Below are 53532 nucleotides of genomic sequence, written 5' to 3' on the forward strand. Positions count from 1 at the left end.
TCAGACGGAGCGCACGGTGCTGTCCTGTACGCCGAATTGCGAACAGCATTCGCAGAATAGCGGCGACAAGGACGCTCAGCCTTAACAGGGAGCGTCATGCATAATTCTGACAGGACAGCGGGCCTTCCGATAGAAACGGAAGTCGCTCGTCTTCAATTTTTCTGAGAGTGAAAAAATGCGAAAAAAGCAACATGCTTCCCGGCGTTTGCCGGTCGGCTATATGTTACTTTTTTTCGGATAAGTATTTGATCTAGCTAAGATCAAAAATGGAATGGTGCCCAGAAGAGGACTCGAACCTCCACACCCTTTCGAGTACCAGCACCTGAAGCTGGCGCGTCTACCAATTCCGCCATCTGGGCGACGGAGAGCGATGTACGAGGGCAGCCGCCCGGTGTCAACAGACTTTTTGAACTTTTATGACGATAATTGATTTTAAAGGGAAAAAACTTAATCCGGGCTGTTGAAACATGTCGCCGGGTCAGGTGTCGAGGCCCTCATGCTTCGTTCTGTCGACATGGCCGAGGTCACGCTCCGGATCGATGATGTCACGGATTCTTTGTTTGAGTTCTTTTGGACCGGGAAAACCGCCATCGCGTTTGCGTTCCCATATAATCGTCCCATCAACGGTGATCTCAAACAGACCGCCGGTCGAGGGAACGAGACTGACTTCGCCGATATCAGAGGAGAAGGTTTGCAAGATTTCCTGCGCCATCCAGCCTGCGCGAAGCAGCCAGTTGCATTGTGTGCAGTAGCGAATGGTTATGCGGGGTTTTGTCTCGGTCATCCCTAATTTTCCTTCAGCGCAATAATGCTCACGATAATGTCAACTAAAACACTCATGTTTTTACCGGGCGCGTGCTTGTTCTTATCATGTGGCTTTGCGAACAGAGAAGCTGTCGAAGGCTGAAACGTGGAGATCCTATGGCCCAGTTCGAGAATAATCGTCAGCGTCTTTTCGTTCCGGCGGTCGCGCCGCTTTATAATTCGACCCATGATCTAGTGGAGACCGTTCTGCGCGTCACAGCCGGGCTTCTTCTGGTTACCCACGGCTTTGGCAAGATCGTCAATCCTTTCGGCGCCGTCGGCATGGTGGAGAGCCTTGGCTTTTACCCTGGCGTCTTCTGGTCGCCGCTGCTGGCCGCCACGGAATTTTTCGGCGGCATTCTGGTCGCGATCGGCCTGTTCACGCGGCCAGCATCTTTCGCGGCCATGATCGTGCTATTGGTCACGGTCTATTTTCACGGCATCGTAAAGGCAGAAGGCTTGGGAGGTGCGGAAAAATCGATTCTCTGGGCTGCGATTTTCCTGTTCTTCGCCGTGCGCGGCGGCAACCGTCATTCGGTGGACGCCAAGCTGACGCGTGAATTCTGAGGCTTAAAACGCCGCGCCGTCCGCTACCGCCTCAAAGACGATGTTGCGCTCTTGAAAATCGTTTTTTCCCGTGGTGAAGCTGGACTCAATCGGCAATCTTTGCCGATTGAGTCCATCGTCGTCGCCAAGAGGTCTTATGCGCGTAGCAATCATAGAAAACATGGCGGGCACGCCGCATGGACAAATTGGCGTCGCCCTGCGAGAGGCGGCGGCGGATATTCACATCATCCGCGCCTATGCGGGCGATCCTCTTCCTGAAGACGCGGACGACCATGATGCGCTTGTTGTTCTGGGCGGCGAACAGAACGCGGTAGATGATGTGCTTTATCCCTATCTTCCGGACCTGGCGCTTCTGATGAAGGCCTTCGGCGATGCGGACAAGGCAGTCATGGGTGTTTGCCTCGGCAGCCAGTTGCTGGCACGCGCCTATGGCGGAGAGAATATTCTCTCAGGCCCGCCGGAATTCGGCTGGCAGGATGTGTCCCTGACGCCGGAGGGCTTATCCGATCCGCTTTTGGCCGGGCAGCAGCAGAACTTCCCGATCTTTCAGTGGCATTGTGACACTTTTACGCTTCCGCCCGATGCCACGCGCCTTGCGACCAATGCCGCGACACGAAACCAGGCCTTTCGTATCGGCCGCGCGGCCTATGGCACCCAGTTTCATTTCGAGGCTTCCACCGAGGTTGTCGACGAATGGTGTCGGGCATTTCCAGGTTCCGTCGAAAGAATGTCGCCCGGCTGGCTGGAAAACTACGCTCACTACCGTGGCACGCGGGCGCAGATGGCTGACGTGGCCGGTCTGGAAATAGCCCGTGCCTGGATCCGGCTGATCTGACCGCAGCGATTTTCGGTTGCGAATTAAATGGGCTCTACTCAAGATCGCTGTGGGTTCATCCCGATTCGCAAGAGAGGCGCAAAGATCATGTATAAATTCGAAATCTATCAGGACAAAGCCGGTGAATATCGCTTCCGCTTCAAGGCATCCAATGGCGAGACGATGTTTTCGTCGGAAGGGTACAAGGCGAAGGCATCGGCTATCCACGCGATCGAATCGATCAAGAGAAACTCTGCCGGTGCCGATACCGTCGATCTCACCACAATGACGGCCTGAGCGCCGCCCTTGCGCGAGAACTCGAAGCGTTTCGCCTGTCATAAATGACGGGCGCATCGACAGGTGCCGGCGTAAAGATAAGATTCAGTCTTTTTGGATAATCTTCCGTTAGCATTTGTCTTTCGAGGTCTGCGGGTGGCGTCTGAGTGCCCCCCGATTTTGTTTTGCGTACGGGTTCTCATGCGTTCATCGGCTGTACCAGCACTTCTTTTCGGTTGCCTTCTGCTTGGCGGCTGCACGTCCAGTTCCGGGCCGGAAAGCCTGATGGCTGGCTTGCCGTCGAAGGAAACCACCAGTTCGGTCAGGCCATCTGCACCGGTGCCGCAGGCAAGTGTCGGCACCCAGCCGATTGCGGCCCAGCCACGGCAGGAAGTCCTGGCGTGGGGCGGGCCGGTGCCGGATGAGCCCAAGGCCTTTTCCGCCGTCACGCCGAGGGCATCCCTGCCGCAAAATGCACCTGAAATCCGTCTGCCGGGTCCTTCGCAGACCGGAATGGTGCGACCGGCAGAACGGCCGATGGAGCGCCCGGTGCAATTGGCCATGGCTGCCGCTCCGGCGGCGAGCGCTGGCGCGCAGATCCGCTCCCGCATTTTCCGTTCCAGTTTCAGCGACGCCAAGCCCATCAATTTCGGCCGGGTTCAGCCGCGCCATTTCCAGGTCCATGGTGTGGATGTGTCCCGCTGGCAGGCGAATATAGACTGGCCGCAGCTGCGCACCCGCGGCGCAAATTTCGCCTTCATCAAGGCGACGGATGGCGGCGATCATCTCGATCCGATGTTCCGCACCAACTGGCAGCGTGCGAAGGAGGCAGGCATTCGCCGTGGCGCCTACCACTTCTTTTATTGGTGCCGCAACGCCAGCGAACAGGCGGACTGGTTCATTCGCAACGTGCCGCGCGATCCGGATGCGCTGCCGCCGGTCATCGACGTGGAATATAACGGCGAATCGAGCTGCAAGATGCGCCATTCCCGCGAACGCGTTCTGGAAAAGATGCGTGTATTCATGGACAAGCTCGAGCGCCATTATGGCCAGCGGCCGATCATCTATACGGCGCCTGATTTCTACAAGGACAACCTCCAGGGTGAGTTTCAGGATTATCCCTTCTGGCTGCGCGCCGTCGCCCAGCACCCGTCGGTGGTCTATCCCGGGCGCAAGTGGCTGTTCTGGCAATATTCCGGCTCCGGCCTGTCGCATGGCGTCGATGGCCGTATCGATCTCAATGTCTTCAACGGCAGCGAGGAATCCTGGCATCGCTGGGTGGATCGTCGTTCGAGCTGATGATCAGCGCGCGAATTTTCGCGCGCCCGCAACGCACAGCACCACCACCAGCGTCACGCCGATCATGGCCGGGCTCACCTCTTCGTGCAGCAGAGTTGCGGCGAGCGCTAGCCCGAAGAAGGGCTGGAGCAATTGCAGCTGCCCCACCGCAGCGATGCCGCCCTGTGCCAGCCCGCGATACCAGAAGATGAAACCGATCAGCATGCTGAACAGCGAGACATAGGCAAGGCCGCCCCAGGCCTGCGGGTCTATGCCGCCGAGCGTTTCCGGCCCGGTAAAAAAGGCAAGCGGCAGCATCACGGGGAGGGAAAGCACCAGCGCCCAGGAAATGACCTGCCAGCCGCCCAGCTTGCGGGAGAGGGCAGCGCCCTCCGCATAACCGAGCCCACAGACGATGATTGCGCCGAGCATGAGAAGATCGCCGGCAAGCGAGGCCTCGATCCCGGTGGCGAACGAATTCGACAGGGAGAAACCCGCCACCAGCGCGCTGCCGAGGCAGGAGAACAGCCAGAAGATGGGGCGCGGTCGTTCCCCGCCACGCAGAACGGCAAAAATCGCGGTTGCGAGCGGTAGCAGCCCGACAAAAACGACGGAATGTGCAGAGGTGACGTGTCGCAGGGCGAGGGCGGTCAAGAGCGGAAATCCCACCACGACGCCCAGTGAGACAATGAAAAGTGATGTCAGATCACCGCGCGCCGGGCGCTTCTGCCTGAACAGAAACAGCAGCGCCAGCGCCAACAGGCCGGCGATGCTGGCGCGGGCGGCGGTCAGGAACACCGGGTCGAAACCTGTTACCGCAAGGCGTGTCGCGGGCAGAGACCCGCTGAATATCACCACGCCCGTCAGCCCGTTCAGCCAACCGCTTGTCGTCTTGTCCATGATCATCTCCTGCCTTTTGCCTTTCTTGATCCGGATTGGTTGGCAGGAACAGCGACAATAAGATACAATATCGACAAACTGTTATGGTATTGAAAGCAGTACGGTTAGGATTGAATGTGGACGGGAAGGTCACGGCGGGCACACGCATCGAAAAGGTGATGGCGAATATTCGCCAGCGCATCGCCTCGCGCAGCCTTGTTCCGGGCGCGCGCCTGCCATCCGTGCGGGCACTTGCAAAGACCATGCAGCTTTCCACTTCCACCATTGTCGAAGCTTATGACCGGCTTGTGGCGGATGGTACGATAAGCTCGCGCCCCGGCTCCGGTTTTTTCGTCGCGGGTCCGCTTGCGCCGCTCTCGCTTGCCGATATCGAACCACGGCTCGACAGGGCGGTGGACCCCTTGTGGGTTTCGCGGCAGGCGCTGGATGACGGTTCCGCTCTCGCCAAGCCCGGCTGCGGCTGGCTTCCGGCGTCGTGGATGCCACAGGAGGCATTGCGGCGGGCGATGCGAGGGCTGGCCCGTGCCGATGACGTCTTGCTGACGGATTACGGAACCCCGATGGGGCTGTTGCCGTTGCGCCAGCTTCTGTCACGCCGGCTGGCGGAACACGGTGTGCAGGCGGGGGCGAGCCAGATCATGCTCACCGATTCCGGCACCCAGGCAATCGATCTTCTCTGCCGTTTCCTGCTGCAGCCGGGGGATACGGTTGTTGTCGACGACCCCTGTTTCTTCAATTTCCAAGCCTTGTTGCGGGCGCATCGGGTGAAGATTGTCGGGGTGCCCTATACGCCTGCTGGTCCCGACCTGCCGCTTTTCGAGCAGGCGCTAAGAGAACACCATCCGCGGCTTTATATCACCAATTCCGCGATCCATAATCCGACCGGCGCAAGACTATCCGCCGTTTCCGCCCATCGCCTGCTGATGCTGGCCGAACAGGCGGGCCTGACCATCATCGAGGATGATATTTTTGCCGATTTCGAAACGCAGGCGGCTCCGCGGCTGGCGGCTTTTGATGGTTTGAACCGCGTTGTCCAGATCGGCAGCTTTTCCAAGACGCTGTCCGCCTCCGTGCGATGCGGTTTCATCGCGGCGCCCCAGGCATGGGTGGAAGCCCTGACCGACCTCAAGATCGCCACGGCCTTCGGCGGAACGCATTTTTCGGCGGCGCTGGTCCTGTCGCTTTTGACGGACGGAAGTTACCGCAAGCATGTCGAGGCCCTCCGGCAGCGTCTTGCGGCTGCGGTGCCGGAGGCGGCAACCCGTCTGAGATCGATCGGATGTGTGCCATGGATCGAGCCGCAGGCGGGCATGTTCCTGTGGTGCCGCCTGCCGGACGGAATAGATGCCGCCGATGTGGCGCAGCGAGCGCTTGCACGGCAGGTGGTTCTGGCCCCCGGCAATGTGTTCAGCTCGTCGCAGAACGCCTCCGGTTTCATGCGTTTCAACGTGTCGCAAATGGCAGGCCCGCAGGTCATGACGGTGCTCGCGGATGCCCTTCGATGAGTGACTGGCCATCCCTATTTATCGGCATTTGAAGGAAATCGGAACAAAATCCCGTGAACGTCGTTTTCTCCCCAGAATGAAGAGGAGGAAACACCATGACATTCGATCCCAATAACCCGCGTCCGGACCGCGATCTGCGTCCGGAACTGAATATCAGCAATGAACCGCGTGCCCGCACGTCGTCGTCCTGGGTACCGTGGTTGGCGATCATCGTTGTCGTTCTGGTGGGCGTTTTCGCCTGGTCGCAAATGAGCGGCCCGACCACCGATCCGGCAACGACGTCCTCCACCACGCCGCCTGCGGCAACGGATCAGTCACCGGCGCCCATGGCTCCGACCACCCCGGCAACGCCGCCCGTGAACAACACGGCACCGGCAAGCCCGAATACGGGTGGCACGCAGACCCAGCCTTAACGGGTTGATTGATATGACAGAACCGCCTGCTTTTCAGCAGGCGGTTTTTCTTCGTGGAAAGCCAACCGCGCGCTTAAAGCTGCTCCATGGCGGAGGGGCAGTTGGAAAGCTTCGACCAGCGATTGATCGACTCCTCTGCGAGCGTCGAAAGCGTTATGCTTCCGAAGCGGGACAACAGGATGTTTTCCGCCTCGTTCATGGCGTCGAAAAGTGCAGCATTGACCGCCTGCTCGATGACGCAATTCGGATTGTCACCAGCCAACCCGATCGAGAACAGCTGCGGTGCGCCAAGTGCCCGGTAAATATCGAGCAGCGTGATCTCGCTGAGCGGCCGTGCCAGCACCCACCCGCCGCCATGGCCTTTTTCCGATCTTACGTAACCATGCTCCCGCAAGCCGGCCATCGTGCGGCGCACCACCACGGGGTTGGTCTGCAGCATCGCCGCGATGTTTTCGGAGGTCGCGGCACCCTCATGTTTTTCCATATGGATCAGAATATGCAGCACTCGAGAAAGGCGCGTGTCGTGTCTCATTGCTCAGCCCATCCATTTATCGGGGACGATATCAGTTTGGATGTGACGTAACAATATAAGTTGCGTGACTATTGACTCCAAAATTCATGTAACAATATAAGTTTCATGAAAATGAACGGCGCTCCCGCCTCATTCCCTGAACAATGGGTGCATCATGAAATTCGACGTCATCATCATCGGCGGCAGCTATGCCGGCCTTTCCGCCGCCCTGCAGCTTGGTCGCGCCAGAAAAAACATCCTGATCGTGGATGCCAGCGAACGCAGAAACCGTTTCGCCAGCCATTCACACGGTTTCCTCGGGCAGGATGGGAGAGCACCGGGCGAGATTATCGCCGAGGCGCGCCGACAGATCGAACGTTACCCGACCATACATTGGGTCAAGGGCAGGGTGACCGACGCCAAGGGCTCTTTCGGTGAGTTCATCGTTGAGATCGACGGCCGCCGCCGGGAGACGGCGGGCCGACTTATCCTCGCCATGGGTGTGACCGACGAACTTCCTGAGATTACCGGGCTGAGGGAGCGCTGGGGTTCTGCGGTCTTCCATTGCCCCTATTGCCATGGCTATGAGCTCGATCAGGGAAAAATCGGCGTCATCGCCGCTTCGCCAATGGCCATTCACCACGCGTTGATGCTTCCCGACTGGGGCGAGACGACCTTTTTCACCAATGGCATAGTCGAGCCGGATGCGGATCAGCATGCGCTGCTGGCAGCGCGCGGCGTCCGGGTGGAAACAACCCGCATCAGGGAGATTGCCGGGCATGCGGATGTCGTTCTGGCGGATGGCCGCAGCATGACGTTGGCCGGTCTCTTCACCCAGCCCAAATTGCGCATTAACGCGGATTGGATCGAAAAACTCGGCTGTGCGATGGAGGAAGGGCCAATGGGATCGACCATCGTGACGGACCCGATGAAACAGACCACCGCCCGCGGCATCTTCGCCTGTGGCGATGTGGCAAGACCGGCCGGCTCGGTCGCGCTTGCGGTGGGCGATGGCGCCATGGCGGGCGCTGCGGCTCACCGCTCCATCCTGTTCCCGGAAATGCACCAGTCTGAGACGAGGTTCAGCCAGCGGCCCGGGGGCATGCCGAAGGCATTTTTGAAATGCCGGGTGAAATGGGCCTGGTCCGCGAAGCCGCAGGCAAACGCCGTTTCGGCAAGGCTCGCACCCGCGCGCATCATGTCCTTGCATTTTTGCAGCCGGCGCATGATGAGATAACGGTGCGGGCTGGTGCCGAACAGGCAACGAAAGTGGCGGAAGAGTGTGAAGCGGTCGAGCCCGCTTATCTGTTCCAGCTCCTGCGACAGAACGGTGTCGGCGCTGTTTTCCAGCAGATAGTCCCGGCATCGCAGAACGGCGGCGCGGTCGATCCACTTGATGGGACTGGCGCTTCCGTTCGAATGTTTCCAGAGCAGATCCGAAAGCCGCGATTGCCAGTCGGTGAGAAGCAGACTGTCAGGTTCGCCGTCGAGATTGCCGAGTGCCTCGGTCAGGCATTGGCGGAACTCTTCGTCCTCAATGACGGCACTTCGGGCAAAGGGCAGCGTGTTGCATCCCGCCTCCGTCGTTTTCTCCGGTGGAAGGTAGAGCATGCGATAGTGCAGGCCTTCGTCCGTGCCTGCGCCACCATCGTGAACTTCATCGGGATGCAGAACGATGACATTTCCCGGCATGCTGAAATGCGATGTGCCACGATAGGAAAAGGTCTGTACGCCGGAAAGCGTGACGCCGAGCGCATAGGTATCGTGGCGATGCGGCGCATAGGCATTGCCGTGAAAGCGCGCGTCTATACGCTCTATGCCCTCGCTGGAGCGGGCCTGCACGATCCCTTCGAATTTGCACGAACGTTCAAGATCGTTGCTGCCCCGAGGCGCTAGGATCGCTTCTCTTTCGTAACCACAGCCAGATTGAGTTCGCATGTTTGATACCAAGATCGCCGTCATTCTTCGTGATGACCTTGCCGTGTGGCAAAAACTGAACGTCACCGCATTTCTCATGTCCGGCATTGTCGCCCAGACCGGAGAGATCATCGGGGAACCATACCGCGATGGCGCAGGCAACGTCTACAATCCCCTGTCCATTCAGCCAATCGTCGTCATGGCCACGGATCAGGAGGCGTTGCGGAAAATCCACCAGCGTTCCCTCGAGCGTGACATCACGACATCGCTCTACATCGAGGAAATGTTCGCCACCGGCCACGATGCCGCCAACCGCCAGGTGTTTTCGCAGTTTTCTCCCGACACTGCGAAGGTCGTCGGCATGGCGCTGAGGGCCGACAGGAAGATCGTCGACAAGATCACCAAGGGTGCGAAGCTGCACGCTTGAGGATCGGCCTTCAAACGCAAAAGGGAGGCTGTGGGCCTCCCTTCAATAGCGATGCAGTGATGGCCGCTTATTCGTCGTTCATCTTCAGAGCGGCGATATCGAAAAACTCGGCTGTGCGGTGAAGGAGGGGCCAATGGGATCGACCATCGTGACGGACCCGATGAAACAGACCACCGCCCGCGGCATCTTCGCCTGTGGCGATGTGGCAAGACCGGCCGGCTCGGTCGCCCTTGCGGTCGGCGATGGCGCCATGGCGGGCGCTGCGGCTCACCGGTCCATCCTGTTCCCGGAAATGTGAAAATCGAAGGAAGTTCCTAAAACTGGTGGCCCATGGAGGCCACCAGCACCAGCAAAAAGATCAATCAGCCCTTGGGCGGAAAGGGATCATTGCCATAGGAGTTACGCTCGCGGATACGACCGTTTTCTCCATGAATCAGCATTTCCGTTGCCTGATTTTGTGCGATCCCGCGGGCAATATCGATTGCTTCGCGTTGAGTTTCCACCACCCTCGTCGCCCTTTCTGCACCGGCGCCTTTTACGGCCCAGCCATCGGGATGAGGAACAACGTGTTGATTACGCTTATTCGTCATGTTCAGAACCTTTCGTCACGCGGAACGCCGGGAAAGCGCGGCTTCACGGCTGCCGACATGTTTCCGCTCTTTAAGGACATCGTTAACGCGGCCCGGATTGACGTCGAAGCTCGCTGCAATCCGGTTCTGGAATTCACCCTTCCAGTGGCGAAGCCAAATCTGGACGGCATCATCAAAAGTGAGCGTGTAGCTCGGCATATTGTCGTTGGTCATTATATTCTCCTGACTACGACGGAATGCCCTCTTGAAACGGAGACCGGAAAATGCGATTCTAAAAGTGTTAAGTGCTTCAGATATCGGCATTCCCAGTTATTCCGTCCAACGGATTTGGGCTTGTCCGCTGACACCATGGGTCACATTTCAGGTCGGGTACCAGCCCTCCTGCTTTGTGGCCCTTTTTGTTATTGCCAATCGCGACGGTGCTCGTTGGTGCGGTCAGCTAGTGCAATTCTTTCCATGTGATTCTCCTTTGCAACAATACTTGATCGGTACTTCTGTGGAGTCAATCCATTCACGACGATAAATGCGTGATTTTTAAAAATTCAGACAAAAAAATCATGAGATCAATTTGTCTATGTCAATCTTTAATATGTTGATAGACGTGAATTTTTCATAAAAAACTGATATTATACAATGTGTTATGATGTTTATGTCTGTCTGTTTGCGGATTTCTGTAGTTATCGTTGTTGTCTGAGTCAGCTTTCGTCCCAATGGATGGCGAGTCACTAGAGCCGTTGACGCGTTTAAGTCGCTCTGTAATAATAAGATAAATAGGAGTCGGAAGATGACTGGTCAAAAATCTAAAGACGCGTTGCTTGGTTTTCTCGACTATCTCGCTCGCAAGGGACTCATGAACAAGACAACAGCCTCCTCAAGAAAGGCGGCCGTTAACAATGTTCTGGGGATTCTGGACAGCGAGGAGGCGAAAGATGTGTCCATGATCGATCTGGACGATGTGATGCGTCGTTTTCAGAACCTAAATGGAATGAAATATACCGGCGACAGCTTGGCCACCTATAAGAGTAGGGTGAGGTCTGCTATCGATGATTTTCTTAGTTATGTTGAAAATCCGATGGCATTTAGGCCAAGCACAGGCAACGGCAAAAAAGCACGTGAGAATTCACGACCAGCCAATAGAGCGCAAAAAGAAAATACTGCGCCGCTTGCTTCTTCACCGACACTAAACACTCAAACACCGCCGCCGGTTGCCACGTTGATTTTGCCGATACCAGTTCGCGCTGATTTGACGGTTTATGTGCAGGGGATACCTCACGATCTAACTCAATCAGAGGCGTCAAGGATAGCGAACGTGATACGTGCTATGGCAATTGTTGATTAGTGTTAGCGGCGGATTTTCAGGTTACTTCTAGTAGGTGCAGGTTAAACAAGCGTAGCGCGCTGCCTGCTGTCGCGCCACGCCCTTGCAGCATTACAGATGCATCACTCGTCGTTCATCTTCAGAGCGGCGATAAAGGCTTCCTGCGGAATTTCCACCTTGCCGAACTGGCGCATGCGCTTTTTGCCTTCCTTCTGTTTATCCAGAAGCTTGCGCTTGCGCGTTGCGTCACCGCCGTAACACTTCGCCGTCACGTCCTTGCGCAGCGCGCGCACGGTTTCGCGGGCGATGACCTTGCCGCCGATGGCGGCCTGGATCGGGATCTGGAACATGTGCGGCGGAATGAGTTCCTTCAGCTTTTCGCACATGCAGCGCCCGCGTCGGTCGGCCGCAGAGCGGTGCACCAGCATGGAGAGGGCATCGACAGGATCGCCATTGACGAGGATCGACATCTTGACGAGATCGCCTTCGCGATAGTCGATGATGTTGTAATCGAACGAGGCGTAACCCTTGGAGATGGATTTCAGCCGGTCGTAGAAATCGAACACCACTTCGTTGAGCGGCAACTCATAGGTTATCATTGCGCGGTTGCCGACATAGGTCAGCTCCGTCTGCAGGCCGCGCCGGTCCTGGCACAGCTTCAGGATGCCGCCGAGATATTCATCCGGCGTCAGGATCGTCGCCTTGATCCACGGCTCGCGGATTTCCTTGATCTTCACCACGTCGGGCATGTCAGCCGGGTTGTGAAGTTCCTTTTCCGTGCCATCCGTCAGCGTCATTTCATAGACGACCGAAGGGGCGGTTGCGACGAGATCGAGATTGAACTCGCGCTCAAGGCGTTCCTGAATGATTTCGAGATGCAGCAGGCCGAGGAAGCCGCAGCGGAAACCGAAGCCGAGGGCGGCTGACGATTCCATTTCGAAGGAGAAGGAAGCGTCGTTGAGGCGAAGCTTGCCGACAGCCGCGCGCAGGTCTTCGAAGTCAGCCGCATCAACCGGGAAGAGGCCGCAGAATACCACCGGCTGCGCGGGTTTGAAGCCGGGCAGGGCCTGCGCCGTCGGGCGCTTGTCGTCGGTGATGGTATCGCCAACGCGGGTATCGGCGACTTCCTTGATCGAAGCGGTGATGAAGCCGATCTCGCCGGGGCCGAGGCTGTCGACATTGACCATCTTCGGGGTCAGCACGCCGACGCGTTCGATGCCGTATTTTGCGCCCGAACCCATCATGCGGATCTGCTGGCCCTTGCTCAGCACGCCGTCAATGACGCGCACCAGAACCATGACGCCGAGATAGGTGTCGTACCAGCTGTCGACCAGCAGTGCCTTCAGCGGGCCGTTTTCGCCGACATCGCTTTTCGGCGGCGGCAGACGGTCGACGATGGCTTCGAGAACATCGGGAATACCAAGACCGGTCTTGGCCGAAATCATCACGGCGTCGGAGGCGTCGATACCGATCACTTCCTCGATCTGCTCCTTGATGCGGTCGGGTTCGGCCGCCGGCAGATCGATCTTGTTCAAGACCGTGACCAGCTCGTGATTATTGTCGATCGCCTGATAGACGTTGGCGAGCGTCTGGGCTTCCACGCCCTGCGATGCATCGACCACCAGCAGCGAACCTTCGCAGGCCGAAAGCGAGCGGGACACTTCGTAGGCAAAGTCGACGTGACCGGGCGTGTCGATGAGGTTCAGCACATAGGTCTCGCCGTTATTTGCCTTGTAGTGCAGGCGCACGGTCTGGGCCTTGATGGTGATACCGCGCTCGCGCTCGATATCCATCGAATCGAGAACCTGTTCCGACATGTCGCGCTCGGCAAGGCCGCCCGTCGACTGGATCAACCGGTCGGCCAGCGTCGATTTGCCGTGATCGATGTGGGCAACGATCGAGAAGTTGCGGATATGGTCCAGGGGCGTGCGGGTCGAATTTGTGCTCATGTTCCGCGCTATAGCAGGGGCTTGTCATGCCGCAAAGCGGGAATTTGGTTAAAAGCCCTTTAAAATGGGCTTTCAGACCGCAAATTGCTCCGGCCAGTCGCGGCGAGTGGCAACCTGTCCTTCGGTACGCAGCCTTGCCACAGCGGCAAGATCGATATCGGCAATCAGCATCGTGCTCTCCGTCACCGCATCGCTTTCGCTTTCCGCAATGATGCCGGAGGCCGGCATGCCGTAGTCGGACGGCACATAAAGCGCCGCCCGCCCGCGATTTTCATCGACGGCAGGAGACCATGGAGCCTCGCCCGCGGTGGGGGAGGAAAGAACGGCATATTGATTTTCCAGTGCCCGGGCCTGTGCGCCGATGCGCACCCGGTAAGCGCCGGCCAAAGTGTCGGTGCAGCTTGGTGCCAGTACCAGTTCCACACCGAGTTCCGCCAGCTTGCGGCCGAGCATCGGAAACTCATTGTCGTAACAGATCAAAATGCCGAGCCTGCCGATGCTCGTCTCGAAGGCTTTCAAACCCTCGACCCCGGCATGAATGTTCCATTGCTCCCGCTCGAACCGGGTCATGATCTGCTTGTCCTGATAACCGATCAGGCCATCGGGGCCAAAGAGCCAGGCCCGGTTGCGGAACCTGCCGTCCGGGTCCTTCACCGGCGCACTGCCGGGCTGGAGCAGAATCTGGTGTTGTCGCGCCAGCTCCTCGCAAAGCTCCACCCAGGAGGGGATGAGTGGCTGTATCTCTTCAATGGAACGGTGCAGATCGGAGCGGGCATCGGGTGGCAATTGCCCGGTCAGCGCCATCGCCGAATATTCCGGCAGAAGCAACAGTTCCGCGCCCTTTTCCTTGGCCTCGCGGACGATGGCGGAAAGATGCGCCGCATAGGCCTCCCATGTCTCGATCAGTTCGATGGCATATTGGCTGGCCGCTAACCGTGTCATTCGTTTGCATCTCCGGCAATGATCTTCATCCAGAAGGACAGCGGTTTTGCGCTTTCGCTGCTCTCGTCGATGTCCTGCCATGTGAAGCTGGTGCGTAACTCGGGATGGTGGCGATAACCCCGCTTTTCCCAGAATTCATTCAGCGGCACGTAATCCACCGGGCGACGCGGATGATCGGCGGGTCGCTCGACGGCGCAGAAGGTGCAGCGATCGAAGCCGCGCCTCTTTGCATGGGCCTCCCGTTCCTCGAAGAAGCGTACTCCTATCCCGTGACCGCGATAGTCGGGCAGAAGCACGCTTTCTCCGAAATAAAATATCCGGTCCGGATCGTAGCCCGTCTCGAGGAAGGGCGCCTTCACCTCATCGGTTTCCGCCATCATCGGCATGCCGGTAGACATACCGACAACGCGCCCGTCATCGAGCGCCAGCACGAATACCGCGCCGTCAGTATCGGCATAGGTCGCGAGGTATTTGCGCTCATAATCCAGCGATCCGTCATAGAGATAGGGGAAGGCACGGAAGACGTTGATCCGCAGGCGTGCGAGGTCATCGAAATGGGGCGCTGCGTCGATGCCGGAAAGAGACTTGATTTCGACGGTCATGGGCATTTTCACTCTCGGTTGCACTGGTTATACCGTCATGGAACACCCGCGCAAGCATGAACGGAGAAGACGATGACCGCTGCCGAGACCATCCGCGCCTATTACGATGCCTTCAACAGTCAGGACATGGACGCCTTCCTGGCGCTGCTTCACGATGAGGTGGTGCATGACATCAATCAGGGCGAGCGCCAGACCGGCAAGGCCGCCTTCGCCTCCTTCATGGATCATATGAACCGCTGCTACCGGGAAAACCTCACCGACATGGTGATCATGGCGAGCGAAGACGGCAAACGCGCATCCGCCGAATTCGTCGTCAACGGCGAATATCTCAAGACCGATGAGGGCTTGCCGGAAGCGAATGGCCAGAAATACGTGCTGCCGGCCGGCGCCTTCTTCGACCTGAAGGACGGGAAGGTTAGCCGAGTAACAAATTACTACAATCTGAACGACTGGATCGCCCAGGTCGGCGCCTGAACCCTCATTTGCCATGCGGAACTGGCCGCAGAGTGGCAATTATAATTTCCATTATCATGGATATTGACTCCATCATATGAGAATAATAATCTCATATGATGGAAACTGAAGATCGAATTCTAGAACGCTCCATCGGCGAGCGGATCAAGGTGTTGCGGGCTGAAAACGGCCTGACGCTGGACCGGCTCGCTTCCGAATCCGGCGTCAGTCGCGCCATGATTTCGCGCATCGAGCGAGGGGAGGCGAGCCCCACCGCGTCGCTGCTTGCGCGCATCTGCGCAGCACTCGGCCTGTCGCTCTCCGGTTTCTTCGCGGAAAACGAAGAGGCGGTCTCCCCGCTGGTGAAGAAACACGACCAGCAGCTGTGGAAAGACCCGGAGACCGGTTATGTCCGCCGCGCTATTTCCCCACCACGGGTGGGGTCTGATGTCGATATCGTTGAAGTCGAATTTCCGGCAGGCGCGCGTGTCGGTTTTCCGCCGCACGCGGCAAGCCGGGGCATGACGCAATATGTCTGGCTCTTCGAAGGTGTTCTGGAGATGACGAGCGGCGGTGTCGTGCACCTGATGGAACCCGGAGATTGCCTGTTCATGCCGGTGGGCGAGGGGCATGTCTTTCACAATCCTTCCGAAAAACCCGCCCGTTATGCCGTCGTGCTGGATCAAAGACAGCGCTGATTTCCCAGAGGAGTTCATATGGCCAACATCCGCATATTGAACGGGCAAGAAACCATCGATGCCCTGCCCGAACTCTGCGACGTCCTTGCCGAGTGCGTGAATGGCGGCGCATCCGTCGGGTTTATGTTGCCCTTCTCCCCGCGGGATGCAGAACCCTTCTGGCAAGCCGTGGCGGAAAATGTGGGCGAGGGTGGTACGATCCACGTGGTGGCGGAAGTGGATGGCAGGGTGGTCGGCACCGTGCAGGTCGGTCTCGCTTCCAAGCCCAACCAGCCGCATCGCGGCGATCTGATGAAGCTTCTCGTGCATCCCAAGGCGCGCGGCCTTGGTCTCGCCCGCAAGCTTATGGAAAAGGTGGAGCAGGAAGCGGCTGCCCGTGGCCGTACCCTTCTGGTGCTGGATACGGCGACAGGCAGTGATGCCGAGGCGATCTATCCCCGCCTCGGCTGGCAGCGGGTTGGCGTCATTCCCGATTACGCCCTGTTTCCCGATGGGCGCTATTGCGGCACGACCCTGTTTTACAAGCGCATCGGCTAGATCTTTCGGGGGCCTATTGCCCGGGCTTCAACGTTCGGTTGAAGGCGGCAACGATCGTCTTTTCCAACTCGGCATGAATATCAGAACGATCACGCGGCCCGGCCGGTTCGCAGATCGGATCCCGCTCGCCAACGGATTTGAGAAACGCGCTGGCGCCTTCCTTGCAGAGGGGCAGGAAGCTGAAATGGTCGGCCTCGTCGACCTGCTGATAGGTTGCACCGGGCACCTCGGCCGCCAGCCTGTCCGCCAGCACTGCTGGCGGAATTTTCCCCTTGCTGCCGAGATTGATGAAGGTGAGCGGAATGTCGATCTTTCTCAAGCTCTCCGGCTGGAAGGCGAGTGCGAGGCCGGGATCGACCAGTACGGCGGAACGGACACGGGAATCGCGGTTCTGCTGTTCGAAACGGGCCTTGTCGAGGGTTCTGAGATCGAGCTTCGTCACGCTGACCGGCTCGTTATTGAGATAACCCCGGCCCCCAGCAAACCATTGGCAATCCGGCATCGTGGTATAGTCTTCGCAATAACGCGCATAGGCATCGAGGCCGGCGCGGGCGCCGGATATCTCCATTGCCGCGCTGCCGCCCAGCGAAAAGCCGACAACACCGATCCTGTCCGTGTCGACTGTGGCGGACCATTTGCCCTGTGTCGTCATCGCGGTGAGGATCGTGGAGAGATCGTCTGTTCGCTCCCAGATTTTAGGTGTATCGGCAGGCGTGGAATCGCCGCTGGTCGTGCCCGGATGGTTGGTGCCGGCAACGATGAAACCCTCACTCGCAAGTTTCGAGGCGATCCAAGCCATGCTGCGCACGCTAGACCCCGAGCCGTGCGACAGAAGCACCAGGGGAAGACGGCCAGGCTGCACCGCAGCGTCCTTGAAGGTAGGTGTGCCCTGAAAAATCCGATCCTCCCCGGAAAGCACCTGTGTGCCTTTGCCGTCGGATGGATACCAGATCGTCACGGCAAGATCCTTGCCCCGGTCCGGCGAATGGATGGCGATGTCGCTGACGCCGACGGCCTCGCCCGCGAAAAGCGGTTGGATGGCGAGAGCGGAAAACAGGAAGGTCGTGATGGTCGTAAAGGTGCGCATGAAAACCCCGTGCGGTGAAAAGAACGAGATGCAATCTGCGCCGTCACCGGTTTTTTGCGTCCTTGATCGCGTTTGAGGTCGTACCGAAACGCGATCTGGTCCATGACTGGGCAAAATAGGGTCTCGCTCAGGGGATATCGTTCGTGCTGTTCATTCCGCTGCCTTTTGTCGTAGCGCTTCTGCTGGTCGTCATGTTCATCGTTTTCCTGCGCAGCGGAGACGATGTGCGGACCAACCGGGCCTTTCTGGCGTCCATTGCCCTTTGCGCTGTGCAATCCGTCCTGGTGGGGCTGCGTTGGGGTTATGGCATCAGCGAAATGCGTTATGCTCTGCCGATCCTTGCCGCCTGCCTGCCGCCTCTCATCTACATCGCCTTTCGCGGATTGATGGGGGCGGGGGCGGAGAGCCGCAGGGTGATGCTCGCCAGTCTGGCTTTGTCGCCACTGTTGATCGTCGTGCTCGAATTTGCATTTCCGGCGGCGATCGACATCGCGCTGATCATCATTTTTGTCGGCCACGCCGTCGCGCTTCTTCTTCTGGGGAGGAAGGGCCCGGATGGGCTGGACGAGGCGCAATTCGCCAACGTCGCCTCGGCGCACCGGGCGCTCATCATCGCCGCCGTTGCTCTTTGTGTTTCTGCTCTTTTCGATCTGCTTGTGTTTTTTGATTTCGAATGGGCGCAGGGGCAGAATGTTGCAGCACTCGTCAGCAATGCCAATCTTTTCGGATTGTTGTTGATCGGCCTCATGGCCGCTCTCGCCGGTAAAAGCAAAGCGCCGCAAACAGCGGCGGAGCCGATTTCGGACTTATCGCCGCCGGCAGAACCATCCGAACAGGACCGGGACATCGTCGCAAGGGTTGACCGGCTGATGGAGGTGCAGGCGCCTTATCGCGACGAGAACCTCAACCTGTCCCGGCTTGCGAGACGCCTCGGCCTGCCAAGTCGGCAAATCTCGGGAGCGATCAATCGTTCCCTCGGCGTCAATGTCTCGCAATATGTCAATCAGCTCCGCATCCGCGAAGCCTGCCGGCTGCTGGAGGAAACGGAGCAATCGGTGACGGCCATCATGTTGTCCGCCGGCTTTCAGACCAAGTCTAATTTCAACCGGGAATTTCGCCGTGTCACCGGCATGAGTCCGGTCGACTGGCGCGAAAGGGAAGTGTGGAAACTGGTCTCGCCAAACAAAACGGCCATCCGGCAGATGCCGGATGACCGTATGAAGCCTGAAGAACCCTTGAAGATCGTCGGAAAATGACTGTCGATCAGAGCGTGCCGTTACGCTGCTGGATCATCATATAGGTATCATAGGTATATTCGGCGATCTGGGCCCAGAGATAGGCGTCCTTCTTGAAGGCCTGCTGACTTTCATAGATCTTCTTGAAGCTCTCGTTCTTGGCCGAAATCTCCGCATAGGTATCCTGCGCTGCCTTGTGGCAGACGTCGAGAATTTCCTGGCTGAAGGGGCGCAGGATGGCGCCCTGTGCCACGAGTTCCTTTAGCGCCTTCGGGTTGCGGGCATCGTAACGCTCCAGCATGCTGGCGCTGCCGGCGGCGCAGGCGTCTTTCAGGATGCGCTTGTAGTTTTCAGGCAGATCGTTGAACTTCTGCAGGTTCACGAAAGCATGCACGGCCGGGCCGCCTTCCCACCATGCCGGGTAGTAGTAGTATTTCGCGACCTTGTAGAAACCGAGCTTCTGGTCGTCATAGGGACCGACGAATTCGGTGGCGTCGATCGTGCCCTTTTCCAGCGCCGCATAAACATCGCCGCCGGCGATCTGCTGCGGTGTCACGCCAACTTTCTGCATCACCTGGCCGGTCAGGCCGGCAATGCGCATCTTCAGGCCTTTGAGGTCGTCGATGGTGTTGATTTCCTTGCGGAACCAGCCACCCATCTGGGCGCCGGTATTGCCGAGCAGGATCGAGTAGATATTGTGCTGGGCAAGGAATTCATTGAGCAGCTCGTTGCCACCGGCCTGGTTGAACCAGGCATTTGTCTGGCGTGCATTGAGACCGAAGGGGACGGAGGTCCCAAGGGCGAAGGTCGGGTCCTTGCCGACATAATAATACGAGCAGGTATGCGCCATTTCGACGGTGCCGGCCGTCACCGCATCCGCCGCCTGCAGCGCCGGCACGATCTCGCCGCCGGCAAAATGCTGGATGATGAAATTGCCGCCGGAGGCTTCCTTGACATGGTCGGCAACGATCTGGCCTGCGCCGAAAAGGATGTCGAGGCCCTTGGTGAAGGACGACGTCATGCGCCAGGTAATCTTGGGGTTTTCCTGCGCGATGGCCGGAGCGGCCAGAGCGGTTGCGGTAACACCGGCGCCGACGGCGCCCGCCTTGCGGATAAATGATCTGCGATCCATGTCGATAAGCCCTGCTATCTCTGCAAATACAGGCGAACCGCACGGTACGCCTCCCGCTGGCTACTAAACATTTATCCCCGCAGCCATCAAGAGGGAATATTGAAACTCGCGTGGCTCTTTCTTTGCCTTAAGACCCACTGCGTTTTAACGCCGGGTCATCCATTGCAGGATTATAAAACAGCGAAAGCGTCAGGCTTCTGGCGATGCGTTCCGCCGTTTCCATGAACCAGTCATGCGCCTTTCTGCTCGGCGCGATGTCATCGAGCGTCGCTGAAAACAGTGCGAGCCATTGCGGAAAAAGCTCCGCCGACATGCCTTTCACCCCCAAATGCGCCTGCACGGGTTTGCCGCCATAGCTGCCATTCTTGAAGGCGATAGCCGTCCAGAACTGTTTCATCCTGGCCATATGTTCCGGCCAGCGGCCGGCCAGCCGTGCATCAAAAACGGGGCCAAGTGTGGGGTGTTCAAGAACACGGCCGTAAAAGGTCTCGACCAGGAGGTCGACGAAAGCGGCATCGACGCCGATCTCGGCCATGGCCTTTTCCGCCCTGTCCTGAATTTCCGCATTGTGGGCGGCTCGCCCTGCAATCTGATCCTGCATCGTCTTTCCTTTTGGGCAAATTTACCCTGCAGCGCCGCAGGCTGCAATGCGACCCTTTGCCTTATTGGAATAATTCTAAAATGGCTTGATCGCGGTGGCGCGCGGATGTATTTAGAATTATTCTAAAGAGGTTTCAGCCATGTTTCGCAGTCTTTTTTCCCTGTCCAAACGTCCATTTTCCTCGCTCGGCGAACAGGAAATCCTCGCTCTCGCCATTTCGTCCGAAGAAGACGATTCCCGTATCTACCGTTCTTATGCCGATCATCTGCGCGCGCAATATCCGCAATCGGCCAAAGTTTTCGAGGATATGGCCGAGGTGGAGCAGCAGCATCGGAATGTCCTGATCGATATGCATCGCCGTCGTTTCGGCGAAACCATCCCGCTGATCCGCCGCGAACATGTGCGCGGTTTTTACGAACGCACGCCGGACTGGCTGGTGAAGAACCTGTCGCTCGAGAAAATCCGCGCCCAGGCCGAATTGATGGAAGCGCAGGCGATCCGTTTTTACGATGAAGCCGTCAAACGCACCACCGATGCGTCCACCCGCAAGCTCCTGGGTGATCTGGCCGAGGCGGAACGGGGTCACGAGGACATCGCCCAGATGCTCGAGGAAAAACATCTGGATGAGGGCGGCCGGACGGAAGAGGAGGAAACCGCCAAGCGGCAGTTCCTTCTGACCTATGTGCAGCCGGGCCTTGCCGGCCTTATGGACGGCTCCGTCTCGACGTTGGCGCCGATCTTCGCGGCGGCCTTTGCCACACAGGATACGTGGCAGACCTTCCTGATTGGTCTTTCCGCCTCCGTCGGTGCGGGTATTTCCATGGGCTTTACGGAGGCCGCTCATGACGACGGCAAGCTTTCCGGCCGTGGATCACCGCTGAAGCGCGGCCTGGCGTCCGGCATCATGACAGCCGTTGGCGGTCTCGGCCACGCGCTGCCCTATCTCATTCCACATTTCTGGACGGCCACGGCGATTGCCGCCATCGTCGTTTTTGTGGAACTCTGGGCCATTGCCTTCATTCAGAACCGCTTCATGGAAACGCCGTTCCTGCGGGCGGTGTTTCAGGTCGTCTTGGGTGGCTCGCTGGTGCTGGCGGCGGGCATTATCATCGGCAACGCGTAAAAAAAAGAAAGAGCCCGCGACGGCGGGCTCGATCAAAATTATATCAGACCTGGAATTTGAGTGTCAGCGCAACGCGCCGACGAGAACGTCGCGACCATCTTCGATGGAAATCCAGCGGCCCGTATTGAAGGACGCCTGACGTTTCAGATAGGTGTAGTTGGTGTCGGTCCAGAGCTTCACGTCGTCGGTGAGGTTGTCGAGAATATAATCTCCATCCGTGGTGCGAAGCGTCAGCACGGCATGGCCTTCGCCATCAGGCTTGCGCACGACGGTGATCAGCAGATCGGCCACGGAAAAACCGCGCTCGATCAGCTTCTTGCGCTTCAGCAGCACGAAATCTTCGCAATCGCCGGCGGTCGTCGGATATTCCCAGACCTCGTCCTTGCCGTAGATTTCCTGGTCGGTCATCGCCACGATGGTGGTGTTGACGGAAGTATTGATCTCGCGAATGACGCCCCAGCCATAGTCGGTAACGCGCGGCGGCGGCGTCACCTTGCTGCGGATGTTGCACTCGTCGGCGTATTTCTGACAGAATTCGTAGTGGCCGATTGGCTGGGACGTGATCCCGCCCGTTACCATGGAAGGGCTTCCCTTGATTTCCGCCATGGCGGAGGCAGCAGTCATTAGCCCGGCAGCAACTGCAAACAGCAGAGCACGCGCCAGCGGTGCGTTCATCATGAAACCCGTCCCTTAAATTCTTAACGAAAAGTTAAGAGGGATGGGGGGTAGGAGTCAATCACTAGCAATCGATGGCGCGCAAGACTCGTTGAATATGGTTAAGAGCGTTGCGCAAATGCCTATATTGCAAGGGCTTTGACGGCCGCGAGCATCCGCTCGATATCCTGCGGTCGGGAAAGCCGGTGGTCTCCATCGCGGATCAACGTCAGCACCACGTCGTCGGCCGGAAGATGTTCGATGAGCTTCAGCGCATGCTGATAGGGAACGTCGGGATCGCGCATGCCCTGCAGGATGTGAACGGGGCAACCGGTGGTGATGATGCCCGTGAGCACGCGGTTCTGCTTTCCGTCTTCCATCAGCGCGCGGGTGAAGATGTTGGGCTCGGGGCTATAGTCCGAATGTTCCTCGAAATAACCCCGCTCTGCGAGAGAGGTCTTTTCCGCGTCCGAAAGGCTGGGCTCTATCAGTTCCTGCGTGAAATCGGGCGCAGGCGCGATGAGAACCAGACCGGCGACCGAGGGCCCGCCACCCGCCTTGCGCAACTCCTCGATCATGCGCAACGCAATCCACCCGCCCATCGACGAGCCGACGAGAACGACGCGCGACGACGCCTTGGCGCGCACTACTGCAAGTGCCTCTTCGAGCCATCGCGAGATCGTGCCTTTGTTGAAATCGCCGCCGGAAGCGCCATGGCCGGAATAATCGAGCCGCAGGCAGGCAAGGCCGTTTTCCGCTGCGAAGCGATCGAGTTCAACTGCCTTGGTTCCCGTCATGTCGGAGCGATAGCCGCCGAGCCAGACGAGCGTGGGTGCATCCGGCTGAGATGTTGCTGGGCGATGGAGGAGGGCGATGTTGCGGGCATCCTCGCCCATTCCTATATGCAGGAATTCAGCAGTCTGTTCGGTCATGTATATGCAATTCTCCTGATTTTCGTGCAATATCGGCGGCGTATTTGCAAAAACCGTGGCAACAGGTGATCTTTTCGGGCAGATATGCTATTGACTTCGCCACGGCAATAACGACATTTCCGCCGCTTGTACCAAACAAGCTGTTTTTTGCTGACGTGATCCAGAAACAGATCAGGAGAATACGACCATTCGCAGACCTTTCAAAGCCGATGCCCCCGTTAAGGAGGGCCCGCGCTCCAACCGGGAAATTCGGGTTCCCAGAGTTCAGCTTATTGATGAAGAGGGCCAGAACCTCGGTAGCATGCCGACGGATCAGGCTTTGAAAATGGCGGAAGAGGCCGGTCTCGATCTCGTCGAGATTTCGCCTAACGCTGAACCGCCGGTATGCAAGATCCTCGATCTCGGCAAGCTTAAGTACTCGACCCAGAAAAAGGCCGCTGAAGCGCGCAAGAAACAGAAGATCGTCGAAGTCAAAGAAATCAAGATGCGCCCCAACATCGACACGCATGACTATGACGTGAAGATGAAGGCGATGAACCGGTTCTTTGACGAGGGTGACAAGGTGAAGGTGACCCTGAAGTTCCGTGGCCGTGAAATGGCCCACCAGGAACTCGGCATGAAGCTTCTCCTTCAGGTTAAGGAAGATACCCAGGCAATTGCCAAGGTGGAAGCCGAGCCGAAGCTGGAAGGCCGTCAGATGATGATGGTTCTCGCCCCGAGATAATTTGCGCCAGTTCTGAAAGCTGCGTAAATCACCGCCGCAAGGGGAAATTCTCATTCCCCGTTGCGCTTTTAGCCGACTGCGGTTATAAGCGCGCGTCCGAACGGTCCGGCAGGGCATGCCGAGGCCGTTCCTGAATAGCTTGAAATAGGCCTCGTCTGCCTGTTTCGATACAAAAAACGGAGTAGCAAAATGCCCAAGATGAAGACGAAGTCCGCTGCAAAAAAGCGGTTCAAGATCACCGCCACCGGCAAGGTTGTTGCAGCCGCCGCCGGTAAGCGCCACGGCATGATCAAGCGTACCAACAAGTTCATTCGCGACGCGCGTGGAACCATGGTTCTCGCCGAAGCTGACGGCAAGAAAGTCGTCAAGAACTACCTGCCGAACGGTCTCTGAGACTTTTCCGCACTTTTGGACACTTTAAGGAGATCATGACATGGCACGCGTAAAACGTGGCGTAACTTCCCGCGCCAAGCACACCAAGACACTCAAGGCAGCCAAGGGCTTCTACGGCCGCCGCAAGAACACCATCCGTGCAGCAAAGGCTGCCGTGGATCGTTCCAAGCAGTACGCTTACCGCGACCGCAAGGTCAACAAGCGTAACTTCCGCGCTCTGTGGATCCAGCGTATCAACGCTGCTGTTCGCGAATCCGGCCTGACCTACGGCCGCTTCATCGACGGCCTGAACAAGGCTGGCATCGAAGTCGACCGCAAGGTTCTGTCCGACATGGCTATCCATGAGCCGGCAGCATTCGGCGCGCTCGTTGAAGCAGCGAAGAAGGCGCTTGAGTACCTCAAGGATGCCGGTACGACCAACGAGTTTGAAACCGCTGTAAAGTAATTACGGCGCGGACAATCTGTTGTCATTTTAAACCCGCGTCGGGAAACCGGCGCGGGTTTTTCGTTTTGAGCTGCTGATACATTTCCATCGGTGTTTTTTAATTTAGAAATTTAGAAGAGTTGGAGTATTCACGCCGTTTGGAGCGAAACCTTTGGTGGACGAAAATGCTGGTCAATAAAAGTGAGGTTGTGGAAGCGGAAGGTTTTCGCGTTCATCTTGACGACGATGACATCGCAACCGTGATGCGCGTCCTCCTAAAAAGTGACCGGCGCATTCAGAAGGTCGAGCTTTCGCAGCTGACGGTGTGGATCAAACGGCAGGGCACGGAACGTGTGACCTGGTGGATGAAAATGCAGAAGCTGCTGTCGAAACTTCTGCCCTATACTTTTCTTCGTCCTTCCGAACCGCTTGACGGTGCGGGCCTCATGCAGCGAGAACTGGAAACATTGCAGCAGTTCCAGCAACGCGGCTTCCCGGTTCCGCCGCTGATCTATTCTTCACGCACGGCGGTGGTGCTGGGAGATGTCGGACCGACCCTCATGGAGCGGATGGACGTGCTGAAGTCGTCCGATCCGGTGGAGCATGACGCCTTGCTTGTGAAATCCGCAGAAGCGCTCGGCGAGCTGCATGCTGCGGGCCTCTGCCACGGCCGCCCGCATGTGCGTGATTTCTTTTTAAAGGACGGCCGTGTCGGTTTCATGGATTTCGAGGAGCGCCCGCAGGAGGTCATGCCGCTTGAAACGGCGCAGGCCCGCGATATCTGGCTGCTGTTTCTGCAGGTCGCGACCCGTGCCTGTAATGCCCCTAAAACCCGCGACGCAGCCTTTTCACGCTGGCTTGAATACGCCCCACCCCGGGCGGTCGAAGAATTAAGCCGCCTGACCGGCATTCTCGGGCGATTTTTACCGCTTGCCCGGTTGATCGGGCGCGTGCGGATGGGTAGTGATCTGCGACGCTTTATCATGGCGACCGACTATCTGATGAATGCTGTGAACACCGACGCCGCTGTTAAAAAGTCCGGCAAGGCAGGAAAAGATGACTGAACTTGATACCTTGAAATCGCAACTGATGTCGGAGATCGCCGCCGCTGCCGATGAGCCGGCCATCGAGGCCGTGCGCGTCTCCGCGCTCGGCAAGAAGGGCTCGGTTTCGGAGCTTCTGAAGACGCTTGGCAGCATGACACCGGAAGAACGCCAGACCCGTGGCGCTGCCATCAACCAGCTCAAGACCGAAATCACCGATCTGATTAGCGAGCGCAAGAACGCGCTGAAGGATGCGGCCATCGCCGCCCGGCTGAAGGCGGAAACGGTGGATGTCAGCCTGCCGGTGCGCCAGTCGCCTGCCGAGCGCGGCCGCATTCATCCGATCAGCCAGATCGTCGATGAAATCACCGCCATCTTCGCGGATATGGGTTTCTCGATCGCCGAAGGTCCTGATATCGAGACCGATTATTACAACTTCACGGCGCTGAATTTCCCCGAAGGCCATCCGGCCCGCGAAATGCACGACACCTTCTTCTTCCAGCCGGATGAAAACGGTGAGCGTAAGGTGCTGCGCACCCACACTTCGCCTGTGCAGATCCGCACCATGGAAAGCCAGAAGCCGCCGATCCGCATCGTCATTCCCGGCAAGACCTATCGCCAGGATTCCGATGCCACCCATTCGCCGATGTTCCATCAGGTCGAAGGCCTTGTCATCGACAAGAAGGCACATGTCGGCAATCTGCGCTGGGTGCTGGAAGAGTTCTGCAAGACCTTCTTCGAGGTCGACAGCGTCGTCATGCGCTTCCGCCCGTCCTTCTTCCCCTTCACGGAGCCGAGCTTCGAGGTAGATATCCAGTGCGACCGTTCCGGCCCGATCGTCAAGTTCGGCGAAGGCAAGGACTGGATGGAAATCCTCGGCTGCGGCATGGTGCACCCGAATGTGCTGCGCGCCGGCGGGCTGGACCCGGACGAATATCAGGGCTTTGCCTGGGGCATGGGCCTCGACCGCATCGCCATGCTGAAATACGGCATGCCTGATCTGCGCGATTTCTTCAACGCCGATGTCCGCTGGATGAATCATTACGGCTTCCGCCCGCTCGACATGCCGACGCTGTTCGGCGGTCTGAGCGTTTAATCCGGTTAGCCAAGGAGCAAAGACATGAAATTCACTCTTTCCTGGCTGAAGGAGCATCTCGATACCGATGCGACGCTGGACGAGATTTGCGAGCGGCTGACGGCAATCGGTCTTGAGGTCGAGGACGTTGACGACAAGGCGGCCTACAAGCCCTTCGTCATTGCCAAGGTGGTTTCCGCTGAAAAGCACCCCGAGGCAGACCGCCTCAAGGTGCTGATGGTGGATGCCGGTGACGGCAAGCCGGTGCAGATCGTCTGCGGCGCCCCCAATGCACGCGCCGGCCTCGTTGGCACGCTGGCGCGTCCCGGCATGTATGTTCCGGGCATCGATGTTACCCTGGCCGTCGGCAAGATTCGCGGTGTCGAAAGCCACGGCATGATGTGCTCCGAAAAGGAGCTCAACATTTCCGACGATCACGACGGCATCATCGATCTGCCGCAGGATGCGCCTGTTGGTACCTCCTTCGCCACCTATGCCGGCCTCGACGATCCGGTCATCGAGATCAACCTGACACCAAACCGCCCGGACTGCACCTCGATCTACGGCATCGCCCGCGATCTTGCGGCTTCCGGTCTCGGCAAGCTGAAGACGAAGGCCGCGCCCTCCTTCACGGTAGAAGGCGCAACGCCTGTCGACGTGAAGCTGGAGCTGGACGACGCGGCCCTCTGCCCCGGCTTTTCCCTGCGTATTGTGCGCGGCGTCAAGAACGGCCCGAGCCCGAAATGGATGCAGCAGCGCCTGATGGCGATTGGCCTGCGCCCCATCAACGCGCTTGTTGATATCACCAACTACATGACCTTCGATCAGGGCCGGCCGATGCACGTCTTCGACGCCGCCAAGGTCAAGGGCGATCTCACTGTTCGCCGTGCGCAAGAGGGTGAAACCATCCTCGCGCTCGACCAGCGCGAATACAAGCTCGGCCCGAACAATGTCGTCATTGCCGACGAAAAGGGCCTTGAGTCGATTGGTGGCGTCATGGGCGGCGAACATTCCGGCTGCGACGACAACACCATCGACGTGCTGATCGAATCCGCTCTCTGGGATCCGATCAACATTGCCAAGACCGGCCGTTCGCTCGGCATCATCACCGATGCGCGTTATCGTTTCGAGCGCGGCGTCGATCCGGAATATATGGTTCCGGGTCTCGAACGCACCACCGAACTGGTTCTGGAACTTTGCGGCGGCATCGCTGGCGAAGCCAAGGTCGTCGGTTACAAGGGCCATCAGCCCAAGGTCGTGGATTTTCCGCTCTCGGAAGTGAAGCGTCTGACCGGTCTTGAGGTTTCGGCGGAAGAGAGCCGCACCATTCTCAAAGGCCTCGGTTTTGGCGTCGAGGGAACGGGCGAGCGCGTATCCGTCACCGTCCCGTCCTGGCGTCCTGACGTCGATGGCAAGGCCGATCTGGTCGAAGAAGTCATGCGCATCCACGGCGTTGACAATATCAAGCCGGAGCCGCTGGAAAACTTCGGTGCTGTCAACGGCCGTATCCTGACCACGCTGCAGATCCGCACCCGTACTGCGCGCCGTGCCTTGGCAAGCCGTGGAATGCTGGAGGCCGTCACATGGTCCTTCATCCCGGAAGCGCAGGCGAAGCTTTTTGGCGGCGGTTCGCCCGCGCTGAAACTGGCCAATCCCATCGCGGCCGACATGTCGGATATGCGGCCCTCGCTGCTGCCGGGCCTTCTCACCGCCGCCCAGCGCAATGCCGACAAGGGCCATGGCGACGTGGCGATCTTCGAGGTTTCCGGCACCTATGAGGGCGATACGCCTGAGAAGCAGCGTCGCGTTGCCGGCGGTATCCGCCGTGGCACGGCCTCGCTCGCTGGCAGCGGCCGAATGTGGTCCAACGCGGCCAAGGGTGGCGGCAAGCCGGTGGATGTCTATGATGCCAAGGCCGATGCTCTCTCGGTGCTGGAAGCCTGCGGCCTGCCCATGGCCAATGTGCAGATCGAAGCCGGCGCGCCTTCCTGGTATCACCCCGGCCGTTCCGGCACCATCAAGATGGGTCCGAAGGTCGTGCTTGGATATTTCGGTGAGTTCCATCCCAAGACGCTGTCCGAACTGGATGTCTCCGGCGCCTATTGCGGTTTCGAGATTTATCTCGACGCCATGCAGGAGCCGAAGAAAAAAGCGACCCGCACCAAGCCTGCGCTCGAACTTTCGCCCTTCCAGGCAGTCAAGCGCGACTTCGCCTTCGTGGTCGACAAGTCGGTGGAAGCAGGAGCCATCATCAAGGCCGCAACGAGCGCTGACCGAAAGCTGATCACCGGCGTCAACGTCTTCGACATCTTCGAAGGCGCATCGCTCGGCGAAAACCGCAAGTCGGTGGCCATCGAGGTCCAGATCCAGCCAGTCGACAAGACGCTGACCGACGAGGATTTCGAAGCCTTGACGGCCAAGATCGTTGGCAATGTCGAGAAATCGACAGGCGGCGTTCTGCGCGCCTGAAAGCTGATGGCGGAATGAAAAAAGCCGCGGCAGTTGCCGCGGCTTTTTGTTTTAGCGGTTGGCCATCTGCGACATGCGCTCGGGATATCGTTCCCCTGCAACCTTTGTCGGCGAGAGGAGCGCGCCGAGACTGGCGACTTCGTCCGCCGTCAGCGAAACATCCGCTGCAGCCACGTTCTTTTCCAGATTGGCAATCTTCGTGGTGCCGGGGATCGGCACGATGAAGTCGCCCTGGGCCAGCACCCAGGCGAGCGCCAGTTGCCCGGCGGTAACGCCCTTGTCAGTCGCCATGTCTTCCAGAAGCTTGATGAGCGCCAGATTGGCATCGAAGTTTTCGCTCTGGAAGCGCGGCAGGCCGCGTCGAAAATCATCGGCGGCAAGGCCGTCGAGTGACTTCAGTGCGCCCGTTAAAGCGCCGCGACCGAGCGGGCTGAAGGGGACAAAACCGATACCAAGTTCGCGGCAGGTTTCCAGCACGCCGTTTTCCTCCACGTCGCGGGTCCACAGCGAATATTCGCTCTGAATAGCCGCAATGGGATGAACGGCATGCGCTTTGCGAAGGATTTCGGCGCTCGCTTCCGACAGGCCGAGATGTTTCACCTTGCCCTGTTGGACCAGCTCGGCCATGGCGCCTACCGTATCCTCTATCGGCACATTGGGATCGACGCGATGCTGGTAGAACAGGTCAATGACATCGACGCCGAGGCGTTTGAGCGAGGCTTCTGCGACGGCGCGCACATTTTCAGGCCGGCTGTCGGTGCCCACCATCATCTGGCCTGCGGGTTTGCTGGGGTCGATCCTGAAACCGAACTTGGTGGCGATGACCACCTTATCGCGATAGGGCTTCAGACCCTTGCCGACGAGAATTTCGTTATTGTAAGGCCCATAAACCTCTGCCGTATCAAAAAAGGTAACGCCGAGTTCCACGGCACGGTGCAGCGTCGCTATTGCGCTGCTTTCATCGCCGGTCGGGCTATAGGCATGGGTCATTCCCATGCAGCCAAGGCCAAGCGCCGAAACGGTAAGGTTGTTTCCGAGGGTTCTTTTTTTCATCTGTTCGTCCTTCCATAAGGAACCGCCCGTCATCAGGGCGTGATCAGAAAATAACGTCTCATGGCGGTAAAAATAATCGCTGCAAATCCGCTTGGGTTGTTCTATCATTTAGAACAATGAACCGTGTGCAACTCTCCCAGCTGGCCGTTCTCGCCGCCGTCGCCGAAGGCCGCAGCTTCCGCAAGGCCGCAGCCGAACTTGCCATTGCGCCCTCAGCCGTCAGCCATGCGGTATCCTCTCTTGAGGCAAGCCTGGGCATGCGCCTGCTGCATCGTACCACGCGGAGTGTTTCGCCGACAGAGGAGGGCAGGCAGCTCCTAGAGACACTGGGTCCGGCGCTTGCCGATATCGATGCGGTCATCGAGACGCTTGCCGAGCATGGCGGGAGACCGGCTGGCCCCCTGCGCATCACCTTGCCGAGACTGGCCGCCGAGGATCTCATCGTGCCCCGGCTGGGCGAGTTCCTGCGGCTTTATCCCGATATTTCCCTCGAAATATCAACGGATGATCGCTTCGAAGACATTGTCGCGAAGGGCTTCGATGCCGGTCTGCGTCTCGGAGAGCATCTGGATGCGGATATGATTGCGGTGAAGGCGAGCGGCGCATGGCGCGGCGCAATTGTTGGTGCTCCCGCCTATTTCGAACAGAATACACCGCCGCGTGACCCCAGAGATCTCATCCGCCATCGCTGCATCCGCCGGCGCTTCGCCAGCGGCCTTGTCTATCGCTGGGAACTGGAGAAAAATGGCAAACCGTTGGTGGTTGATGTTCAAGGGCCGCTGATCCTGTCGGACCAGAGCCTCATTCGTCGGGCGGCAATCGACGGCGCGGGGCTTGCCTTTGTTTTCGAGCAGCGCGTTGAGGACGATATCAGGGAAGGCCGGCTCATCCGCGTGCTGGAAGACTGGTGTGCACCCTTTGATGGTTTTTACATCTATTATCCCTCGCGCCGGCAGATGCGCCCGGCGCTGAGGGCCTTCGTGGATTTCTTCCGCTTCCGGGGCTGATCAGAACTTGATGCGATAACGGATATGGCCGTCGCTCTTCACGTAGCTGTCGTAAAGCTTCTGGGCGCGGTGATTGCCTTCGTCGGTGTTCCAGTAAAGCCGGGACCAGCCCCTATCCTTGCAAATGGTGATCAGGTCGTCCATCAGCGCCCGGCCCGTTCCCTTGCCGCGAATCGCGCCATCGACAAACAGATCTTCCAGATAACAGTCCGGTGCCTTCACCCAGGTGGAATCATGGAAATGGTGGATGGCGAAACCGGCCATTCGCTCACCGAGCATGGCCACGCGCATGGAAACGCGGGATACGGGATCGAGGATACGCGCCCAGGTGTGTTCCGTCACATCATCGGCAAGATCGACCTTATAAAAAGCGAGGTAATCGTTCCAGAGGCGCAGCCATTCCGCTCGGTCGGCCGGCTGCACATCGCGAATTGTAAGTTCCATCTTATGCACCTGCTTTGTCGAGAAGGGTCATCATCTCATCCGTCAGCTTCAGCTCGACGGCGCGTTTGAAGCTCTCAAGCTGCGACAGGCTTGTGGCGCTTGCGATCGGCGCCGTCACCGCTTGTTTCCGCAACAGCCAAGCCAGCGCGATATCCGCGAGCTTGGCCCCGGTCTGTACGGCCACAGCATCCATGGCGCCCAAAACGGCAAGACCGCGCGTGTTGACATAATCGCCCACCCGGTAGCTGCGGGCGACGCCTTCCGTATCGGCCTTGGCGCGATATTTCCCGGTCAGGAAGCCAGCGGCGAGGCTGTAATAATTGATGACGCCGATCTCTTCCTTGACGCAAAGGTCGGCAAGAGGACCTTCAAAATCCGCGCGGTTATAGAGGTTATATTCGGGCTGCAGCACGTCATAACGCGGAAGATTATTCTTCGCGGCCACGTCCAGCGCCTCCTGAAGTTGGCTCGCGGAATAGTTGGAGCAGCCGATGGCGCGGATTTTCCCCTGTTCCTTCAGTTTTGCGAAGGCGGCAAGCGTCTCTTCCAGCGGCACTTCAGGATCGGGTTTATGGGCGAGATAAAGGTCGATATAGTCGGTTTGCAGCCGCTTCAGCGAGGCTTCGACAGCTTCAGCGATCCACCTGGCGCTGAGGCCGGTCTTCTGGCCGCGATTGTCGAAACCGACTTTGGTGACGATAACGGCATCCTCGCGCTTCACGCTCGATTGCTTCAGCCATTTGCCGATGATCGCCTCGGATTCGCCGCCTACATGCCCGTCCACCCAGGCGGAATAGACATCCGCCGTGTCGATGGCGTTGAACCCGGCGTCGAAAAATGCATCGAGCAGGGCAAAGGAAGTCTTCTCATCCGCTGTCCAGCCGAACACGTTGCCGCCGAAGACGATCGGCGCGATGGAGAGGCCGGTCCGGCCAAGGCTTCGTTTTTCCACGGGAATGCTCCTGTTGCTGACTTTGCCGCAGGTTAGCAATTGCCCGCCTGCATAACCATTCAATTCCTTTGATGTCACTCATCAGCGAGTGGGCGATGGCCGGGAAAATCAGGTCTGAAAGCCGCGATAATGGCTGGGCGGATAACGATTATGCTGTTGCCAGACGCGCCGCAAATGCCGGGCAGAGGCAAAGCCCGCCCGCTCGGCGATGGCTTCCATATCGAGGCGGCTATTTGAAAGAATGTCACGGGCCAGATTGACCCGCATCAGGTTGACGTAATCGATGACGCTGATGCCGGTATGGTCGCGAAACAGGCGCGACAGATGCCTTTCACTGAGTGCTGCGATATCGGCCAGCCTCTCCAGCGACCAGTCTTGTGTCGGCTCAGTCATGACTCGGTCCTGCACCCGATGGATGGCGGGGTGCATATGGTTACGGCCGGTCAGCCAGGGGGAAATCTGCGGATCGTTGCCGTTGCGCCGGAGATAAACGACCATGGTTTGGGCAATGCGCGCCGCGACGGCGGGGGATGTCAGCCGCGAAACCACATGCAGCATCAGGTCGATGCCGGTGGAGATGCCCGCGCTGGAAAAGCGGTTGCCATCCTCGACAAACAGCCGGTTTTCGGCCACCTGGGACAAGGGCGCGACACGGCGGAGCGCCTCGATGCAGTCGCTATGCGTGGTGCAGCTCCGCCCGTCGAAAAGCCCGGCCTCACCCGCCAGCAATGCGCCGGAGCAGATGGAAATGACTGTCGTGTCGAGACCCACGACGCGGCGCAGCCATGCTGCCAATGCCTGCCGCTCCCGCCGGATTTCCGGTTCGTTCTCGGAGCACGACGTGCTGCCGGAGATCAGCAGAAAGGCGTTCTCCGGCAGTGTGGCAGGCAGGGTCTCCAGCCCGCAAATACCAAGGCCGATCGAGGATTGTTGCTTTTCCTGTGCTGCGATGTAGCGGCAGTCGAAAAAAACATCGTTCTGCTCGTCATTGGCATAGCGGATCACCTGCAATGGCCCCGCAATATCGAGCAGCAACGCGTGCGGCGGCACAAGCGTATAAAAAGGGATGGCGCGTGTGCCGCCTTTATCCATCAGGCTGCTGCCTCCAACGGTGCCAGCGCCTCGCTCACAGTGGCGATGCGCGCGAAGCGGCCGGCCAGCACCAGCTCAGTCCGCTTGCGGATGTCATCCGCGCTGAACACCGTGCCGGAGGTATGCGTCATCGGAAAGGTCAGCGTCGCCTCGGTGATGTAATCGACGCTATATCCGAGATCGGATGCGTGCCGGGTGGTGGTTTCGCAGCATTGTTCGGTGCGGATGCCGGAAACGATCAGCCGGTTGATGCCTCTCTGCGTCAGCCAGATCTCGAGACCGGTGCCGGCGAAGGCCGAGTGCCGGCTCTTGTGAAAGGTGACATCAGGGGTAATCCGCACACCCTCCAGCGCTCGGATATAACCGCTGTCTTTCGAGAAGGCCCGGTCGCCATCGACATGGAAGATTTGCACGACGGGGATTGCCGCTGCCTTAGCGCCGTCGATCAGTGCCTGCTGCTTCTCCAGATAGGCGGCAAGCCCGCTTTCTTCGAAATAGGGGGTATGCCGAAAGGATTCCTGAACGTCGATGACGAGAAGTGCGGTGTTGGACGAGGACATTTCATGGTTCTCCAGTGTGATCATGGATAGCATAATTCTCCTTCTCCTGTGCGGATAAAAGCAACAAAGCCGACAAAGGAAGGACAAATCCGGCCATACCTTATTTCGTTGCCTGCCGGCGGCTTGCCAGCCCCTGCGATGGTGATAAGTTTCCGGCAAATGGCAGAGTGGGAGAATGGAATGCTGCGCTTCGGAATAATCTCAACGGCGAAAATCGCTCAGGATCACGTCATTCCGGCAATACAGGATGCGGAAAACTGCGTGGTGAGTGCCATCGCCAGCCGCGATCACGCCAGAGCTCGCGCGGTTGCCGAGCGTTTTTCCGTGCCCCATGCCTTCGGTTCCTATGAGGAGATGCTGGCATCGGATGTGATCGATGCGGTCTATATTCCGCTTCCCACCGCGCAACATGTGGAGTGGACGATCAAGGCCGCCAATGCCGGCAAACATGTTCTCTGCGAAAAGCCGATTGCGTTGAAGGCAGAAGAGATCGATACGCTCATCGCTGCGAGGGACCGTAATGGTGTCATCGTGTCCGAGGCTTTCATGGTCACCTATTCCCCTGTTTGGGCCAAGGTGAAGGAATTGCTGGCGTCGGGCGCCATCGGTACACTGAAACATGTGCAGGGCGCTTTCAGCTATTTCAATCGTGATCCCGGCAATATGCGCAATATTCCCGAATTGGGTGGCGGGGCGCTGCCTGATATCGGCGTCTACCCGACCATCGTTACCCGCTTTGCCACCGGCGCCGAGCCCAGGCGCGTGCAGGCCACGGTCGAGCGTGACAGGGAATTCGGCACCGATATCTATTCCAGCGTCCGGGCCGATTTCGGCACGTTCGAGCTGAGCTTCTATTTGGCAACCCAGCTTGCCTCCCGTCAGCTCATGGTCTTCCACGGCACCGATGGCTACATTGAGGTCAAATCTCCGTTCAACGCCAATCGCTGGGGGGCTGAAGAAATCGAACTGACCAATCAGGCCCATAACCAGTCGCAAGTCTTCCGGTTTCAGGATAGCCGCCAGTACAAGCTCGAGGCGGAGGCCTTTGCCCGTGCGGTAAAAGGCGAGGGCGAAGTCGTCACTCTGGAAAATTCGAGGAAGAACCAGCTTTTCATCGACGCCATCTACCGCGCGGCGGAAAAGGATGGTTGGGAAACGGTTTAAGTCCGCTGTTTTTGCAGCCGAAAATATCCGTAAAGCGCCAGGACCAATGCTGCGATCGCTGAAAGTGCGAGCGGGATGAACGGCTGCAAAAGCGGGTTGCGCCATAGCAGCAGAGCAAACAGGCCGACGCCGACGATCCGGGATGTGAGTGTGACGGCATTCTTCAGAAAGCCGTTCAGCTCTGCGCCATTCGAACGGTTAAGCTTCCAGCTCGTCGCAAGCCCCGCTGCCGCACCCGGTAAACGTGCCGCCAGCGGATCGACGCGGAGATAGAAAACAAGCAGACAGGTAACGGCAAGATCGACGGCCAATCCGCAAATTTCGGTCAGCGCGAAGTGCGGAAGTCTCAACGGGGTGAGCTTTTAAAGCGTCGGCTGCGTGGAGCGCGGGCGTTGCAGCACCAGAAGGCCGATCACGACACCCACCACGCCGAAATTATAACCGGCAAGCGCCAGAAGCAGCGACATCAGCGGCACGGCCGTGGACGAAAGCACCATTGCGACACCGTAGGCGCCGATGATCATCATGCAGATGAAAACGATGCTGAAGACAGAGCGCAACGCAACTGCGGTTACGCCAAGCACTGTGGCGGTAAGAAAAATCATGATGCCGCCTCCTCTTTGGTTGCCGGGTCTGGAACAAGACGTAGCGTCTCCTTCCCTAACGAACCCTTGTTTTCTCCTCCAAACCCTGTTTTCCTAACTCGTTAGTTGAGGATATGGTTTCATCGACGTTAAAATCGGTGAGCCGATGTCGGCATTTCCGAATCGACGGCTTTTGGTTACAAACGGTCATGAGCGATATCTTCTCCCATGCTACCTTGAGCAATCTTGCCGAATTTTCGGTGTCCGAACTGTCGGGTTCCATCAAACGCACGGTGGAGACGGCTTTCGAGCAGGTGCGTGTGCGCGGCGAGATTTCCGGCTATCGTGGCCCGCATTCTTCCGGCCACGCCTATTTCTCGCTGAAGGATGATCGTGCCCGTATCGACGCGGTGATCTGGAAGGGCACGTTTTCTCGGCTGAAGTTCCGCCCGGAAGAGGGGATGGAAGTGATCGCGACGGGCAAGATCACCACCTTTCCCGGCTCTTCGAAATACCAGATCGTCATCGAAAGCCTGGAGCCTGCCGGTGCCGGCGCGCTGATGGCGCTTCTGGAAGATCGCCGGCGGCGGCTGGCGACAGAGGGACTTTTTGATGCGGCCCGCAAGCGTCCCCTGCCATTCATGCCGCGTGTCATCGGCGTCGTCACCTCGCCCACGGGTGCGGTCATTCGCGATATTCTTCACCGTATCTCGGATCGGTTTCCGGTCCACGTCGTCGTCTGGCCAGTCAAGGTGCAGGGCGAAGGCTCGGGCGAGGAGGTGGCGAACGCCATTCGTGGCTTCAATGCGCTGAAGTCCGGTGGCGAGATTGCCCGTCCCGATGTGCTGATCGTCGCTCGCGGCGGCGGCAGCCTGGAAGACCTCTGGAGCTTCAACGACGAAATCGTCGTGCGCGCGGCAGCTGAGAGCGAAATTCCGCTGATTTCTGCCGTCGGGCACGAGACCGATACGACATTGATCGATTATGCCGCTGATGTGCGCGCGCCGACGCCGACAGGCGCTGCCGAAATGGCGGTGCCGGTGCGGGCGGAACTCGAAGCGCAGCTTTCCGGTCTCGCTGCCCGCCTTTCCGGTTCGGTCTCGCGGCAGATGGACAATCGCCGCCAGGGCGTGCGGGCGCTGGTGCGCGCTTTGCCGTCGCTCGATCAACTTCTCGCCCTGCCGCGCCGACGTTTCGACGAGGCTGCGAGCGGTCTTGGCCGTGGATTGGAATTGACGACGCTGAACAAGCGCCGCGCTTTCGAGCGTTCCGCCTCGGGACTGAGACCGGAAACCCTGCTGAACGGCCTCAAACACCATAGGCAGCGGATTACCGAACGCATGCACCGGGCCGAGACCCTCGTGGAGCGCCGTCTGTTGCAGGGCAAAGGCCGGGTTGATTCATTCGATTCCGCGCTGCGTTCGCTTCCTGCCCGCCTGCTTGGCCAGCTGGAACGGCAGAAGGAACGGGTCGTCACCGCGTCGCGCCGGGCCGATACAGCGGTGCTGCACCGCATGGCGCAGAACCGTTCCGGTCTCGCTGCTCATGACCGTATCCTGCAATCCCTGTCCTACAAAAACGTGCTGAACCGCGGTTATGCCGTGATCCGCGATGAGGAAAACCGGCCGCTGACCCGCGCCGCCGCCATTGCCTCAGGCGCTGTGGTCTCGATGGAATTTGCCGATGGCCGCGTTTCCGCCCTCACGACGGGAGAGGGAACACCCGCCCCGGAGACCGCCGCCGCGCCAAAAAAGAAGCCGGCGAAACCGGCTTCTTCTGACCCGGGGAATCAGGGCAATCTGTTCTGATCAGATCGACGCCGCATCCGAGAAACGGCGGGTGACGGTGAAGGTCTTTTCGACATCGGGATGCAGCTCCATGCCGAGACCGGCACCCGGCGGCACGGTGATCATGCCGTTTTTCACCTCGGGCAAGGCGGTCACGAGATCGCGATACCAAGTCTTGTAGAAGGCGCGCACGCTTTCCTGCACCAGCGCATTCGGCGCGTTGAGCGACAGATGCGTGGAGGCACAGAGCACTACTGGTCCGGTGCAATCATGCGGCGCGACCGGCAAGTGCCAGGCTTCCGCCATGGAGGCGATCTTGCGCGCTTCCGAAAGGCCGCCGCACCAGCTGATATCAAGCATCACCACGCCGGCCGCACCCGTTTCCAGGAGATCGCGGAAAGCCCAGCGGGAACCGAGCGTTTCCGATGCGGAAATCGGTGCGGGCGACACGGCGGCGTAACGCGTCAGGCTGGACAGGCTGTCCATCTTGATCGGATCTTCATGCCAGAAGGTCTGGTAGGGGGTGAGCGCCTTGGCGATCTGCATGGCGGGCAGAAGCTGCCACATGGAGTGAAACTCCACCATGATATCCATCTTGTCGCCCACCGCCTTGCGGATTTTTTCAAACGGCTCGAGCGCGCTTTTCAGGTCCGGCATCGAGATATATTGCCCGCGCGTTTTTTCCGCGGCCCGGTCAAAGGGCCAGATCTTCATGGCGGTGATGCCGTCTTCCAGCAGCGAATGGGCAAGTTCGTCGGCGTTATGCAGGAAGCCGTTCAGATCGTCATAATCCCTGCCGTCGGAGAGGCCATAATTGGCCGTCTGCTGACCGGTCGCCTTCTTGATATATTCGGTGCCGGCGCAGGTATTGTAGGTGCGGATTTCCTTGCGGCTGAAGCCGCCGAGAAGCTGGGCGATGGGCTGGTTGGTGGCCTTGCCGAAAATATCCCACAGCGCGATGTCGAAGGCGGAATTGCCGCGCACTTCCGCGCCCGACGACCGGAAACCGAGATAACCGACAAGGTCCTGCGCCAGCAGGTCGATCTGCAGCGGATCGCGGCCGATCACGCGGGGGGCGATATATTCATGCACATAGGTCTCCACCGTCTCCGCTCCGAAGAAGGTTTCGCCGAGCCCGGTAATGCCCTCATCCGTATGGACCAGAACCCAGAGCAAGTTTGCCCGTTCCGCCACACGGACGGTCTCGAGTTTTGTTATTTTCATGGTGTCTCCTCCAGAGGCAGTCGGTTTCCATCTGGGACTGCGTTGAAAAAATCAGGCGATGCCGGCGGCGAGAAGCGCATGCACGCTTTCATCGAAGTGCCGCGCCATCAGCGTTGAGGCGGTTTGCGGATCGCCTGCGGCAATGGCCTGTCCGATGGCGATGTGCAGTTCGCACGCGGCAAGGCGCTGGGCATCGGAGGTTCGGCTTTTCCAGCCGATCGGCCAGGTCTGGCGTGTCACATTCTGGAAAGCGCCGAGAATGAGTTCGAAAACCGGGTTCTTGGAGGCTCTGGCAACAGCAAGGTGAAAGGCAAGGTCATGCTCCATCACCCTGTCATTGTCGCTGAAGTCCCGCTCCATATTGTTGGCGTGATCAAGGATGGTAAGCGCTTCCAAGTCCGTTCGTCTCAGCGCCGCGAGCGTCACGGTTCTGACTTCGATGGTGCGGCGTACGTCGTAAATCTGCTGGATGTTGATCTGCTCGGTATGAATGCCATGTTCGAACATCAGCGACATCGCACCATGGTCCAGCGTCGCGACGGTTGCGCGCTTGCCCGCACTGACATCGATCAGCCGCATGGCCGACAGAGACCGGAAAGCCTCGCGAACGACCGTGCGCGAGACGCCCAGCTGTTGCGAGAGCGAAAGTTCACTCGGCAGCTTCGCGCCGGGTGCCAACTCGTTTTCGCGGATATGGCGGGTGATCGCGCCGATTGTGCTGCTGACGAGGCCGGATTCATGCGAAATGGCGTTTAACATTTTTACTCCAACCTGTAGGACAGGTTTACGGAAAATTGCTTACAGGATTTTCTCTACGTAGACAAGCGCCCTGGCCCGCACAATCGCCGGTTCCATCTGCGACGTAAATCTATTCCTCGAAGTCCTGCAGGAAGCGTTTCAGCAATCCATCAAGGGTAGCCCGCTCCTCTTCGCTGAGATGGGCGACAAGACGATGCTGGTTGTCGACATGCGCACCCACCGCCTCATCGACGATGGCAAAGCCACGCTCCGTCAGCGATATCAAGACGCTGCGCCGGTCCTGCGGATTGTGAATGCGCTCCACCAGCCCGGCTTTTTCCAGCTGGTCGATCCGGTTTGTCATGGTGCCAGAACTGACCATGGTCATGGCCAGCAGATCGCCGGGAGAGAGTTGGTAGGGTGAGCCCGCGCGCCGCAATGTCGCCAGCACATCGAAAGCGGAAGAGGAGAGGCCGTGTTTCAAGAGCACCGCCTCCACCTCGCGGCCAAGATGCGTGCTGAGCCGGTGCAGGCGCCCAAGCAGCCCCATCGGGCCGACATCGAGATCGGGTCGTTCCTTGCGCCACTGCGCGAGAATGTGATCGACGTGGTCCGTAGTTTTCTTGCTCATCACCAAGGCATAACAATTGATATCTTGACGTCAAGATAAAATCGACTAAGCTGAATTTATCTTGATATAGAGATTCTTGAAATGAAGAAAAATACGACCTATACCGCCGATGTGATGGTCACAGCGCTTGCTCCCGCCATCTGGGGGACCACCTATTTCGTCACAACGGAATTTTTGCCGCAGGGATATCCGTTGCATGTCGCCATGCTGCGCGCCTTGCCGGCCGGTATCCTGCTGCTGCTTCTCGTCCGAAAGCTGCCGCAGGGTATCTGGTGGCCGCGCAGCTTCGTTCTCGGCGCACTGAATTTCTCGTTTTTCTGGGCGATGCTTTTCGTTTCTGCCTATCGGTTGCCTGGCGGTGTCGCGGCAACGGTGGGCGCGGTGCAACCACTCATCGTTATCGGTCTGTCGCGGCTGTTTCTCTCAACACCGGTGCGGCCGCTCGCCATCGGCGCCGGTTTTCTCGGCATTGCAGGTGTTGCGCTTCTGGTGCTGACGCCCGGCGCGGCACTGGATGGTATCGGTGTTGCCGCAGGCCTTGCCGGCGCCGTCTCCATGGCCTTCGGAACGGTGCTGACCCGCAAATGGCGCCCGCCCGTCTCGAACCTCACCTTCACCGCGTGGCAATTGACGGCGGGCGGCATTCTTCTTTTGCCGGTCGCTTATTTTCTGGAGCCGGCCCTGCCGGCGCCAACGGCGGCCAATGTCATGGGCATGGCCTATCTCGGCCTCATAGGCGCGGCGCTCACCTATCTTCTGTGGTTTCGGGGGCTCGCCCGCATCGAACCTTCCGCGGCGGCATCGCTCGGTTTTTTAAGCCCTGTCGTGGCCACCCTTCTGGGCTGGCTGGCGCTTGGCCAAAGCCTTGCGCCAGCGCAGATCGCCGGGTTCATTGCCGTGCTTTTCAGCATCTGGCTCAGTCAGCGCAGCCAGTTGCCGAGGTAGGGGGCCGTTAGGCCCATTCGCCCTTGCGCATGACAGGAACGGTGGAGCCATCCGGCTTCACGCCATCGATATCGACCTTGTTGGAGCCGATCATCCAGTCAATATGGATCAGGCTGGAGTTGCCGCCCTGCGCCTTGATCTGGTCCTGCGACAGCGAGGCGCCGCCGAGGAAGCATTTTGAATAGCACTGGCCGAGCGCGATATGGCACGAGGCATTTTCATCGAATAGCGTGTTGTAGAACAGGATGCCGCTTGCCGAAATCGGCGAGGAATGCGGCACAAGCGCCACTTCGCCAAGACGCCGCGCGCCCTCATCGGTGTCGAGCACCTTGTTCAGCACGGCTTCCCCCTTGGAAGCCTTGGCTTCGACGATGCGACCGGCTTCGAACCTCACCTGGATATCATCGATCAGCGTGCCCTGATGCGACAGCGGCTTGGTGCTGGACACGTAACCATCGACACGCAGCGCATGTGGTGTGGTGAAGACCTCTTCGGTCGGAATATTCGGGTTGCAGGTCACGCCGTTTTTCGCCATGGAAGCGCCGCCATGCCATTCGTGGCCATCCGCCAGGCCGATCTTTACGTCGGTGCCCGGGCCGGTGAAATGCAGCGCAGAGAAGCGTTCGTCATTCAACCATTCGGAGCGCTTGGCAAGATTGGCATTGTGCTGCGCCCATGCGGCGACGGGATCGGCCACATCTACTCGCGAGGCCGCGAAGATGGCATCCGCCAGCTTGCGCACCGCTTCATCCTCGGTGAGGCCGGGGAAGACCTGCTTTGCCCAGGAGGGGTTGGGGTAGGAAATGATGTTCCAGTTGATGTCGAAGTTGGAAATCTTCTCCAGCGCCGGCTTATAGGCCGTGGAATTGGCCTTGTTGGCGCGCGCCACCTTGGCAGGGTCTTGCTCGGCCAGCAGCATGGGGTTGTCGCCGGCAATCGCCAGCCGCGCCGCGCCATTGGCATAGGCCTTTGCCATGCCCTCATAAAGCCAGCCGGAAGCCCGGTCGAAATTCGCGTCGCTGGCATGGCGGTAGCGCGAAAGGGTGGTTTCCTCGTCGGAGTAGAAAGTGGTCACCAGCCCGCCGCCCTCGATATAGGCATGCTTGGTCAAGAGCCTGACCAGCGGCAGGGCCGCGAGCGGCGCAGTGATCACCAGATCCTGATCCTTCTGCAATTGCAGGCCGACCTTGACGGCGACTTCCGCGAGTTTTTCGAGTTTGACGGGATCGATGGGGGAAACGGTCATGATCTGCCTTCGTCTATTTCAATAGGAGGCGCCGACCATAGCCCATTCCTTCCGAAAGCCAAATGCTTTCAGGAACGGCCGTTTCGCCTCATTCCGCGACCAGCGGCGCTACGATGGCACTCAATGTTTTCTGGGCATCGCGGGGCGAAAGCCTTACCTGCAAACCCCGTTGCCCGCCATTCATGTAGACATAATCATGCACCATGGCATCGGCTTCAATGGCTGTCGGCACCTGCTTTTTCTGACCGAAAGGGCTGATGCCGCCGACATGGTAACCGGTCGCCCGCTCCGCATCGGCGGGTTTCATCATGTTGGCGGATTTGCCCCCGAACGCGGCTGCAAGCTTCTTCATGCTCACCTCGCGGTCGGAGGGGACGACAACGCAAACCGGCTTGCCGTCCAGCTCCGCCATCAGTGTCTTCAGCACAAGATGCGGCGCCTCACCGATCGCCTCGGCCGCCTGCAGGCCGATGCGGTCGGCATTCGGGTCGTAATCATAAGTGACGGTGGTGAAGGCAATGCCGGCCTTCGTCAGCATCTGGGTGGCGCGGGTTGTTTTGGACATGGTGGGTTGCGCTCAGGCAAAAAGGGTGTGGTAGATTTCCGGCTTGAAGCCGACGGTTATCTTGCCCTTCGCCTCCAGCACCGGGCGCTTGATCATGGAGGGCTGCGCGAGCATCAGTCCGATGGCCTTTTCGCGAGTGAGATCGGCCTTCTGGCTGTCGTCGAGTTTCTTGAAGGTCGTGCCGGCCCGGTTGAGAACCGTTTCCCAGCCGGCGGCATCACACCATGTTTCCAGGTGGGCGCGGTCGATGCCGGCCGCCTTGTAGTCGTGGAAGGAATAATCGACGCTGTTCAACTCGAGCCAGCTTCTGGCCTTCTTCATCGTGTCGCAATTCTTGATGCCGTAAATCGTGACCGTCATGCTACCGCCTCTTCGTCTTTAAGCCTTCCGGCATAACAAAATATCCATCTTATTCAAGCCGCCGCCTGAGGTGCCTTGCGCCATTTTCGAAGCATGATGCCTGAGCCATGCAAAATTGAAGTGGCTGATATTCGAACGAGCGCGAGCAAAGCTGCATGGCTTCCCTGCTACATCATGAGTTGTAGAACAGAGCGTAAATCCCCATTATCTAGGCATCAAAGATGGAGAGAAAAATGCGTCAGGTTGCAGAGACATCGCGTAACTTCTTCGGTGAAACTTTCGCCGTTCTCGGTGCAGCGCTCTCGGTTTCGGCCGCTGTTCGCGCACATCGCAAGCCCGCCCGCGCCGATCTCGAAGCCCTCGGTATTGACGGCAAGGCTTTCGACAAGGTCCAGCTCTAAGCTGATTATCGTTTATAGCGAGGCGACTTCGCCTCGCTTATGGGTATATTTTGGCGGGCCTAAGCGTTCAGCCTATTTTCGGTTCGGCCGTTTTCTCGGACCGATCAGTTTGTCCGGTAAATGCAGCTGGTTTTCGAGCGGCTCATACCGATCCGCTTTTGCGGAGAGTGCGAAGCGTCCAAGGGACTCATGTCGCGTTTCGCCGTTATGGCTGAAAACAAGCTCGAAATTACTCGCAAGCCAGCTATATGGCTTTCCGGCCGGCATCGGCTCTATCTTCCCGCAGCCATAAATCATCGTGACATGCGGCGTAAAAGATGGTGCAGGGATATAGGGAAGGTTCGCCTGTCGAAGCGCCCGTTGCAGCAGCCTGACCAAGGCATGGATCTCCGGCTGATCACCGCCGTTTCGTAGAACCAAACTGTTGCGATTGCCAAAAAGCGCGCTTCCGTCCAGGGTGACCGGAACAGGCCGCGCGCTCACCGCATCCATTGCCGCCTTCAGTCTGCTTGTCAGTCCGTGAGGGATCGTCTCGAAACATCCCAAACACAGGAGGGTTATGTGCAGAAGCTCGGCGGGATATGCCTCACGGGTTGTGCGACCCATGGCATGATACGACGCATCAACAAACATTCTTTCCGCCAATTGCCGTGGCGGCTTGAGCATTAGCAGGAGCTTGTTTCGAAAGCGTGGATTGACGCGCCGTATTTTCTGCGGCTCCAGCCCATCAAAGCAAAGCTGCCTTAAGGCTCTTTCGTCCGCCAACTCGCACTCCATGACGATGCTCCACAGCCTTATACCAAGGCCGGAAACCTATCATTGTGCGGTGATAAAATAAAGAACAAAAGATGAACAGAAGGCGGAATTGCTCCGCCTTCGCTTATTCCCACTCGATCGTGCCCGGCGGCTTGCTCGTCACGTCGTAGACGACGCGGTTAATGCCGCGCACTTCGTTGATGATGCGGGTTGCCGCACGGCCAAGGAAGTTCATGTCGTAGGGATAGAAATCCGCCGTCATGCCATCCACCGACGTCACCGCGCGCAGCGCGCAGACGAAGTCATAGGTGCGATAGTCGCCCATGACGCCCACGGTCTGCACCGGCAGCAGCACGGCAAAGGCCTGCCAGATGGTGTCGTAGAGACCGGCCTTGCGGATTTCGTCGAGATAAATCGCATCCGCCTTGCGCAGAATATCGAGCTTCTCGCGGGTGATCGCGCCGGGGCAACGGATCGCGAGACCCGGACCGGGGAAGGGGTGGCGGCCGATGAAGCTTTCCGGCAGGCCGAGTTCGCGGCCAAGCGCGCGCACTTCATCCTTGAAGAGTTCACGTAGCGGCTCGACGAGCTGCATGTTCATGCGCTCGGGAAGACCGCCGACATTGTGGTGGCTCTTGATGGTGACGGAGGGGCCGCCGGAGAAGGAGACGCTTTCTATGACGTCAGGGTAAAGCGTGCCCTGCGCGAGGAACCTGGGCGCACCCTTGCCGTCAGCAGCGATCTTGGCCGCTTCAGCCTCGAAGACCTCAATGAACAGCCGGCCGATGGTCTTGCGCTTCACTTCCGGATCGGAAACACCGGACAACTCGCCGAGGAACAGATCGGCGGCGTCAACGTGAACAAGCGGAATATTGTAATGGTCGCGGAACATGCCGACGACCTGCGCGCTTTCGCCAAGCCGCATCAGGCCATGATCGACGTAAACGCAGGTCAGCTGGTCGCCAATCGCCTCATGGATGAGGATCGCTGCAACCGACGAATCGACGCCGCCGGAAAGCGCGCAGAGCACCCGGCCGGTGCCAACCTGCTCGCGGATCTTGCGGATCATCTCGGCGCGATAGGCAGCCATCGTCCAGTCGGATTTGAGGCCGACGATCTTGTGCACGAAATTGGAGAGCAGCTTGCCGCCGTCAGGCGTGTGCACCACCTCCGGGTGGAACATGGTGGTGTAATAGTGACGCTTCTCGTCAGCCGCGATGGCGAAAGGAGCGTTCTCGGAGGTCGCGATGACCTCGAAACCATCAGGCAGCTTTGTTACGCGGTCGCCATGGCTCATCCACACCGGATAGCTCTTGCCCTGTTCCCAGAAACCTTCGAACAGCGGGCTAGCCTTCTTGATATCGATATCGGCACGGCCGAATTCTGCCGCATGGCCACCTTCGACCACGCCGCCGAGCTGCGTGCAGAGCGTCTGCTGGCCGTAGCAGATGCCGAGGATCGGAACCTTGCTGTCGAACACCGCCTGCGGAGCCCGCGGGCTGCCCTCTGCCGTCACGGATGCGGGGCCGCCGGAGAAGATCACGCCCTTGGGCTGAAGCTTCTCGAAAGCCTCTGCGGCATTCTGGAACGGATGGATTTCGCAATAGACCCCGGCTTCGCGGATGCGGCGCGCAATCAGCTGCGTCACCTGGCTGCCGAAATCGATGATGAGAATGCTGTCGGGATGGGCTATCTGGGTCATGGCGAGCCTTTAAAGAAAATGGCGGCTTTAGGCAACCCGGAAGCGGGCGTCAAAGGGCGGAAATTTGCGAAAATCGCAAGGTTTCAAAGGGCAATCACACCATCCTCGATGGCGCGGCAGAGCCGATCGACGGCATCGGCGAGCTTTTCATCGATGATATCAAGATACTCCGTCCAGTCATCCACATGGTTCACATCGGCCTTGCCGTCGGAAATACCGCGCATGCCGATGAGCGGTACACCGAAGCGCTGGCATGCCCGCAGGACCGCAAAGGTCTCCATGTCCACCATATCGGCATCGATCAACCCATAGGCCTCTCCTGAAACGACGTTGCCGCCGGTGGAAAGCCTGGCCTCGGCAATATCGGGTATCCGCAAAGGCAGGGCAACTTCGGCGGGCAGATCGAGAAACGGCGTTCGCCCCTTTTCGAAACCGAAGGCGGATGCATCCATATCGCGATAGGAAACCGAAACCGCCTGATAGATGCTCGTCTGTTCCAATGTCTGCGAACCGGCGGAGCCAAGCGAAACGACGAGGTCGGGCAAATGGTCGGCGGCATCGAGACCGGCAAGAATGGCGGTCACCGAAATGGCCGCCTCGACTGGGCCGACGCCGGTCATGAGTGGCGTGATGCGCGCCTGCAGATGGGGGCCGTATTCAGCGGAAGCCGCCATGACGAAAAGAACGGATTTATCCGCAACATGCGAAAGCCGGTAGCTCATCCGGTAATATCCTCGCGCCCCTTGACCACCATCATCGTGCCTGTCATCGAGGCGATCAGCTTTGCCGGCCCATCGGATAGGGCATAGGCACGACCGTCCGCCACGATCAGATTGTTGCCGGGCTTGATGATCTCGCCGCGAAACAGAAACCGCTCACCACGACCCGGCGACATGAGGTTGACCTTGAATTCGATGGTCAGCAGCGAGGCTTCCGGTTCGATGATCGTATAGGCCGCGTAAGTGCAGGCAGTGTCGAGACCAGCGGCGATGACGCCCGCATGCAATATGCCATGCTGCTGTGTCAGCTTTTCGTGGAAGGGCAGCTCTATTTCCACCAGCCGGTGTTCAATGCGGCTTATCTCGGCATTGATGGCCTGCACCACGCCCTGCCGCGCGAAGCTTGTTTCTATCCGCTGGCGAAAATCGCCGGGATCCGTTATCTCCATGGCCTACCTGCCTGCCTTCTGCCCCGTCGCAGACTGACATGGCGCGTTGCGTCGGGCAAGGCAAGGGCGTAAGGCGAATTAGTTCAGCATTCCGATACTTGCGTTGAGCGCCGTGGCAAAGGCGACCCACAAGGCATAGGGCGCAAAAAGCCACATGGATACGCGGTCGCGACGGTAGGTCAGTGCCATGAAGGCGATGATGCAGATCAGCATGGGGAGGATGATGACGAGCGCACCGGCCGGGCTCTGCATGCCGAAAAAGATCGGCGACCACAGGAAATTCAGCACCATCTGCGTGAACCAGAGGCGCATGCGCGTCCCCATTGGTTTCCGGATCCACGTTCGTGCGCCGGCGATGCCGATCAGCACGTAAAGCGTGGTCCAGACTGGCCCGAAAATCCAGTTTGGTGGATTGAAGAATGGTTTCTGCAACGATTGATACCATTCGCCCGGCACGTTGTTGACGCCGATCAGCGCCCCGACGGCAACAACGACAACCACAAAAACAATATACACGGCAAGGTTCTTCATGACGCCTCAAATGCGCTGGCCATTGCTTTTGTTCCCTGCCTTTTCAGTATTTTAGCCGGACAGGCGCACGATATGCTGGTCCCAGGCCACGTCGCTGCGAATGGCCTCGAAAAATCCGTCATAAGAGGAAACCGCAATGCCGCCTGCAGCCGTCGCAACGCCCGCCGCCTCCCGCACGCTGACCTCGGAGACCACACTTCCCGTCTTTGCATCAAGCGTCACGGCAGCGTTGCCATTCGGCGAGGTCAGACCCACCAGTCCTTCGCGCCGGTTGACGGCGATGGCCCCGACATAATTGGCAAGCCGTACCGTCGTTTCCTCCGGCAGATCGACGAAGGCAACATCCTCACCCTTCGAGAAATGGCCGACAAGCGGCGGCAGATCGTTGCGCGGTCCTTCATATTGGCAGGCGAACCAGATGCGGCCGTCATCGCCGAGATCGACATGGCGGGTGGAGAGCTGCCGCAGCCGGTCCGGCATCGCGTGTTTCTGGATCAGCTGGCCGGTGGCGGCGTCCAGGAGCACGAGCGACGGTTCCATGCTGTCGACATTGAGCTTTGTGCGGCCGAAATCCGGGTGGGTCTCGATGCCGCCATTGGCGATCACGATCAGCCCTCCGTCATCGCTCACCGTCATGTCATGGGTGCCGACGCCATGCGCGTCATATTCGCCGATGCGGGCAAAGCCGTTGCGGGCGTCGTAAAGGCCGATGACGCCGCGATTGCCGTCAAAGTCGTTTTCGCTGGCATAAAGGATTGCGCCATCGGGTGAGAATTGCCCGTGGCCATAAAAGTGCCGGTTCTCCGGCGAGTGCATCACGACAGGCTCCTGACGCCGCACGGGATCAAACGCCATGAAGAATGTGCCGGGACGGCGCGCGAATGCCACGGTCCTGCCGGTCGCATGGCTTGTCGCCATCCCATGGGCGCGGGCGGGAAGCGCAACGCGGTCGATGATTTCGCCGCGCTCGCTCACCGTCGCAATGCCGTAGGATCCATCGCGTGCGCGGAAGGCGGAGGCAAAGACGGCGTCCGTGCGTTCCAGCGCATGGAGCGACCGCGGGGCGAGGGCGGCAAGAAAGGGAATTCCCGCCGCCTTGATGAAGCTGCGCCGGTCGATCAGCATGCTCTTGCTGCCGGAGGTCATCACTCAGTCTCCGTCAGCAAAGGAAAAGCCGGAGCTGAGGCCGATGGCGCCGCCATACTGGTCGTTGAGGCGGTAGATCAGGTCTTTGCCGTTGAGCAGCAGGTAATCCACCTTGGCGCGCTGGTCGTCCTTGTCCAGTGCCTTTTCCACATCCGTATCGATCGTTGCGGCAACGCGGATCATCGATTTGGCGATGAAGTCGATGGAGTTGACGATGGAGCGCTGATCGGGTGGCACGAGTTCGACCATGTCGGCGGTATGCAGCAGAGTCTGCACGGCCTTGATATTGGTGGAGATGCTCTTCCAGGTCAGGTCGGAGCGCCAGTAAATGGCGGTGCGGGGAAATCTCGCCTTGTCCGGCCCCTTGTAAAAGGTCTCGATCCGCTGGTCGCGGATTGCCTCCGCACCGTGCACGAGAATGCCGAGCAGGGCGACCAGTGCCTCACGCTCATCACGAAAGACGGGGTTGTCCGGTCCCGGTTGAGTCCAGTTTTTCTGTGCACCGTCAGGTGCGTTCCAGCTGTCGGAAAGCTCTGCCGCCACATTGGCGATATTGCTGGCGATGGCGGTGCCGAAACGGCAGCGGAAATCGCCCTTCTTGTCGAGAAGTTCATCCGCGCCGGTGCCGTAAAGCACGAATTCCAGCGCACCGAGCCCCTGTGCCGCGACGCTCTTGCCTTTCAGGCCATCGGCGCTGGTGACGCTTTCATCCTTGTCGGCAAGGTAACGCTGCACCTGTTTCAGCCCGAGACCCTTCTTGTCGGGGTAATAAAGCACGCGTTCGAAGCGGTTCTTCTCGATGACAGGGCCGATACGCACGATCTCGATTGTCGACCAGCTCAGGACCGTTTCAGTAAAAGCCGCCTGCGCTGCCGCCTCCGTCGTTTTGGAGGGTGCCGCGCAGAATGCCTTCATGCTGCCTTCCAGCGTCTCCGCAGACTGCCGGAAGTGGTCATAACCGGGACGGATGAAGCCGTTCACCGCCTTTTCCATCACGCCCCGCACCTGCGCGGGGTCGAGTGGCGGTGGCGGCAACAGTTCCACATCCTGCGCTTTTGCCGGCGGCGTGGTGAGAAGCAGCAGCACGGAGATGACCCCGGAAATTTTTCGCATGGCAAAGTTCATTAGAGGGACTCCAGAAAAGCCAGCAAAGCCTGCCGGTCGGATTTTTGCAAGGCGGCAAAGGCGTCGCGCGCTTTTTGCCCTTCGCCGCCATGCCACAATATGGCTTCCGTCAGGCTGCGCGCGCGCCCGTCATGCAGGTAAAAGCCGTTGCCATTCACTCTTTGCGTCAGACCTATGCCCCAGAGCGGCTGCGTGCGCCAGTGCCGACCCCTCGCTTCCCCCACCTGCTGGCCATCGGCAAGCTCCTCTCCCATGTCATGCAGGAGGAAGTCCGAATAGGGCCAGATCAGCTGGAAGGAATGCATCGGATCGCCAGCATCGCGGCGGGTGACGAATTTGGGGGTATGGCAGGCGGTGCAGCGGGATGTATAGAAAAGCTGCTTGCCCTCAAGAACGGTTCGATCCCCGGCATTGCGCCGCTGCGGCACGGCGAGGTTTTCGGTGTAGAAGGTCACGAGATCGAGAACCGGGTCCGGCGCTTCCACCGGCCCCAGCCGCGGCTGCACGCCTGTTGGCATGGCCAGACAGTCCTTCTGGGCATCGGTGCAATCGCCATAGGCATTCGGCGCATCCGGCGTCGAAATGCCGATATCGTGGGAGAAGGCGCTGGCGCTCTGGTCGCGCACGCTCGCATTCTGGGCTTTCCAGCCGAACCGTCCGAGTTTTATCTCGCCGGTGCGATGGTCCTTGACCCAGGCCGGGCGCCCGGCAATGCCATCGCCATTGTTGTCATCGGGGTCTGCGCCGGCGAGAATATCAGCATTGGCAATGGCCTCGATCAGGCCCAGGCCGAGCGTCGGCATCGCAATGCGGGCCGAAACTGTTGTGTCCGCACCCAGCGGGCCATATCTCAGGTCCGCAACGGCATAAGTGGGTTTGCGCAGCGACACCACTTCACCATCCGAAAGGCGCACGGGCTTTTCGGTGTAGGTGATGACCGGCCTGCCCTCGGCGGCGAGGCCGGGGATGGCGAGATTCTGCAGCTGCCGGCCATAGGTCTCGTCGGGAAAATTCAGCACCTCATGGCGCGCAATCGCGGCCCGTTCCGTCTCATCCCGGGCCGGTCGCGCCAACCGCAGAAACAGGGAAACGGCGTCTTCGCCGGCAAGTGGCGGGCGGCCCCTGCCATCCTTCACATGGCAAGTCTGGCAGGATCGGGCGTTATAGAAAGGGCCGAGCCCATCCGAAGCCTGCGTGGAGGAGGGGGAGGAGACCCAGAGCTTCTGGAACAGCGCGTTGCCGAGCTTGAAATCCTGCTTCCGCTCGAAAGGCATGGTGGCGGAAGGTTGGGAAAATGCATTGCCATCGGCTTTGCCGGTGCTGGTGGTTGCGCCTCCGGACATGGCCTCGAAGGGCTCCGGTCTCGTAAAATCGGTTGTTGGCGCAGTGACGGCCGAGACGCGGCTTCGGTCTTTCTCCGTCAGGTCGTCACGCAACGGGGCGGCAAGCGTCACTGAGGCCACAAGGCAGGCTGCCCCGGCGAAGAAAAACGGCTTGCGGATCGGAGACAGCGACAATTCCATCAGGGTCTGAAGGCACATTTGGTGGCGGGCCGCAGTGGATCGCGGCCCGCCTTGCCGCTTATTTGAAGACGGCGTTCGGGTTGTCGAGGCTGGCGGAGCCTTCAAGCTCTATCTTACCGAGATCAAGCGCCGCGATGACGCGTTCAACGGTCTTCGTCTGGTCAATGAGACCATCGATGGCCGCCTGAACCACGGCATTGCCTTCCTTATTGCCTTCGCCGATCATCTGGTCATAGGCTTCAACCGTCTGGGCGCGCTTTTCCATCGCATGCATGGCGTCGAGCGTCTTGTTCAGCTTCGCCGTCATTTCGTCGTTCAACGCCTTGTCCTTGGCGCCCACCAGTTCCGCCAGCGAGGCGCCGGTCATCTTCGTGCCGTCCACGCGGGTATAGTCGCCCGTATAGGCCGAAGCGATGCCGATGGCGTCGTTCAGATGCGAGTTATAGGTGTTGTCGGAGAAGCAATCATGCTCCTCTTCCGGATCGTGCAGCAGAAGGCCGAGCTTCATGCGCTCGCCCGCCAGCTCACCATAGGAGAGTGAGCCCATGCCGGTGAGAATGGCGGTGAGGCCCGCTTTCGGATCGGCTTCCACGGTCTTCGTGGCTTCGCCCTCCGGCGCCCAGGCGTCCACCATTTCCTGAAGATCCTTGACCAGCAGGGTGGAGGCGGATTTCAGGTAATCGGCGCGGCGGTCGCAATTGCCGTTCGTGCATTTTGCCTTGTCATAGTCGGTATAGGGGCGGTTGCCCGCGCCCGGCCCGGTGCCGTTCAGATCCTGGCCCCATAGCAGGAATTCGATGGCGTGATAACCGGTCGTCACATTGGCTTCGACATCGCCCGCCTCGTGCAGGCTCTCGATCAGTTCCGGGGTGATCTTGGAGGCATCGACCTCTTCGCCGCTGATCTTGATCTTGGGATTGGCGATGATGTTTGCGACGTAAAGTTCGTTCTCGTCGCTTTCCGTGCCGTAGGAGGCGTCGACATAGTCGATCAGGCCTTCATCCAGCGGCCAGGCATTCACCTTGCCTTCCCATGCATCAACAAGGGGATTGCCGAAGCGGTAGACTTCCGACTGCTGGTAGGGAACACGCGCCTTGATCCAGGCTGCGCGCGCGGCTTTGAGGGTCTCTTCGCTCGGCGTTGCGATCAGCGCATCGATGGCCTTGTCCAGCGTCTTCGCCGTGGTCAGCGAATCCTCGTATTTGGCGTGCGCGACATCGGTATAATGCTTGATGACGGCGGCAGCGTCGGTGGCAGCCTGTGCGGGAAGCGCGGTGAAGGCCGCCGATGCGGCCAAAAGCACGAACGACGCGCTTAGAATGGTTTTGCGGATCATGATCCCTCTCCTTGGGCAGCCATGAAAAGACATCAGGCTGCGGCCAGCGAGTTCTGACCCAATCACAAACTTGTGTCAAACATTCTAGTTTAGAATGCT

61 protein-coding genes, 1 tRNA gene and 2 pseudogenes (1 of these 64 only partly in view) are annotated in these 53532 nt (G+C 59.0%); 27 read left to right on the forward strand and 37 right to left on the reverse strand.

Features of this window, described 5'->3' with window-relative positions:
• On the forward strand, positions 1 to 85 hold the 3' end of the coding sequence (locus NYR50_RS13790) for a pilus assembly protein N-terminal domain-containing protein (RefSeq protein ID WP_010970742.1). 299 nt of this gene lie to the left of the window's left edge; only the last 85 of its 384 coding nucleotides appear in the window; its start codon lies beyond the left edge, outside the window; it ends in the stop codon at positions 83 to 85.
• Positions 86 to 272: 187 nt separating this feature from the next.
• On the opposite strand, the gene NYR50_RS13795 is transcribed toward NYR50_RS13790, so the two are convergent.
• Together NYR50_RS13795 and NYR50_RS13800 are read right to left on the reverse strand one after the other, a co-directional pair.
• Positions 273 to 359 (reverse strand) — tRNA-Leu (locus tag NYR50_RS13795).
• A 119-nt stretch (positions 360 to 478) separates the two neighbouring features.
• Positions 479 to 784 (reverse strand): SelT/SelW/SelH family protein, encoded by a 306-nt coding sequence (locus NYR50_RS13800; protein ID WP_418136306.1) that lies wholly within the window; start codon positions 782 to 784, stop codon positions 479 to 481.
• 137 nt (positions 785 to 921) lie between these two features.
• On the opposite strand from NYR50_RS13800, the gene NYR50_RS13805 reads away from it, so the two are divergent.
• From NYR50_RS13805 to NYR50_RS13820, 4 genes are all read left to right on the forward strand, one after another.
• Complete coding sequence (locus NYR50_RS13805; RefSeq protein ID WP_418136307.1) at positions 922 to 1371, forward strand: DoxX family protein; 450 nt, start codon at positions 922 to 924, stop codon at positions 1369 to 1371.
• Between the two features lie 136 nt (positions 1372 to 1507).
• Positions 1508 to 2206: a type 1 glutamine amidotransferase gene (locus NYR50_RS13810; protein ID WP_418136308.1), complete on the forward strand. Its 699-nt coding sequence runs from the start codon at positions 1508 to 1510 to the stop codon at positions 2204 to 2206.
• Positions 2207 to 2293: 87 nt separating this feature from the next.
• On the forward strand, positions 2294 to 2482 hold the full coding sequence (locus tag NYR50_RS13815; protein WP_010970746.1) for a YegP family protein: 189 nt from the start codon (positions 2294 to 2296) through the stop codon (positions 2480 to 2482).
• Positions 2483 to 2662: 180 nt separating this feature from the next.
• The gene (locus NYR50_RS13820; protein ID WP_418136309.1) at positions 2663 to 3760 is read left to right on the forward strand and encodes a GH25 family lysozyme; all 1098 of its coding nucleotides are present in this window, start codon (positions 2663 to 2665) and stop codon (positions 3758 to 3760) included.
• 3 nt (positions 3761 to 3763) lie between these two features.
• Here the strand turns inward: NYR50_RS13820 and NYR50_RS13825 are convergent, their stop codons facing one another.
• Positions 3764 to 4639 (reverse strand): DMT family transporter, encoded by an 876-nt coding sequence (locus tag NYR50_RS13825; protein ID WP_418136310.1) that lies wholly within the window; start codon positions 4637 to 4639, stop codon positions 3764 to 3766.
• Positions 4640 to 4755: 116 nt separating this feature from the next.
• Here NYR50_RS13825 and NYR50_RS13830 point away from each other — a divergent pair, with 116 nt between their 5' ends.
• Together NYR50_RS13830 and NYR50_RS13835 are read left to right on the forward strand one after the other, a co-directional pair.
• The gene (locus tag NYR50_RS13830) at positions 4756 to 6144 is read left to right on the forward strand and encodes a PLP-dependent aminotransferase family protein (protein ID WP_418136311.1); all 1389 of its coding nucleotides are present in this window, start codon (positions 4756 to 4758) and stop codon (positions 6142 to 6144) included.
• Positions 6145 to 6239: 95 nt separating this feature from the next.
• The gene (locus tag NYR50_RS13835; RefSeq protein WP_418136312.1) at positions 6240 to 6557 is read left to right on the forward strand and encodes a hypothetical protein; all 318 of its coding nucleotides are present in this window, start codon (positions 6240 to 6242) and stop codon (positions 6555 to 6557) included.
• Positions 6558 to 6630: 73 nt separating this feature from the next.
• Here NYR50_RS13835 and NYR50_RS13840 read toward each other — a convergent pair whose 3' ends face one another.
• Entirely contained in the window at positions 6631 to 7089 is a 459-nt protein-coding gene (locus NYR50_RS13840) for an Rrf2 family transcriptional regulator (RefSeq protein WP_418136313.1), read from the reverse strand.
• 154 nt (positions 7090 to 7243) lie between these two features.
• Here NYR50_RS13840 and NYR50_RS13845 point away from each other — a divergent pair.
• Positions 7244 to 8128 (forward strand): annotated as a pseudogene (locus NYR50_RS13845) (NAD(P)/FAD-dependent oxidoreductase); the annotation flags it as partial.
• On the opposite strand, the gene NYR50_RS13850 reads toward NYR50_RS13845, so the two are convergent.
• Positions 8104 to 8910, reverse strand: coding sequence for an AraC family ligand binding domain-containing protein (locus tag NYR50_RS13850; protein WP_418137308.1), 807 nt, complete (start codon positions 8908 to 8910; stop codon positions 8104 to 8106). The pseudogene NYR50_RS13845 and the gene NYR50_RS13850 sit on opposite strands and share 25 nt — an antisense overlap.
• A 94-nt stretch (positions 8911 to 9004) precedes the next feature.
• Between NYR50_RS13850 and NYR50_RS13855 the strand changes: the two genes are divergently transcribed.
• Complete coding sequence (locus NYR50_RS13855) at positions 9005 to 9412, forward strand: DUF2000 family protein (RefSeq protein ID WP_121690877.1); 408 nt, start codon at positions 9005 to 9007, stop codon at positions 9410 to 9412.
• Positions 9413 to 9509: 97 nt separating this feature from the next.
• Positions 9510 to 9710: pseudogene (locus NYR50_RS13860) on the forward strand (thioredoxin reductase); the annotation flags it as partial.
• A 64-nt stretch (positions 9711 to 9774) separates the two neighbouring features.
• Here NYR50_RS13860 and NYR50_RS13865 read toward each other — a convergent pair.
• A complete protein-coding gene (locus NYR50_RS13865) occupies positions 9775 to 10002 on the reverse strand; it encodes a DUF2188 domain-containing protein (RefSeq protein ID WP_111781391.1) in 228 nt (75 codons plus the stop codon).
• A 15-nt stretch (positions 10003 to 10017) separates the two neighbouring features.
• Positions 10018 to 10215: a hypothetical protein gene (locus NYR50_RS13870; RefSeq protein ID WP_174006608.1), complete on the reverse strand. Its 198-nt coding sequence runs from the start codon at positions 10213 to 10215 to the stop codon at positions 10018 to 10020.
• Between the two features lie 571 nt (positions 10216 to 10786).
• Between NYR50_RS13870 and NYR50_RS13875 the strand changes: the two genes are divergently transcribed.
• Entirely contained in the window at positions 10787 to 11341 is a 555-nt protein-coding gene (locus NYR50_RS13875) for a hypothetical protein (RefSeq protein ID WP_174006196.1), read from the forward strand.
• A 101-nt stretch (positions 11342 to 11442) separates the two neighbouring features.
• Here NYR50_RS13875 and lepA read toward each other — a convergent pair whose 3' ends face one another.
• The 3 genes from lepA to NYR50_RS13890 form a co-directional block, all read right to left on the reverse strand.
• Positions 11443 to 13269 carry a translation elongation factor 4 gene (gene lepA, locus NYR50_RS13880; RefSeq protein WP_418136314.1) on the reverse strand — a complete coding sequence of 609 codons (1827 nt, stop codon included), beginning with the start codon at positions 13267 to 13269 and terminating at the stop codon, positions 11443 to 11445.
• Between the two features lie 72 nt (positions 13270 to 13341).
• A complete protein-coding gene (locus NYR50_RS13885) occupies positions 13342 to 14211 on the reverse strand; it encodes a carbon-nitrogen hydrolase family protein (RefSeq protein WP_418136315.1) in 870 nt (289 codons plus the stop codon).
• The gene (locus NYR50_RS13890; RefSeq protein WP_418136316.1) at positions 14208 to 14813 is read right to left on the reverse strand and encodes a GNAT family N-acetyltransferase; all 606 of its coding nucleotides are present in this window, start codon (positions 14811 to 14813) and stop codon (positions 14208 to 14210) included. Before NYR50_RS13890 ends, NYR50_RS13885 begins: the two co-directional genes overlap by 4 nt.
• A 72-nt stretch (positions 14814 to 14885) precedes the next feature.
• Between NYR50_RS13890 and NYR50_RS13895 the strand changes: the two genes are divergently transcribed.
• From NYR50_RS13895 to NYR50_RS13905, 3 genes are all read left to right on the forward strand, one after another.
• Positions 14886 to 15287 carry a ketosteroid isomerase-related protein gene (locus NYR50_RS13895; protein ID WP_418136317.1) on the forward strand — a complete coding sequence of 134 codons (402 nt, stop codon included), beginning with the start codon at positions 14886 to 14888 and terminating at the stop codon, positions 15285 to 15287.
• A 95-nt stretch (positions 15288 to 15382) separates the two neighbouring features.
• Positions 15383 to 15964, forward strand: coding sequence for a helix-turn-helix domain-containing protein (locus NYR50_RS13900; RefSeq protein WP_418136318.1), 582 nt, complete (start codon positions 15383 to 15385; stop codon positions 15962 to 15964).
• A gap of 18 nt (positions 15965 to 15982) precedes the next feature.
• On the forward strand, positions 15983 to 16501 hold the full coding sequence (locus tag NYR50_RS13905) for an N-acetyltransferase family protein (RefSeq protein ID WP_418136319.1): 519 nt from the start codon (positions 15983 to 15985) through the stop codon (positions 16499 to 16501).
• A 13-nt stretch (positions 16502 to 16514) separates the two neighbouring features.
• Here the strand turns inward: NYR50_RS13905 and NYR50_RS13910 are convergent, their stop codons facing one another.
• Positions 16515 to 17588, reverse strand: a complete 1074-nt coding sequence (locus tag NYR50_RS13910; protein ID WP_418136320.1) for an alpha/beta hydrolase family protein — start codon at positions 17586 to 17588, stop codon at positions 16515 to 16517.
• Between the two features lie 143 nt (positions 17589 to 17731).
• On the opposite strand from NYR50_RS13910, the gene NYR50_RS13915 reads away from it, so the two are divergent.
• Positions 17732 to 18844, forward strand: coding sequence for a helix-turn-helix domain-containing protein (locus tag NYR50_RS13915; protein ID WP_174006623.1), 1113 nt, complete (start codon positions 17732 to 17734; stop codon positions 18842 to 18844).
• A gap of 7 nt (positions 18845 to 18851) precedes the next feature.
• On the opposite strand, the gene NYR50_RS13920 is transcribed toward NYR50_RS13915, so the two are convergent.
• Both NYR50_RS13920 and NYR50_RS13925 read right to left on the reverse strand, forming a co-directional pair.
• Positions 18852 to 19955: a TRAP transporter substrate-binding protein gene (locus NYR50_RS13920; protein ID WP_174006626.1), complete on the reverse strand. Its 1104-nt coding sequence runs from the start codon at positions 19953 to 19955 to the stop codon at positions 18852 to 18854.
• A gap of 127 nt (positions 19956 to 20082) precedes the next feature.
• Positions 20083 to 20556, reverse strand: a complete 474-nt coding sequence (locus NYR50_RS13925; RefSeq protein WP_174006629.1) for a group III truncated hemoglobin — start codon at positions 20554 to 20556, stop codon at positions 20083 to 20085.
• 139 nt (positions 20557 to 20695) lie between these two features.
• On the opposite strand from NYR50_RS13925, the gene mbfA reads away from it, so the two are divergent.
• Positions 20696 to 21679 carry an iron exporter MbfA gene (mbfA, locus tag NYR50_RS13930; RefSeq protein WP_006310098.1) on the forward strand — a complete coding sequence of 328 codons (984 nt, stop codon included), beginning with the start codon at positions 20696 to 20698 and terminating at the stop codon, positions 21677 to 21679.
• Positions 21680 to 21742: 63 nt separating this feature from the next.
• On the opposite strand, the gene NYR50_RS13935 is transcribed toward mbfA, so the two are convergent.
• A complete protein-coding gene (locus NYR50_RS13935; RefSeq protein WP_006310099.1) occupies positions 21743 to 22357 on the reverse strand; it encodes a transglutaminase-like cysteine peptidase in 615 nt (204 codons plus the stop codon).
• 119 nt (positions 22358 to 22476) lie between these two features.
• Positions 22477 to 23265, reverse strand: coding sequence for an alpha/beta hydrolase (locus NYR50_RS13940; RefSeq protein ID WP_418136321.1), 789 nt, complete (start codon positions 23263 to 23265; stop codon positions 22477 to 22479).
• A gap of 187 nt (positions 23266 to 23452) precedes the next feature.
• On the opposite strand from NYR50_RS13940, the gene infC reads away from it, so the two are divergent.
• The 6 genes from infC to pheT all read left to right on the forward strand — a co-directional run bounded on the left by infC (position 23453) and on the right by pheT (position 29393).
• Positions 23453 to 23989 (forward strand): translation initiation factor IF-3, encoded by a 537-nt coding sequence (gene infC, locus NYR50_RS13945; RefSeq protein WP_080728780.1) that lies wholly within the window; start codon positions 23453 to 23455, stop codon positions 23987 to 23989.
• Between the two features lie 189 nt (positions 23990 to 24178).
• The gene (gene rpmI / locus NYR50_RS13950; RefSeq protein ID WP_003493355.1) at positions 24179 to 24382 is read left to right on the forward strand and encodes a 50S ribosomal protein L35; all 204 of its coding nucleotides are present in this window, start codon (positions 24179 to 24181) and stop codon (positions 24380 to 24382) included.
• Positions 24383 to 24422: 40 nt separating this feature from the next.
• The gene (gene rplT, locus NYR50_RS13955) at positions 24423 to 24827 is read left to right on the forward strand and encodes a 50S ribosomal protein L20 (protein WP_010970766.1); all 405 of its coding nucleotides are present in this window, start codon (positions 24423 to 24425) and stop codon (positions 24825 to 24827) included.
• Positions 24828 to 24991: 164 nt separating this feature from the next.
• Positions 24992 to 25870: a lipopolysaccharide kinase InaA family protein gene (locus NYR50_RS13960; protein ID WP_418136322.1), complete on the forward strand. Its 879-nt coding sequence runs from the start codon at positions 24992 to 24994 to the stop codon at positions 25868 to 25870.
• Positions 25863 to 26945, forward strand: a complete 1083-nt coding sequence (pheS, locus tag NYR50_RS13965) for a phenylalanine--tRNA ligase subunit alpha (protein ID WP_174006644.1) — start codon at positions 25863 to 25865, stop codon at positions 26943 to 26945. Before NYR50_RS13960 ends, pheS begins: the two co-directional genes overlap by 8 nt.
• A 24-nt stretch (positions 26946 to 26969) precedes the next feature.
• Positions 26970 to 29393, forward strand: a complete 2424-nt coding sequence (gene pheT / locus NYR50_RS13970) for a phenylalanine--tRNA ligase subunit beta (RefSeq protein WP_418136323.1) — start codon at positions 26970 to 26972, stop codon at positions 29391 to 29393.
• Between the two features lie 51 nt (positions 29394 to 29444).
• Here the strand turns inward: pheT and NYR50_RS13975 are convergent, their stop codons facing one another.
• Positions 29445 to 30446 carry an aldo/keto reductase gene (locus tag NYR50_RS13975; protein WP_418136324.1) on the reverse strand — a complete coding sequence of 334 codons (1002 nt, stop codon included), beginning with the start codon at positions 30444 to 30446 and terminating at the stop codon, positions 29445 to 29447.
• A 116-nt stretch (positions 30447 to 30562) separates the two neighbouring features.
• On the opposite strand from NYR50_RS13975, the gene NYR50_RS13980 reads away from it, so the two are divergent.
• Positions 30563 to 31453, forward strand: coding sequence for a LysR family transcriptional regulator (locus tag NYR50_RS13980; protein WP_418136325.1), 891 nt, complete (start codon positions 30563 to 30565; stop codon positions 31451 to 31453).
• Here the strand turns inward: NYR50_RS13980 and NYR50_RS13985 are convergent, their stop codons facing one another.
• The 4 genes from NYR50_RS13985 to NYR50_RS14000 form a co-directional block, all read right to left on the reverse strand.
• A complete protein-coding gene (locus NYR50_RS13985) occupies positions 31454 to 31897 on the reverse strand; it encodes an N-acetyltransferase family protein (protein WP_418136326.1) in 444 nt (147 codons plus the stop codon).
• Position 31898: 1 nt separating this feature from the next.
• Positions 31899 to 32849, reverse strand: coding sequence for an aldo/keto reductase (locus tag NYR50_RS13990; RefSeq protein WP_418136327.1), 951 nt, complete (start codon positions 32847 to 32849; stop codon positions 31899 to 31901).
• A 108-nt stretch (positions 32850 to 32957) separates the two neighbouring features.
• Complete coding sequence (locus tag NYR50_RS13995; RefSeq protein WP_418136328.1) at positions 32958 to 33941, reverse strand: GlxA family transcriptional regulator; 984 nt, start codon at positions 33939 to 33941, stop codon at positions 32958 to 32960.
• Entirely contained in the window at positions 33941 to 34501 is a 561-nt protein-coding gene (locus NYR50_RS14000) for an isochorismatase family protein (RefSeq protein WP_418137309.1), read from the reverse strand. The genes NYR50_RS13995 and NYR50_RS14000 overlap by 1 nt, the downstream gene beginning before the upstream one ends.
• 180 nt (positions 34502 to 34681) lie before the next feature.
• Between NYR50_RS14000 and NYR50_RS14005 the strand changes: the two genes are divergently transcribed.
• Positions 34682 to 35665, forward strand: coding sequence for a Gfo/Idh/MocA family protein (locus tag NYR50_RS14005; RefSeq protein WP_418136329.1), 984 nt, complete (start codon positions 34682 to 34684; stop codon positions 35663 to 35665).
• Here the strand turns inward: NYR50_RS14005 and NYR50_RS14010 are convergent.
• A complete protein-coding gene (locus NYR50_RS14010) occupies positions 35662 to 36015 on the reverse strand; it encodes a hypothetical protein (RefSeq protein WP_418136330.1) in 354 nt (117 codons plus the stop codon). The genes NYR50_RS14005 and NYR50_RS14010 overlap by 4 nt on opposite strands.
• A gap of 12 nt (positions 36016 to 36027) precedes the next feature.
• Positions 36028 to 36270, reverse strand: a complete 243-nt coding sequence (locus NYR50_RS14015) for a hypothetical protein (protein ID WP_010970778.1) — start codon at positions 36268 to 36270, stop codon at positions 36028 to 36030.
• 188 nt (positions 36271 to 36458) lie between these two features.
• Between NYR50_RS14015 and xseA the strand changes: the two genes are divergently transcribed.
• A complete protein-coding gene (gene xseA, locus NYR50_RS14020; RefSeq protein WP_418136331.1) occupies positions 36459 to 38057 on the forward strand; it encodes an exodeoxyribonuclease VII large subunit in 1599 nt (532 codons plus the stop codon).
• Here xseA and NYR50_RS14025 read toward each other — a convergent pair whose 3' ends face one another.
• From NYR50_RS14025 to NYR50_RS14035, 3 genes are all read right to left on the reverse strand, one after another.
• On the reverse strand, positions 38058 to 39260 hold the full coding sequence (locus NYR50_RS14025; RefSeq protein ID WP_418136332.1) for a mandelate racemase/muconate lactonizing enzyme family protein: 1203 nt from the start codon (positions 39258 to 39260) through the stop codon (positions 38058 to 38060). It lies immediately after the preceding gene.
• A gap of 51 nt (positions 39261 to 39311) precedes the next feature.
• Positions 39312 to 40019: a FadR/GntR family transcriptional regulator gene (locus tag NYR50_RS14030; protein WP_418136333.1), complete on the reverse strand. Its 708-nt coding sequence runs from the start codon at positions 40017 to 40019 to the stop codon at positions 39312 to 39314.
• Positions 40020 to 40128: 109 nt separating this feature from the next.
• The gene (locus NYR50_RS14035; protein ID WP_418136334.1) at positions 40129 to 40629 is read right to left on the reverse strand and encodes a MarR family winged helix-turn-helix transcriptional regulator; all 501 of its coding nucleotides are present in this window, start codon (positions 40627 to 40629) and stop codon (positions 40129 to 40131) included.
• Between the two features lie 81 nt (positions 40630 to 40710).
• On the opposite strand from NYR50_RS14035, the gene NYR50_RS14040 reads away from it, so the two are divergent.
• Entirely contained in the window at positions 40711 to 41574 is an 864-nt protein-coding gene (locus NYR50_RS14040) for an EamA family transporter (RefSeq protein WP_418136335.1), read from the forward strand.
• Positions 41575 to 41581: 7 nt separating this feature from the next.
• Here NYR50_RS14040 and NYR50_RS14045 read toward each other — a convergent pair whose 3' ends face one another.
• The 3 genes from NYR50_RS14045 to NYR50_RS14055 all read right to left on the reverse strand — a co-directional run bounded on the left by NYR50_RS14045 (position 41582) and on the right by NYR50_RS14055 (position 43745).
• Positions 41582 to 42820, reverse strand: a complete 1239-nt coding sequence (locus NYR50_RS14045) for an aminopeptidase (protein WP_418136336.1) — start codon at positions 42818 to 42820, stop codon at positions 41582 to 41584.
• A gap of 88 nt (positions 42821 to 42908) precedes the next feature.
• Positions 42909 to 43385 (reverse strand): Cys-tRNA(Pro) deacylase, encoded by a 477-nt coding sequence (gene ybaK, locus NYR50_RS14050; RefSeq protein ID WP_418136337.1) that lies wholly within the window; start codon positions 43383 to 43385, stop codon positions 42909 to 42911.
• 12 nt (positions 43386 to 43397) lie between these two features.
• Positions 43398 to 43745, reverse strand: coding sequence for an ArsC family reductase (locus NYR50_RS14055; RefSeq protein WP_418136338.1), 348 nt, complete (start codon positions 43743 to 43745; stop codon positions 43398 to 43400).
• Between the two features lie 233 nt (positions 43746 to 43978).
• On the opposite strand from NYR50_RS14055, the gene NYR50_RS14060 reads away from it, so the two are divergent.
• Positions 43979 to 44146 (forward strand): hypothetical protein, encoded by a 168-nt coding sequence (locus NYR50_RS14060; protein WP_418136339.1) that lies wholly within the window; start codon positions 43979 to 43981, stop codon positions 44144 to 44146.
• A 72-nt stretch (positions 44147 to 44218) separates the two neighbouring features.
• On the opposite strand, the gene NYR50_RS14065 is transcribed toward NYR50_RS14060, so the two are convergent.
• The 9 genes from NYR50_RS14065 to NYR50_RS14105 form a co-directional block, all read right to left on the reverse strand.
• Positions 44219 to 44923, reverse strand: coding sequence for a 2'-5' RNA ligase family protein (locus NYR50_RS14065; protein ID WP_418136340.1), 705 nt, complete (start codon positions 44921 to 44923; stop codon positions 44219 to 44221).
• 103 nt (positions 44924 to 45026) lie between these two features.
• Entirely contained in the window at positions 45027 to 46604 is a 1578-nt protein-coding gene (gene guaA / locus NYR50_RS14070; protein ID WP_418136341.1) for a glutamine-hydrolyzing GMP synthase, read from the reverse strand.
• A gap of 83 nt (positions 46605 to 46687) precedes the next feature.
• Complete coding sequence (locus tag NYR50_RS14075) at positions 46688 to 47326, reverse strand: 5'-methylthioadenosine/S-adenosylhomocysteine nucleosidase (protein ID WP_418136342.1); 639 nt, start codon at positions 47324 to 47326, stop codon at positions 46688 to 46690.
• The gene (locus NYR50_RS14080; RefSeq protein WP_006310129.1) at positions 47323 to 47772 is read right to left on the reverse strand and encodes a PaaI family thioesterase; all 450 of its coding nucleotides are present in this window, start codon (positions 47770 to 47772) and stop codon (positions 47323 to 47325) included. The genes NYR50_RS14075 and NYR50_RS14080 overlap by 4 nt, the downstream gene beginning before the upstream one ends.
• Before the next feature lie 78 nt (positions 47773 to 47850).
• Complete coding sequence (locus tag NYR50_RS14085) at positions 47851 to 48303, reverse strand: TspO/MBR family protein (protein WP_418136343.1); 453 nt, start codon at positions 48301 to 48303, stop codon at positions 47851 to 47853.
• Between the two features lie 51 nt (positions 48304 to 48354).
• Entirely contained in the window at positions 48355 to 49449 is a 1095-nt protein-coding gene (locus tag NYR50_RS14090) for a DUF1513 domain-containing protein (protein WP_418136344.1), read from the reverse strand.
• Positions 49450 to 49452: 3 nt separating this feature from the next.
• Positions 49453 to 50574 (reverse strand): imelysin family protein, encoded by a 1122-nt coding sequence (locus tag NYR50_RS14095; RefSeq protein ID WP_418136345.1) that lies wholly within the window; start codon positions 50572 to 50574, stop codon positions 49453 to 49455.
• Positions 50574 to 52097, reverse strand: coding sequence for a di-heme oxidoredictase family protein (locus NYR50_RS14100; RefSeq protein ID WP_418137310.1), 1524 nt, complete (start codon positions 52095 to 52097; stop codon positions 50574 to 50576). The genes NYR50_RS14095 and NYR50_RS14100 overlap by 1 nt, the downstream gene beginning before the upstream one ends.
• Positions 52098 to 52155: 58 nt before the next feature.
• Positions 52156 to 53433: an imelysin family protein gene (locus tag NYR50_RS14105; RefSeq protein WP_418136346.1), complete on the reverse strand. Its 1278-nt coding sequence runs from the start codon at positions 53431 to 53433 to the stop codon at positions 52156 to 52158.
• Between the last annotated feature and the right edge of the window lie 99 nt (positions 53434 to 53532).

It is taken from the genome of Agrobacterium sp. El2ro-1b (genome assembly GCF_048298475.1).
In the GTDB taxonomy this organism is placed as follows: Bacteria; Pseudomonadota; Alphaproteobacteria; order Rhizobiales; family Rhizobiaceae; genus Agrobacterium; species Agrobacterium fabrum.

What these genes read in the sequence shown, in the direction of transcription:
- NYR50_RS13800 (WP_418136306.1), bottom strand. Translation starts at nt 784, where the DNA reads ATGACCGAGACAAAACCCCGCATAACCATTCGCTACTGCACACAATGC.
- NYR50_RS13805 (WP_418136307.1), top strand. Translation starts at nt 922, where the DNA reads ATGGCCCAGTTCGAGAATAATCGTCAGCGTCTTTTCGTTCCGGCGGTC.
- NYR50_RS13810 (WP_418136308.1), top strand. Translation starts at nt 1,508, where the DNA reads ATGCGCGTAGCAATCATAGAAAACATGGCGGGCACGCCGCATGGACAA.
- NYR50_RS13815 (WP_010970746.1), top strand. Translation starts at nt 2,294, where the DNA reads ATGTATAAATTCGAAATCTATCAGGACAAAGCCGGTGAATATCGCTTC.
- NYR50_RS13820 (WP_418136309.1), top strand. Translation starts at nt 2,663, where the DNA reads ATGCGTTCATCGGCTGTACCAGCACTTCTTTTCGGTTGCCTTCTGCTT.
- NYR50_RS13825 (WP_418136310.1), bottom strand. Translation starts at nt 4,639, where the DNA reads ATGGACAAGACGACAAGCGGTTGGCTGAACGGGCTGACGGGCGTGGTG.
- NYR50_RS13835 (WP_418136312.1), top strand. Translation starts at nt 6,240, where the DNA reads ATGACATTCGATCCCAATAACCCGCGTCCGGACCGCGATCTGCGTCCG.
- NYR50_RS13840 (WP_418136313.1), bottom strand. Translation starts at nt 7,089, where the DNA reads ATGAGACACGACACGCGCCTTTCTCGAGTGCTGCATATTCTGATCCAT.
- NYR50_RS13855 (WP_121690877.1), top strand. Translation starts at nt 9,005, where the DNA reads ATGTTTGATACCAAGATCGCCGTCATTCTTCGTGATGACCTTGCCGTG.
- NYR50_RS13865 (WP_111781391.1), bottom strand. Translation starts at nt 10,002, where the DNA reads ATGACGAATAAGCGTAATCAACACGTTGTTCCTCATCCCGATGGCTGG.
- NYR50_RS13870 (WP_174006608.1), bottom strand. Translation starts at nt 10,215, where the DNA reads ATGACCAACGACAATATGCCGAGCTACACGCTCACTTTTGATGATGCC.
- NYR50_RS13875 (WP_174006196.1), top strand. Translation starts at nt 10,787, where the DNA reads ATGACTGGTCAAAAATCTAAAGACGCGTTGCTTGGTTTTCTCGACTAT.
- lepA (WP_418136314.1), bottom strand. Translation starts at nt 13,269, where the DNA reads ATGAGCACAAATTCGACCCGCACGCCCCTGGACCATATCCGCAACTTC.
- NYR50_RS13885 (WP_418136315.1), bottom strand. Translation starts at nt 14,211, where the DNA reads ATGACACGGTTAGCGGCCAGCCAATATGCCATCGAACTGATCGAGACA.
- NYR50_RS13890 (WP_418136316.1), bottom strand. Translation starts at nt 14,813, where the DNA reads ATGACCGTCGAAATCAAGTCTCTTTCCGGCATCGACGCAGCGCCCCAT.
- NYR50_RS13895 (WP_418136317.1), top strand. Translation starts at nt 14,886, where the DNA reads ATGACCGCTGCCGAGACCATCCGCGCCTATTACGATGCCTTCAACAGT.
- NYR50_RS13900 (WP_418136318.1), top strand. Translation starts at nt 15,383, where the DNA reads ATGATGGAAACTGAAGATCGAATTCTAGAACGCTCCATCGGCGAGCGG.
- NYR50_RS13905 (WP_418136319.1), top strand. Translation starts at nt 15,983, where the DNA reads ATGGCCAACATCCGCATATTGAACGGGCAAGAAACCATCGATGCCCTG.
- NYR50_RS13910 (WP_418136320.1), bottom strand. Translation starts at nt 17,588, where the DNA reads ATGCGCACCTTTACGACCATCACGACCTTCCTGTTTTCCGCTCTCGCC.
- NYR50_RS13920 (WP_174006626.1), bottom strand. Translation starts at nt 19,955, where the DNA reads ATGGATCGCAGATCATTTATCCGCAAGGCGGGCGCCGTCGGCGCCGGT.
- NYR50_RS13925 (WP_174006629.1), bottom strand. Translation starts at nt 20,556, where the DNA reads ATGCAGGATCAGATTGCAGGGCGAGCCGCCCACAATGCGGAAATTCAG.
- mbfA (WP_006310098.1), top strand. Translation starts at nt 20,696, where the DNA reads ATGTTTCGCAGTCTTTTTTCCCTGTCCAAACGTCCATTTTCCTCGCTC.
- NYR50_RS13935 (WP_006310099.1), bottom strand. Translation starts at nt 22,357, where the DNA reads ATGATGAACGCACCGCTGGCGCGTGCTCTGCTGTTTGCAGTTGCTGCC.
- NYR50_RS13940 (WP_418136321.1), bottom strand. Translation starts at nt 23,265, where the DNA reads ATGACCGAACAGACTGCTGAATTCCTGCATATAGGAATGGGCGAGGAT.
- rpmI (WP_003493355.1), top strand. Translation starts at nt 24,179, where the DNA reads ATGCCCAAGATGAAGACGAAGTCCGCTGCAAAAAAGCGGTTCAAGATC.
- rplT (WP_010970766.1), top strand. Translation starts at nt 24,423, where the DNA reads ATGGCACGCGTAAAACGTGGCGTAACTTCCCGCGCCAAGCACACCAAG.
- NYR50_RS13960 (WP_418136322.1), top strand. Translation starts at nt 24,992, where the DNA reads ATGCTGGTCAATAAAAGTGAGGTTGTGGAAGCGGAAGGTTTTCGCGTT.
- pheS (WP_174006644.1), top strand. Translation starts at nt 25,863, where the DNA reads ATGACTGAACTTGATACCTTGAAATCGCAACTGATGTCGGAGATCGCC.
- pheT (WP_418136323.1), top strand. Translation starts at nt 26,970, where the DNA reads ATGAAATTCACTCTTTCCTGGCTGAAGGAGCATCTCGATACCGATGCG.
- NYR50_RS13975 (WP_418136324.1), bottom strand. Translation starts at nt 30,446, where the DNA reads ATGAAAAAAAGAACCCTCGGAAACAACCTTACCGTTTCGGCGCTTGGC.
- NYR50_RS13980 (WP_418136325.1), top strand. Translation starts at nt 30,563, where the DNA reads ATGAACCGTGTGCAACTCTCCCAGCTGGCCGTTCTCGCCGCCGTCGCC.
- NYR50_RS13985 (WP_418136326.1), bottom strand. Translation starts at nt 31,897, where the DNA reads ATGGAACTTACAATTCGCGATGTGCAGCCGGCCGACCGAGCGGAATGG.
- NYR50_RS13995 (WP_418136328.1), bottom strand. Translation starts at nt 33,941, where the DNA reads ATGGATAAAGGCGGCACACGCGCCATCCCTTTTTATACGCTTGTGCCG.
- NYR50_RS14000 (WP_418137309.1), bottom strand. Translation starts at nt 34,501, where the DNA reads ATGTCCTCGTCCAACACCGCACTTCTCGTCATCGACGTTCAGGAATCC.
- NYR50_RS14005 (WP_418136329.1), top strand. Translation starts at nt 34,682, where the DNA reads ATGCTGCGCTTCGGAATAATCTCAACGGCGAAAATCGCTCAGGATCAC.
- NYR50_RS14015 (WP_010970778.1), bottom strand. Translation starts at nt 36,270, where the DNA reads ATGATTTTTCTTACCGCCACAGTGCTTGGCGTAACCGCAGTTGCGTTG.
- xseA (WP_418136331.1), top strand. Translation starts at nt 36,459, where the DNA reads ATGAGCGATATCTTCTCCCATGCTACCTTGAGCAATCTTGCCGAATTT.
- NYR50_RS14025 (WP_418136332.1), bottom strand. Translation starts at nt 39,260, where the DNA reads ATGAAAATAACAAAACTCGAGACCGTCCGTGTGGCGGAACGGGCAAAC.
- NYR50_RS14030 (WP_418136333.1), bottom strand. Translation starts at nt 40,019, where the DNA reads ATGTTAAACGCCATTTCGCATGAATCCGGCCTCGTCAGCAGCACAATC.
- NYR50_RS14035 (WP_418136334.1), bottom strand. Translation starts at nt 40,629, where the DNA reads ATGAGCAAGAAAACTACGGACCACGTCGATCACATTCTCGCGCAGTGG.
- NYR50_RS14040 (WP_418136335.1), top strand. Translation starts at nt 40,711, where the DNA reads ATGAAGAAAAATACGACCTATACCGCCGATGTGATGGTCACAGCGCTT.
- NYR50_RS14045 (WP_418136336.1), bottom strand. Translation starts at nt 42,820, where the DNA reads ATGACCGTTTCCCCCATCGATCCCGTCAAACTCGAAAAACTCGCGGAA.
- ybaK (WP_418136337.1), bottom strand. Translation starts at nt 43,385, where the DNA reads ATGTCCAAAACAACCCGCGCCACCCAGATGCTGACGAAGGCCGGCATT.
- NYR50_RS14055 (WP_418136338.1), bottom strand. Translation starts at nt 43,745, where the DNA reads ATGACGGTCACGATTTACGGCATCAAGAATTGCGACACGATGAAGAAG.
- NYR50_RS14060 (WP_418136339.1), top strand. Translation starts at nt 43,979, where the DNA reads ATGCGTCAGGTTGCAGAGACATCGCGTAACTTCTTCGGTGAAACTTTC.
- NYR50_RS14065 (WP_418136340.1), bottom strand. Translation starts at nt 44,923, where the DNA reads ATGGAGTGCGAGTTGGCGGACGAAAGAGCCTTAAGGCAGCTTTGCTTT.
- guaA (WP_418136341.1), bottom strand. Translation starts at nt 46,604, where the DNA reads ATGACCCAGATAGCCCATCCCGACAGCATTCTCATCATCGATTTCGGC.
- NYR50_RS14075 (WP_418136342.1), bottom strand. Translation starts at nt 47,326, where the DNA reads ATGAGCTACCGGCTTTCGCATGTTGCGGATAAATCCGTTCTTTTCGTC.
- NYR50_RS14080 (WP_006310129.1), bottom strand. Translation starts at nt 47,772, where the DNA reads ATGGAGATAACGGATCCCGGCGATTTTCGCCAGCGGATAGAAACAAGC.
- NYR50_RS14085 (WP_418136343.1), bottom strand. Translation starts at nt 48,303, where the DNA reads ATGAAGAACCTTGCCGTGTATATTGTTTTTGTGGTTGTCGTTGTTGCC.
- NYR50_RS14090 (WP_418136344.1), bottom strand. Translation starts at nt 49,449, where the DNA reads ATGACCTCCGGCAGCAAGAGCATGCTGATCGACCGGCGCAGCTTCATC.
- NYR50_RS14095 (WP_418136345.1), bottom strand. Translation starts at nt 50,574, where the DNA reads ATGAACTTTGCCATGCGAAAAATTTCCGGGGTCATCTCCGTGCTGCTG.
- NYR50_RS14100 (WP_418137310.1), bottom strand. Translation starts at nt 52,097, where the DNA reads ATGGAATTGTCGCTGTCTCCGATCCGCAAGCCGTTTTTCTTCGCCGGG.
- NYR50_RS14105 (WP_418136346.1), bottom strand. Translation starts at nt 53,433, where the DNA reads ATGATCCGCAAAACCATTCTAAGCGCGTCGTTCGTGCTTTTGGCCGCA.